This is a genomic window from Bradyrhizobium sp., from assembly GCF_047605465.1.
Classification (GTDB): Bacteria; Pseudomonadota; Alphaproteobacteria; order Rhizobiales; family Xanthobacteraceae; genus Bradyrhizobium.
Map to the genome: position 1 here is coordinate 1 of NZ_JASGFS010000039.1, position 56,405 is coordinate 56,405.

Annotated in this window: 51 protein-coding genes (1 of these 51 running past the window's edge); 17 read left to right on the forward strand and 34 right to left on the reverse strand. The window is 65.3% G+C overall.

All coding sequences use genetic code 11. The features are described from left to right. Positions 1-368 precede the first annotated feature (368 nt). On the forward strand, positions 369-1,319 hold the full coding sequence (locus QM712_RS24145; RefSeq protein WP_415025651.1) for an AraC family transcriptional regulator: 951 nt from the start codon (positions 369-371) through the stop codon (positions 1,317-1,319). Between the two features lie 418 nt (positions 1,320-1,737). Here QM712_RS24145 and QM712_RS24150 read toward each other — a convergent pair whose 3' ends face one another. Then, on the reverse strand, positions 1,738-2,775 hold the full coding sequence (locus tag QM712_RS24150; protein ID WP_415025652.1) for a thermonuclease family protein: 1,038 nt from the start codon (positions 2,773-2,775) through the stop codon (positions 1,738-1,740). Positions 2,776-3,060: 285 nt separating this feature from the next. Beyond that, positions 3,061-3,555, reverse strand: a complete 495-nt coding sequence (locus QM712_RS24155) for a hypothetical protein (RefSeq protein WP_415025653.1) — start codon at positions 3,553-3,555, stop codon at positions 3,061-3,063. Between the two features lie 267 nt (positions 3,556-3,822). Between QM712_RS24155 and QM712_RS24160 the strand changes: the two genes are divergently transcribed. From QM712_RS24160 to QM712_RS24170, 3 genes are all read left to right on the forward strand, one after another. Further along, entirely contained in the window at positions 3,823-6,870 is a 3,048-nt protein-coding gene (locus tag QM712_RS24160; protein ID WP_415025703.1) for an ATP-binding protein, read from the forward strand. 326 nt (positions 6,871-7,196) lie between these two features. Beyond that, positions 7,197-8,408 (forward strand): OpgC domain-containing protein, encoded by a 1,212-nt coding sequence (locus QM712_RS24165; RefSeq protein ID WP_415025654.1) that lies wholly within the window; start codon positions 7,197-7,199, stop codon positions 8,406-8,408. A gap of 40 nt (positions 8,409-8,448) precedes the next feature. Beyond that, positions 8,449-8,937: a DUF2059 domain-containing protein gene (locus QM712_RS24170; protein WP_415025655.1), complete on the forward strand. Its 489-nt coding sequence runs from the start codon at positions 8,449-8,451 to the stop codon at positions 8,935-8,937. Between the two features lie 109 nt (positions 8,938-9,046). Here the strand turns inward: QM712_RS24170 and QM712_RS24175 are convergent, their stop codons facing one another. From QM712_RS24175 to QM712_RS24200, 6 genes are all read right to left on the reverse strand, one after another. Next, positions 9,047-10,543, reverse strand: coding sequence for a sugar ABC transporter ATP-binding protein (locus QM712_RS24175; protein ID WP_415025656.1), 1,497 nt, complete (start codon positions 10,541-10,543; stop codon positions 9,047-9,049). After that, complete coding sequence (locus QM712_RS24180) at positions 10,540-11,637, reverse strand: SMP-30/gluconolactonase/LRE family protein (protein WP_415025657.1); 1,098 nt, start codon at positions 11,635-11,637, stop codon at positions 10,540-10,542. The genes QM712_RS24175 and QM712_RS24180 overlap by 4 nt, the downstream gene beginning before the upstream one ends. Beyond that, the gene (locus tag QM712_RS24185) at positions 11,634-13,757 is read right to left on the reverse strand and encodes an ABC transporter permease (protein ID WP_415025658.1); all 2,124 of its coding nucleotides are present in this window, start codon (positions 13,755-13,757) and stop codon (positions 11,634-11,636) included. The genes QM712_RS24180 and QM712_RS24185 overlap by 4 nt, the downstream gene beginning before the upstream one ends. 77 nt (positions 13,758-13,834) lie before the next feature. After that, positions 13,835-14,851 carry a sugar ABC transporter substrate-binding protein gene (locus tag QM712_RS24190; protein ID WP_415025659.1) on the reverse strand — a complete coding sequence of 339 codons (1,017 nt, stop codon included), beginning with the start codon at positions 14,849-14,851 and terminating at the stop codon, positions 13,835-13,837. 44 nt (positions 14,852-14,895) lie between these two features. Further along, the gene (locus QM712_RS24195; RefSeq protein WP_415025660.1) at positions 14,896-15,867 is read right to left on the reverse strand and encodes an ABC transporter permease; all 972 of its coding nucleotides are present in this window, start codon (positions 15,865-15,867) and stop codon (positions 14,896-14,898) included. Between the two features lie 570 nt (positions 15,868-16,437). After that, positions 16,438-17,643: an ABC transporter substrate-binding protein gene (locus QM712_RS24200; RefSeq protein WP_415025661.1), complete on the reverse strand. Its 1,206-nt coding sequence runs from the start codon at positions 17,641-17,643 to the stop codon at positions 16,438-16,440. A gap of 214 nt (positions 17,644-17,857) precedes the next feature. Here QM712_RS24200 and QM712_RS24205 point away from each other — a divergent pair, with 214 nt between their 5' ends. Then, positions 17,858-19,471, forward strand: coding sequence for an acyl-CoA synthetase (locus tag QM712_RS24205; RefSeq protein ID WP_415025662.1), 1,614 nt, complete (start codon positions 17,858-17,860; stop codon positions 19,469-19,471). A gap of 15 nt (positions 19,472-19,486) precedes the next feature. Next, complete coding sequence (locus QM712_RS24210) at positions 19,487-20,494, forward strand: zinc-dependent alcohol dehydrogenase family protein (protein ID WP_415025663.1); 1,008 nt, start codon at positions 19,487-19,489, stop codon at positions 20,492-20,494. Positions 20,495-20,534: 40 nt separating this feature from the next. Here the strand turns inward: QM712_RS24210 and QM712_RS24215 are convergent, their stop codons facing one another. Beyond that, on the reverse strand, positions 20,535-21,734 hold the full coding sequence (locus QM712_RS24215; RefSeq protein ID WP_415025664.1) for an MFS transporter: 1,200 nt from the start codon (positions 21,732-21,734) through the stop codon (positions 20,535-20,537). Positions 21,735-21,917: 183 nt separating this feature from the next. Here QM712_RS24215 and QM712_RS24220 point away from each other — a divergent pair, with 183 nt between their 5' ends. Continuing rightward, positions 21,918-22,721: an MBL fold metallo-hydrolase gene (locus QM712_RS24220; protein WP_415025665.1), complete on the forward strand. Its 804-nt coding sequence runs from the start codon at positions 21,918-21,920 to the stop codon at positions 22,719-22,721. 22 nt (positions 22,722-22,743) lie between these two features. Here the strand turns inward: QM712_RS24220 and QM712_RS24225 are convergent, their stop codons facing one another. Further along, on the reverse strand, positions 22,744-23,748 hold the full coding sequence (locus QM712_RS24225; protein WP_415025666.1) for a helix-turn-helix transcriptional regulator: 1,005 nt from the start codon (positions 23,746-23,748) through the stop codon (positions 22,744-22,746). 87 nt (positions 23,749-23,835) lie between these two features. Between QM712_RS24225 and QM712_RS24230 the strand changes: the two genes are divergently transcribed. Together QM712_RS24230 and QM712_RS24235 are read left to right on the forward strand one after the other, a co-directional pair. Beyond that, positions 23,836-24,480 carry a glutathione S-transferase family protein gene (locus QM712_RS24230; protein ID WP_415025704.1) on the forward strand — a complete coding sequence of 215 codons (645 nt, stop codon included), beginning with the start codon at positions 23,836-23,838 and terminating at the stop codon, positions 24,478-24,480. Positions 24,481-24,495: 15 nt separating this feature from the next. After that, the gene (locus QM712_RS24235; RefSeq protein ID WP_415025667.1) at positions 24,496-24,930 is read left to right on the forward strand and encodes a DUF6157 family protein; all 435 of its coding nucleotides are present in this window, start codon (positions 24,496-24,498) and stop codon (positions 24,928-24,930) included. 3 nt (positions 24,931-24,933) lie between these two features. Here the strand turns inward: QM712_RS24235 and QM712_RS24240 are convergent, their stop codons facing one another. The 3 genes from QM712_RS24240 to QM712_RS24250 all read right to left on the reverse strand — a co-directional run bounded on the left by QM712_RS24240 (position 24,934) and on the right by QM712_RS24250 (position 28,414). Continuing rightward, entirely contained in the window at positions 24,934-25,719 is a 786-nt protein-coding gene (locus QM712_RS24240; protein WP_415025668.1) for an enoyl-CoA hydratase/isomerase family protein, read from the reverse strand. A 13-nt stretch (positions 25,720-25,732) separates the two neighbouring features. Further along, positions 25,733-26,839 (reverse strand): cyclic nucleotide-gated ion channel, encoded by a 1,107-nt coding sequence (locus tag QM712_RS24245; protein WP_415025669.1) that lies wholly within the window; start codon positions 26,837-26,839, stop codon positions 25,733-25,735. Between the two features lie 132 nt (positions 26,840-26,971). Next, on the reverse strand, positions 26,972-28,414 hold the full coding sequence (locus QM712_RS24250) for a TAXI family TRAP transporter solute-binding subunit (protein WP_415025670.1): 1,443 nt from the start codon (positions 28,412-28,414) through the stop codon (positions 26,972-26,974). Between the two features lie 394 nt (positions 28,415-28,808). Here QM712_RS24250 and QM712_RS24255 point away from each other — a divergent pair, with 394 nt between their 5' ends. Further along, the gene (locus QM712_RS24255; RefSeq protein ID WP_415025671.1) at positions 28,809-29,156 is read left to right on the forward strand and encodes a DUF3307 domain-containing protein; all 348 of its coding nucleotides are present in this window, start codon (positions 28,809-28,811) and stop codon (positions 29,154-29,156) included. Between the two features lie 285 nt (positions 29,157-29,441). Next, complete coding sequence (locus tag QM712_RS24260) at positions 29,442-29,840, forward strand: hypothetical protein (protein ID WP_415025672.1); 399 nt, start codon at positions 29,442-29,444, stop codon at positions 29,838-29,840. Here the strand turns inward: QM712_RS24260 and QM712_RS24265 are convergent. Together QM712_RS24265 and QM712_RS24270 are read right to left on the reverse strand one after the other, a co-directional pair. After that, a complete protein-coding gene (locus QM712_RS24265) occupies positions 29,837-30,160 on the reverse strand; it encodes a YkgJ family cysteine cluster protein (RefSeq protein WP_415025673.1) in 324 nt (107 codons plus the stop codon). The genes QM712_RS24260 and QM712_RS24265 overlap by 4 nt on opposite strands. Positions 30,161-30,165: 5 nt before the next feature. Next, the gene (locus tag QM712_RS24270; RefSeq protein ID WP_415025674.1) at positions 30,166-30,864 is read right to left on the reverse strand and encodes a helix-turn-helix transcriptional regulator; all 699 of its coding nucleotides are present in this window, start codon (positions 30,862-30,864) and stop codon (positions 30,166-30,168) included. A gap of 112 nt (positions 30,865-30,976) precedes the next feature. Here QM712_RS24270 and QM712_RS24275 point away from each other — a divergent pair, with 112 nt between their 5' ends. Both QM712_RS24275 and QM712_RS24280 read left to right on the forward strand, forming a co-directional pair. Then, positions 30,977-31,264 (forward strand): hypothetical protein, encoded by a 288-nt coding sequence (locus QM712_RS24275; RefSeq protein ID WP_415025675.1) that lies wholly within the window; start codon positions 30,977-30,979, stop codon positions 31,262-31,264. Positions 31,265-31,301: 37 nt separating this feature from the next. After that, a complete protein-coding gene (locus QM712_RS24280; protein WP_415025676.1) occupies positions 31,302-32,030 on the forward strand; it encodes a glutathione S-transferase family protein in 729 nt (242 codons plus the stop codon). A gap of 94 nt (positions 32,031-32,124) precedes the next feature. Here QM712_RS24280 and QM712_RS24285 read toward each other — a convergent pair whose 3' ends face one another. The 9 genes from QM712_RS24285 to QM712_RS24325 all read right to left on the reverse strand — a co-directional run bounded on the left by QM712_RS24285 (position 32,125) and on the right by QM712_RS24325 (position 41,124). Next, positions 32,125-33,276 carry an ABC transporter substrate-binding protein gene (locus QM712_RS24285; RefSeq protein ID WP_415025677.1) on the reverse strand — a complete coding sequence of 384 codons (1,152 nt, stop codon included), beginning with the start codon at positions 33,274-33,276 and terminating at the stop codon, positions 32,125-32,127. 90 nt (positions 33,277-33,366) lie between these two features. Then, complete coding sequence (locus QM712_RS24290; protein ID WP_415025678.1) at positions 33,367-33,786, reverse strand: acyl-CoA thioesterase; 420 nt, start codon at positions 33,784-33,786, stop codon at positions 33,367-33,369. A 25-nt stretch (positions 33,787-33,811) separates the two neighbouring features. Beyond that, on the reverse strand, positions 33,812-34,573 hold the full coding sequence (locus QM712_RS24295; RefSeq protein ID WP_415025679.1) for an SDR family NAD(P)-dependent oxidoreductase: 762 nt from the start codon (positions 34,571-34,573) through the stop codon (positions 33,812-33,814). Positions 34,574-34,595: 22 nt separating this feature from the next. Further along, positions 34,596-36,479, reverse strand: a complete 1,884-nt coding sequence (locus QM712_RS24300) for a feruloyl-CoA synthase (RefSeq protein WP_415025680.1) — start codon at positions 36,477-36,479, stop codon at positions 34,596-34,598. Next, a complete protein-coding gene (locus tag QM712_RS24305) occupies positions 36,476-37,279 on the reverse strand; it encodes a crotonase/enoyl-CoA hydratase family protein (RefSeq protein WP_415025681.1) in 804 nt (267 codons plus the stop codon). Before QM712_RS24305 ends, QM712_RS24300 begins: the two co-directional genes overlap by 4 nt. Before the next feature lie 240 nt (positions 37,280-37,519). After that, positions 37,520-37,978, reverse strand: a complete 459-nt coding sequence (locus QM712_RS24310; protein ID WP_415025682.1) for a DUF3237 domain-containing protein — start codon at positions 37,976-37,978, stop codon at positions 37,520-37,522. A gap of 74 nt (positions 37,979-38,052) precedes the next feature. Beyond that, on the reverse strand, positions 38,053-39,372 hold the full coding sequence (locus QM712_RS24315; protein ID WP_415025683.1) for a TRAP transporter large permease: 1,320 nt from the start codon (positions 39,370-39,372) through the stop codon (positions 38,053-38,055). A 2-nt stretch (positions 39,373-39,374) separates the two neighbouring features. Beyond that, on the reverse strand, positions 39,375-39,911 hold the full coding sequence (locus tag QM712_RS24320) for a TRAP transporter small permease (RefSeq protein WP_415025684.1): 537 nt from the start codon (positions 39,909-39,911) through the stop codon (positions 39,375-39,377). A gap of 196 nt (positions 39,912-40,107) precedes the next feature. Then, positions 40,108-41,124, reverse strand: coding sequence for a TRAP transporter substrate-binding protein (locus tag QM712_RS24325; RefSeq protein WP_415025685.1), 1,017 nt, complete (start codon positions 41,122-41,124; stop codon positions 40,108-40,110). Positions 41,125-41,389: 265 nt separating this feature from the next. Here QM712_RS24325 and pobA point away from each other — a divergent pair, with 265 nt between their 5' ends. Together pobA and QM712_RS24335 are read left to right on the forward strand one after the other, a co-directional pair. Continuing rightward, positions 41,390-42,559, forward strand: a complete 1,170-nt coding sequence (gene pobA, locus QM712_RS24330) for a 4-hydroxybenzoate 3-monooxygenase (RefSeq protein WP_415025686.1) — start codon at positions 41,390-41,392, stop codon at positions 42,557-42,559. 270 nt (positions 42,560-42,829) lie between these two features. Continuing rightward, on the forward strand, positions 42,830-43,249 hold the full coding sequence (locus QM712_RS24335; RefSeq protein ID WP_415025687.1) for a PaaI family thioesterase: 420 nt from the start codon (positions 42,830-42,832) through the stop codon (positions 43,247-43,249). Between the two features lie 151 nt (positions 43,250-43,400). Here QM712_RS24335 and QM712_RS24340 read toward each other — a convergent pair whose 3' ends face one another. Then, entirely contained in the window at positions 43,401-44,285 is an 885-nt protein-coding gene (locus QM712_RS24340) for a LysR family transcriptional regulator (protein WP_415025688.1), read from the reverse strand. Between the two features lie 121 nt (positions 44,286-44,406). On the opposite strand from QM712_RS24340, the gene QM712_RS24345 reads away from it, so the two are divergent. Then, entirely contained in the window at positions 44,407-45,045 is a 639-nt protein-coding gene (locus QM712_RS24345; RefSeq protein WP_415025689.1) for a pyridoxamine 5'-phosphate oxidase family protein, read from the forward strand. A gap of 163 nt (positions 45,046-45,208) precedes the next feature. On the opposite strand, the gene QM712_RS24350 is transcribed toward QM712_RS24345, so the two are convergent. From QM712_RS24350 to QM712_RS24360, 3 genes are read right to left on the reverse strand one after another with little or no spacing between them, the layout of a single operon-like run. Beyond that, complete coding sequence (locus QM712_RS24350) at positions 45,209-45,940, reverse strand: ABC transporter ATP-binding protein (RefSeq protein ID WP_415025690.1); 732 nt, start codon at positions 45,938-45,940, stop codon at positions 45,209-45,211. Continuing rightward, positions 45,937-47,706 carry an ABC transporter permease subunit gene (locus QM712_RS24355; protein WP_415025691.1) on the reverse strand — a complete coding sequence of 590 codons (1,770 nt, stop codon included), beginning with the start codon at positions 47,704-47,706 and terminating at the stop codon, positions 45,937-45,939. Before QM712_RS24355 ends, QM712_RS24350 begins: the two co-directional genes overlap by 4 nt. A 6-nt stretch (positions 47,707-47,712) precedes the next feature. Beyond that, positions 47,713-48,753 carry a branched-chain amino acid ABC transporter permease gene (locus QM712_RS24360; protein WP_415025692.1) on the reverse strand — a complete coding sequence of 347 codons (1,041 nt, stop codon included), beginning with the start codon at positions 48,751-48,753 and terminating at the stop codon, positions 47,713-47,715. Positions 48,754-48,930: 177 nt separating this feature from the next. Here QM712_RS24360 and QM712_RS24365 point away from each other — a divergent pair, with 177 nt between their 5' ends. Continuing rightward, on the forward strand, positions 48,931-49,458 hold the full coding sequence (locus QM712_RS24365) for a MarR family winged helix-turn-helix transcriptional regulator (protein WP_415025693.1): 528 nt from the start codon (positions 48,931-48,933) through the stop codon (positions 49,456-49,458). 224 nt (positions 49,459-49,682) lie between these two features. Here the strand turns inward: QM712_RS24365 and QM712_RS24370 are convergent, their stop codons facing one another. From QM712_RS24370 to QM712_RS24395, 6 genes are all read right to left on the reverse strand, one after another. Further along, positions 49,683-50,966 carry a glycerate kinase type-2 family protein gene (locus tag QM712_RS24370; RefSeq protein ID WP_415025705.1) on the reverse strand — a complete coding sequence of 428 codons (1,284 nt, stop codon included), beginning with the start codon at positions 50,964-50,966 and terminating at the stop codon, positions 49,683-49,685. Between the two features lie 244 nt (positions 50,967-51,210). After that, positions 51,211-52,440 (reverse strand): ABC transporter substrate-binding protein, encoded by a 1,230-nt coding sequence (locus QM712_RS24375; protein WP_415025694.1) that lies wholly within the window; start codon positions 52,438-52,440, stop codon positions 51,211-51,213. 242 nt (positions 52,441-52,682) lie between these two features. Next, positions 52,683-53,906, reverse strand: coding sequence for an ABC transporter substrate-binding protein (locus tag QM712_RS24380; RefSeq protein ID WP_415025695.1), 1,224 nt, complete (start codon positions 53,904-53,906; stop codon positions 52,683-52,685). Positions 53,907-54,024: 118 nt separating this feature from the next. Then, complete coding sequence (locus QM712_RS24385; RefSeq protein ID WP_415025696.1) at positions 54,025-55,254, reverse strand: ABC transporter substrate-binding protein; 1,230 nt, start codon at positions 55,252-55,254, stop codon at positions 54,025-54,027. A 26-nt stretch (positions 55,255-55,280) separates the two neighbouring features. Next, entirely contained in the window at positions 55,281-56,300 is a 1,020-nt protein-coding gene (locus tag QM712_RS24390; protein ID WP_415025697.1) for a branched-chain amino acid ABC transporter permease, read from the reverse strand. Positions 56,301-56,302: 2 nt separating this feature from the next. Then, a protein-coding gene (locus tag QM712_RS24395; protein ID WP_415025698.1) for a branched-chain amino acid ABC transporter permease crosses the window boundary here: on the reverse strand, positions 56,303-56,405 show its final stretch. Its footprint extends 776 nt past the window's final position; the window shows 103 of its 879 coding nt (coding positions 777-879); its start codon lies off the right edge, out of view; the stop codon is at positions 56,303-56,305.

The following is a 56,405-nucleotide window of genomic DNA, read 5'->3' on the forward strand; positions in this document are numbered from 1 at the left end:
CGTCAGGCTCATAACCTGAAGGTCATAGGTTCAAATCCTATCCCCGCAACCAAATTCGGATTTCACCGGATCCGATACGAAAATGGCCCGCTCTCAGCGGGCCATTTTTGTTTTGGGACACCGTCGCCGGCGCGTCTCGGGCCGCGCTGCTGGGGCCGGAGCCGGAGTCGCGGCACGCCCGTCAAGCGGCCGTGCGCGACCGGACCGGCCGATTGTCCGCGATGCGTTGCGTGCATGTCATCGCTTCCCTCGCGATGTTTCCGATCATTTGATTCCTGCGCGATCGGCGGCTTATAGAAGCGCCAAGCACCGCGCGTGAGCGATCACGCGTGTGGGAACAAGAAACTGTCACGGATGCTCGTGATCGCATGCTGACCTTTACGACCGACGAAGTGCCGGTTCGCGAGCGCTTCGATCATTGGTGCGAAGTCCGTGGCAAGAGCCTGTTCGGCGTAACCATCGAGCTGCCGCGCGAACGCCGTGCCGATTTCTACGGTCGGTTTTCGGCGCGCGGCGTCGGCAACGCCATCGTGTCCGACATGCAGGCTTCGTCCTATGAGGTCCGCCGGACCGAGGCGGATATCGCCCGGGTGTCGGGCGACAGTCTCTGCATCGGATATCAGGTGCGCGGCCCGGGCTGGATGGATTTCGGGCGGGATCGCGTCCAGCTCGTCCACGAAGGCGACCTGACCATCAGCCATTCCGATCTGCCGTTCGGCGCGATACCGGTTCGGCAGGACGGCTTCGTCTACCGCATGCTCAAGATTCCGCTGACCGGCGATGTCCTGCTCGGTGCGACCGCCCGCGATCTCGTTGCCCAGAGATGCGCCGCCGGCGCGCCCTATCTCAGGCCGTTCGCGGCCCTGTTCAAAGCGTTGACGGAAGCCGGATCCGAGATCGACGACCCCGCCGCGGAGGTCGCCAATGTCGCAAGGCTCGCGATGCTCCTGCGCGGCCGGTTGCCCGCGGGCCTGCCGGAAAGCCGCGCGGCCCTTCGCTCGGGCTGCCTGCATGCCGCCCGCGCCATCCTGGCCCGCGATCTGCACCGGGCGGACCTGTCGCCCGCGATGGTCGCGCAGGAGCTGGGGATCTCGCTTCGGCAGGTTCACGTCGTGTTCGAGCCGACCGGGCTGTCCTTCGCGCGGACCCTGACGAAGATGCGGGTCGCGCAGGCGCGCCGGCTGCTGCAGGCGGAGCCGGAACGGCCCGTCGCGGAAATCGTCTTTGCCTGCGGTTTCGACAGCCTCGCGACGTTCTATCGCGTCTTCCGCCAGGCCTACGACATGACGCCGAACGAGATGCGTTCAGCGCGTGAATGAGCGTTGATCGGCTGTGGTGATTTGACCACGGCGCGTCCGATAGTGGCCCGGTCCCGGCCTTTGTCGAGCGTCTGCGCGCAGTGAGAAGACAGCCCACCGCCCGTCTGGAATACCTCCCGCACTTGGACGTTTGATCCGCCGCGCGCAGACGCTGCGATCGTGCATGGTCGGGATTTTCAGTGGTTGCAGGCCGGAACGCCACCGCCATCGGCTTTGGTTGCCGTGTCCACCGCCGATACCTTCACGCAGCCGCAGCTGATCGATTTCGGCGACATGCGTCACCGGCGGCAGTCTGGCCGGCGGTGATACGCGTTGGGCCTGTTCGCGGTTCGCTTTGGGCCCATCGCGATCCGGCGACGGCGCAACGGCGATCGGTGTCGGGCCGCAGCGGACATCGCCGATGATTTGAAGACGCGTCCTAGAACGCCGTGATCGGCTTGTTGTCCGCGCCGACCAGGGTCGAAGGCGCTTCGCCGAAAACCAGGCTGTCAGGCTGGAATTTGATCTTGGTCCCGCCCTCGACGAAATCGGCGAAATTCCGCGGCGTGGCCGAATGCACGCCGTTCGCCAGGAAATCGGCGATCTCGTAGCAGGTGTCGGGCTTGCCGCCGGATCCTTCGGCCAGGAATTTCTGGAAGGTCTGGCTGGTCACCTTCGCCTTCTTGCGCGCCGACCAGTTGGTGTAGCGGCGGTAGAGCTTGGGCAGGATCACCGGGCCCTTGTCGGTCGCAAGCACCGCGGTCTCGTTCACCTTCGGCTCGCGCAGGTCGAAATCGAACGCCGGAACGGTCCTGGCGAGATGTTTCCAGACCGGCAGCTTCTTCGACCGCGCGGCCTTGCTGAGCGCCAGGAAGGTCTTGATCTCGTCGTCGTTCATCGAGGAGTAGAACGTCGGATAGGCAAAGCCCTGCTCGACCAGCCATTGGTTGATGTCGACGGTCTTGCCCGAAACCTTCACCTCGATGTCGCCGACCATGCGTCCGTAGGTGTCGAACACCTCGTTCGGTGCGTCGACATGGGTGAACACCCGGCAGGCGATCGTGGCCTCGCCGGTGCCGGCGAGGAAATCGTGCAGCGCCTTGCTCGAGGTCGCGCCGAGGAATTGCCGGTAGGAATGCGTGACGGCGTGATAGGCCTGCCGCTTGGCGTCCGTCAGCCCCTTCTTCTCGGCGGCCGACAACGGCGACGGCTGGTAGTGCAGCTCCGGCGCGTCGATGCCCTGCAGGCGAATGGTCAGCTTGCCGTTCTTGATCGGCGCCGTCGCGGTGCGGCCCCTGACCTTGGCGTTGTCGAACACGCGTGTCGGCTGGAACGGCGAGTCGTCGTTCTTGCGGAAGCGGATCGCATCGGGTGCGACGTTCACCACGACCTTGGTGGTGTCGGCATCCGACCGGCCCTCCGGCCAGAACTGGCTGACATCAATGGTGCCTCCGACCTCCAGCAACCCGACGGGCATTGGCGCCTCCTGCCATCACGCGCAACGGCGCGCGTCGCGGGAGCGACTCGCCTGCACACCTGCAGGTAGCGGATCACCTTCGTGCAACAGTCCCATGACGGAGGGGCGTGGCCGGGGACGATCCGGCATCGGCAGCGCCCGTCGGGCATTCCAAAAGCGGTTCGGGCGCCCGACGGCGCCCGAGGTCGACTGCAGGAAGAGGAGTCTTGTCCGTCGCGAAGCGCAATCGGCGACGAACGCCGTTCTTCACCGGCGCGAAGGTGTCGCGCCCGGACCGGGGGACGATCAGGGCCTGTGCGGGCAGACCATCGTCAGATGGAGCAGCGTCGGAGCCTTGTCCTCGCCGTTCTGGTAGTCCCACTCCAGTCGGATCTCATGCCGGTGCGCGAAGGCATCGCTGGCCTTGTGCGTGATGATGTTCGTCTTCATCGGGATCGGCGGCTCCGAGTTGAAGCATTTCCGGACGCAGGCATCGAGCAGATCGCAGCGGGTCAGGGGGATGACGCCGGGCTCGTCCTTGGACAATGGAACGGTGTTGGGCTGGGTGCTGAGGTCGACGCGCGCCCGGCCCTTCTCCTTGTGCCAATACTTGGCGCTGCCCTGCGGCCACTTGTCGGCCGATGTCAGGATCAGGTGATACTGGCCGTACTCCAGCGTCGGCAGGTGGATGTGCTCCGACGCCTTGAGGATATCCACGCTCCTCTGCATATTCTCCAGGGGGAAATAATTGTCGTTCATCAAATCCTTGAACGGATCTTCGTTATAGACTCGAGCACCCATCGCGTAGCCCTCCGAAATTCTTTGCCGCCATTTTGGCGTAACATTCCGTCATATGGTCGGTCGGGAAGCCCCCAACCGATTGTCTGTGCCATGTGGAGCCAAGTTACCACCCGGAAGCGCATTTCGTCCATCCAAAGACCGACGGTTGGTTGCGCCCTGTCGAGGTGGTGACACGCCGATTGCTAAGCAATCTCCGTCGGGTATTCTTGTATGCTGCTGCGGGCGGCCAGTCATGCGGACCGCGCCGCGCTCCTCGAAAGCCCGAAAATGCACTGCGTTACATGCCACTCAACGATCACCCCGGGCGACCGTTGGTGTGCCAAATGTGGGACGGCCGTAGGTCAGCGCGTCGATCCCGACAGTGAGCGAAGGTTTGTGACGATTCTTCGCGCCGACGTGGTCGAGTCCACGGGGCTCGTTTCCGAACTCGAGCCGGAGGAGGCGATATCTCGCCTCGAGCCGGCCCTCGCCGCGATGCGAGGGGCGGTGCGTCAGTTCGGGGGGATCGTCAGCAAGGAGCTCGGCGACGGGCTCGCCGCGGTATTCGGCGCCCCGATCGCCGACGACAACCACGCGCCGCTGGCCTGCCACGCTGCGCTGGAACTCATCCGGCGCGTGGCAAGCCTCGGAGATCCCGGACTACAGGTGCGGGTCGGTATCCATTCGGGACACGTCGTCGCCTACATGGTCGCGAGCGAGTTTTCCAAGGTTTACGAGATCGGCGGAGCGGCCCAGCATCTCGCCGCCAGGCTGGAATCCGCTGCGGAGGCGAACCAGATCCTCGTGTCGGAAGCGTGTCAGAAACTGGCCGAGGGACACGTCAGGTTCGAATCCCTCGGTCGTAAGTCGTTGCGCGGCTTCAATGAGCCGCTGCCGGTCTATCGGATTCTCGGCGCAAGCGATCTTTCGAGCTGGCGGGTACGACGCGCGCGAAGTGTCTCCCGGTTCGTCGATCGGACCAACGAGCGGGCGCTCCTGAGATCCGCCGCGGAAGCTGTCGGGTCCGGTCGCCGGACCGTGCTTTTGCTTGGCGATACAGGCATTGGAAAATCTCGCCTCGCACATGAATTCGTCCAGGGCCTCAAGGTCGAGGGCTGGCGGTTGATCGACGCCGAGTGCAGTCCGAACTTGCAGAGCGCACCGTTCAGCGCGCTGAAGCGGGTTCTGCTGTCGACCCTCGAAGCCGCGGCCAAAGAACCGGACGGTGCATACGATCCCCGCATCGGGCTCGCGCCGATCGAACGATGCGCGGTTGACGCGGTCCTCGACCGGCCAATCTCCGATTCGCAATGGGATGAATTGGAGCCTCATGCGCGCGGGCGGGCCATCTCCGAAGCAAGTTGTGCGATCGTCCGCAACATGGCTGATCGCCAGCGCACGGTGCTGCTGATTGAAGACCTGCACTGGATCGATCGCGCCAGCGACACGGTGATTGCCGCCTTGGCGTCACTCCAAACACCCAACCTTCTCGTGCTTCTCACCAGCAGGCCGAACGGTATGCCGATATGGATCGGGCGCTGCCATGCTGAAATCATCGCGGTGCGGCCGTTGGATGACGATTCGGGGAAGGCCATGCTGGGCGATATGCTCGGCGCTTCCGGCAATGCTGATTTGAAAAGCCGGATCATCTCCCATACCGCCAACGTTCCCCTGTTCATCGAGGAAGTGTGTCGCGGGCTGAAGGATAACGGCACGCTTCGCGGCCAATGGGGCGATCTCGCCCTTGTTCGTCCCATCGACGAACTCGGTATTCCCACGAGCATCCAGGGGGTCATCGCGGCGCGGCTCGATCGCGTATCGAGACAGGAGCGCCAGGTTCTGCAGATCGCGGCCGCGCTGGGCCCACGATCGAGCGAAGCCATATTGCGCAAGGTTGCGGAATTGCCGGAGGCTGCTCTTCAGAATTGCTTCGTGGGGCTCGATCGGGCCGAACTGCTGGTCAGGATCGACAGCGAGCTGGAAGACTCGCTCGAATTTCGGCACGAGATGGTCCGTCAAGTGACTTACGAATCGATGGTTGAAAAGGTGCGCGAGAGCACTCATTCGCGCATTCTTCTCGCGCTGGAACAAGGCGGCATCGACACCGACGATCCCGACAAGCTCTGCTACCACGCGACACGCGCAAAGGATTGGGACAGGGCCTTCGTTTACGGCAGGGCTGCGGCTCAGAAATGTTTGGTGCGCTCGGCATTCGCCGATGCCGCCAACTACTTCGAGACCGCCATGAAATCGTTGGATATGACCCCAACGTCCGCTCTGCGGGAAACGCGTGCGGTCGACATCCGCATCGAGGCGCGTTCGGCCTTCATGGCATCCGGTCAGGTTGCCGAATGGTTCGAACTCGGCAAGGAGGCCGAGCGGCGGGCGAACGCCATCGACGATACCGGACGCAAGATCGCGGCGATGACGGTCAGGGCGGCCGCCCAGAATTTCTACGGCACGCCGCCGGAAGCCGTCGCCATCGGCGAGCAGGTCGTCGGTCTGGCGGAGCATGGGCACGACGCCGGATGGCTCAACGTCGCGCAGTACGGCCTGGGCCAGGCCTATTTCCTGGCAGGGCGCTATCGTGAAGCCGAACACACCTTTGCTCAAGCCTGTACCCGCTTGACGGGCCCGAGCCCGGAGGCTCCGAAGAGCACCACGCCGCAATACGTTCTGCTGCTCTGCTGCATGATGAAGAGCTTCACCCACACCGTCATGGGCGAGTTCGATGTCGCCCAGCAACTCCAGCAGCAGGCCGCGGCGATCGCGGAGGAGACGGGCCGCCCCTACGACCGCGTGGCCGCAGCCTATAGCGGCGGGTGGCTGAAGCTCGGCCAGAACGACCCGGCGGCGGCCGCCGCCATTCTTGAGGACGGCTTCGTGCTGGCGCAGAAGCACGGCATCCGGCTGTTCGTGCCGGTGCTCGCCTGTCACCTCGGCATCGCCTATCTGGAGCAGGGGCTGTTCGACCGGGCGCGCGGCATGCTGGCCGAGGCGCGCGAGGAGGCGAAGGCGGTCGGCTACACGTCGGCGGTGCTGCGCAGCTCGATCTACCTCGCGCTGGCGACCTGGCGCCTCGGCGACGTCCAGGCGGCGCAGAACATGCTGCGCGAGGCGCGCAACACCGCCCGCCAGCAGGGCTTCTCCGGTCTCGAGGCGGAGGCGCTGTTCGGCGAGGCCGTCGTGACGCCGCCGTCGGATGCCGCGAACAAGGCGGCGATCCTGGTTGCGCTGCGCGCGGCCATCGCGATCACCTCCGAGAACGCCGCCCTGCCGCTGCGGCGCAAGGCCGAGGCGATGCTGGACGAGATGCTTGCCCGGGGATTGACCTGACACGATGCCGTCCGCCCGTGTGCCTCACCGCTCCGATTCTGCCCGACGCGACTTCCGGATTTCGCCGCCGTTGCAATGACTTGGCCTGCCGGTTCTACTGTGCATGGGGTTGTTTTCGATGTTTTCGCGGGCCATGCCGTCCGGGCCGGCGGTAGCGTGGTCCGGCGGCGCGGTCCACGTGATGCCGAAGTCTCTTGCGCCGGCACCAATGTGGGCTACCGTCGATGCACCAGCCGTACGGGCAGGTGACCTTTCGATTCAGGTTTTTTAGCATCCGATTTTTCGGCGCCGCCACGGCGCGACGCCCACCGGAACAGGCGGGGGCCATGATCATACGGGACCAGGCGGCATTGTTGTCTCCGGTCGAGCGCGACCTTCGGCTCGACCTCTTCCGCGGCGTCGGCCTGTGGATGATCTTCCTCGATCACATCCCGCATGACGTCGTCGCCTGGCTCACCCTGCGCAATTACGGCTTCAGCGACGCCGCCGAGTTCTTCGTCTTCATCTCCGGCTATCTCGTCGGCTGGATCTACGGGCCGATCGTCGCGGGCGGCTGGTTCCTCGCCGCGCTCAAGCGGCTGTGGCGGCGCGCGGCCGAGATGTATGTCGCGCACATCATGCTGTTCCTGCTGTTCACGGCGCAGATCGCGCGCACCGCGCGGCGCTTCGACAATCCGATGTACGAGCACGAGTTCAACGTGTTCAACTTCCTCGCGCATCCGGACGAGCTGATCGGGCAGGCGATCCTGCTGAAATACAAGCCGGTCAATCTCGACGTGCTGCCGCTCTACATCGCGCTGGTGTTCGCTTCGCCCTTCATCGTGTGGTGCCTGGTGCGCCGGCCGAACCTGACGCTCGCGGCATCCGTCGTGCTCTATGTGCTGTCGCGCTGGTTCGACTGGAACGTCGCCTCCTATCCGCCCGGCACGACCTGGTATTTCAATCCGTTCTGCTGGCAGCTCATGTTCGTGTTCGCCGCCTGGTGCGGCACCGGCCAGATCGATCGGATCGCGGGCTGGGTGTGGTCGAAGACGGCGATGGCGCTGGCCGCCGCATGGCTCGCCTTCGCCTTCCTGATCGTGATGACCTGGCACGTCCACGCGCTTGAGGCCCTGATCCCGAAATGGATGATCAAGGCGATCTACCCGATCGACAAGACCGATCTCGACATGCTGCGCTTCACGCATTTCCTCGCGCTGGCACTCTGGGTCACCCATTTCATTCCGCGCAAATGGAAGGCGCTGCATGCGCCGGCGCTGCGGCCGGTGATCCTCTGCGGCCAGCATTCGCTGCCGATCTTCTGCCTCGGCGTGTTCCTGTCGTTCTCCGCGCACTGGATCCTGACGCAATACACCAAGGGTGTGTGGGAGCAGCTCGCGGTGTCCTTTGCCGGCATCGCCGTCATGATCGGCGCGGCCTGGCTGCTCGACCGCACGGATCGCGTGCCCAATCTTTTCGTGAAAGTGACGGAAGTCGAGGATTCCGGGATCGCCGCCGATCCGGCGGTCACCGCCGCCGCCGCGCCCGCGAACCGCTGAAGCCATCGTGCCGCCCGCCCGCAATCTCATGGAGAGGTCCATGTCCAGAGGCTTGTTGACCGTCGTCGGCGTCGTCCTGTTCCTCGTCTCCGCAGCGTCCGCGCAGGCGCCGTCGCCGGAGGCGATGGCCGCGGCGCGCAAGCTCGTCGTCACGCTGAAGATCGCGGACCAGTATCGCGCGGTGCTGCCGCAGCTCCTGCTCAAGCTGAGGCCGGTGGTCGCGCAGGACCGGCCGGAGATCGAGCACGACTACGACGCGATGACGGCTCCCGGCTCGGACCTCTACGCCCCGTTCTTCACGTCGATGGTCGACCAGATCGCCGCCGTCTATGCCGCCAGCTTCACCGTCGACGAGCTGCGCCAGATCGAGGCCTTCTACGCCCAGCCGGCGGGACAGAAACTTCTGGAGAAGTCCGATGCGCTAGCGCAGGCGAGCGCGCAGATCGGCCAGGACGCCAGCCAGAAGGCCGCCGACGAATTGAAGCAGCGCCTGATCGAGGCGCTGCGCCAGAAGGGTCACAAGCTCTAGCGTACGATCCTGAGGGCGTGCAGCAGCCTTGCGGAGACGGCTCGCTCGAACAGCAACATGAAGCGCGACGACGATTCAACCCGCTCTCCGCGCGCCTCCTCCGGCCGCCTCAGTGGATGGCGGCGTACATGATCTTCTCCTCGGTCGCGTCGAGCGCGGAGAACTCCTCCACCACCTTGCCCTGGCGCGAGACCAGGATGCGGTCGGAGAGTGCCATGATCTCGGGCAGGTAGGACGAGATGACCACCACCGCCTTGCCCTCGTCCGCGAGTTGGTTGATCAGCTCGTGGATCTCGACGATCGCGCCGACGTCGACGCCGCGGGTCGGCTCGTCGAAGATGATCAGGTCCGGCTCCTGCACCAGCGACTTGGCGATCACGACCTTCTGCTGGTTGCCGCCGGAGAGCTCGACCACCTTGCCGTGGTCGCCGATCGCCCGCACCCTGAGCTTCTCGATCCAGGTCTTGCCGACCGTGTCGGTTTCCCGCCGCGACAGCAGCATGCGGCCCTTGGGAAACTTCGACAGCAGGCCGAGATAGATGTTGCGAGCGATCGACGACGTCTCGAAGAAGCCTTCGACCTTGCGGTCCTCGGTGACGTAGGCGATGCCGGCCTTGACCGCCGGCGCCGGCACCCGGTAGCGCACCGGCTTGTCGTGCAGGAGGATCTCGCCGCCGTGGAAGAAATCGCGCTTGAGCACGCCGGAGACGATCTTGAACGTCTCGGTGCGGCCCGCGCCGACGAGGCCGAACACGCCGGTGATCTGCCCCGCGAATACCGAGAGCGAATTGTTCTTCACCATCGGCGCCATCTTCAGGTTCTGCACCGTGAGCACGCGCGCGCCGGCCGGCCGCACCTGGCTCTTCCGCGCGCCGTAGAGCGTGTTGGAGAGATCGCGGCCGACCATGGCCTGCACGATCGCGGCGCGGTCGAATTTGGCGGCGTCGTCGGTCACGACGTGCTTGCCGTCGCGCAGCACCGTGATCCGATCCGCCAGCAGCAGGGCCTCCTCCAGGGCATGCGAAATGAAGACGATCGAGACGCCGCGCTTCTTGAGATCACGGACGAGATCGAAGAAGTATTTCTTCTCCTCGGGCGTCAGCGAGGCGGTCGGTTCGTCGAAGATGATGACCTTGGCCCGGTGCAGGACCGCGCGCGCGATCTCGACCATCTGCTTCTTTGCCGCGCCGAGGCCGCTGACGGTCGCGGTCGGCGTGACGTCGAAATTGAGCGATTGCAGGAACTGCTGCGCGGCGATGTAGATGCCGCGCAGGCGGTTGTAGAACTTCTCCTGGCCGAGAAACAGGTTCTGCGCGACCGTCATGGTCGGCACCAGGCTGTTCTCCTGAAACACCATGGCGATACCGAGATTGCGGGCCTCGAGCGGCGTCCGCGGTGCGACGTCTGCGCCGTCGATCGTCATGGTGCCGGATGTCAGCGTCACCACGCCCGCCATCACCTTGGTCAGCGTCGACTTTCCCGCGCCGTTCTCGCCGACCAGCGCGTGGATCTCGCCGCGGCGGAGGTCGAAGTCGACCCCGTCGATGGCGGGCACGCCGGCGTAGAGCTTCGTGGCCTTGTGCAGCGAGAGCATGATGTCGCTCATTGACCGAACTCCTCGGCAAGGCCCGCGAGCGGCAGCCGCAGGATGCGGCCCGGCCCCTTGGCGATCAGGACCAGGTCGCCGTTCATCTCGACCGCCGCGACGATGCCGTGATTGATGCCGTCGACGCGGCTGTGCAGCGAATAGAGCGGCTGGCCGTCCGCGTTGAGGCGGATGACGAGCCCGTAGGAGCGCGGCGGCGCCCACGGCTTGATCACGCCCATGGTCTTGATGTGCGCGCCCTGCATCGGCTCCTTGAAGGAGAAGCCCGAACGCAGGCGCGGCGCGACCCAATAGGCCGGATCGATCTCGGCCATCATGCGGCGCCGATAGGCCGGCTCGCGCAGCACGAACTCGATCAGTTGGGTGCGCGCGGTGAAGGCGGTGAGCCAGTAGCCCCCGTCTGACGCCTTCGTCAGCCGCGACGGATAGACGGGGAGGTGAGCGAGCACGGTCTTCGGCGATGCGCCCGGCGCGACCAGCACCACGCGATGACGCCAGCTCTCGCTCACCAGCATGCCATTGCCGTGCGCGCAGGCGCCGAAGGCATGGCCGAGTCCTTTGGCCAAAGGCGTCACGGCCTTGGTGGCGGGATCGAGCCTGAAGACGCGGCCGGTCCGGTTGAGCTCCATCAGGTCGCGCGCCCAGTCGTCGACGCCGCATGTTGCGGATCCGTCCGTCGCGATCAGCGTGTTGTCGCCCGCCAGCGCCAGCGCGTTGACGGCATTGAAGGCGGCATCGGCAAACGTCACGCTCGGCTGTTCGGCCCCGGGATTTGCATAGACACGCACCTCGCGCCCCGCCAGCGCGACCGCGAGGCCGCCGCCGGGCAGGGCACACAGCGCCGAGATCGGCCGCTCGAAACTACGGATCTCCGATGTCGCGCCGCCATCCAGCGCCAACAGCCGCCGGCCGTCCGCGACGAAGAGATGGCGCCCATCGGTGGCGAGGTCCTCGGGCGCCTCGCAGGTCAGCACGGTCTCGGCGGATTCCAGCTTCTGGTTCGGCTTCAAGGCGCCGTCGAACGACGGCACGGTGATGGTGGCGTCGCCGCGTCCGAGAAAGCGGTTGGCGAACTCCCTGACGGCTGCGATCACGACAGCTTCCCCCACCTCTTGTCGTACTGGACGAAGTTCGGATCGGCGTTCTCGAGCTTGTAGCGGCCGATCCGGTTGTTGAGGATGCCGCCGAGATAGAGATAGCCGCGATGCTCGCGCATCGAGGTGATCATCGGATGGTTCTCGCCGTGCAGGTCCCAGAACGATTCGACGATCTTGCCCTGCTCGTTGAATTTGACCACGCAGCCGGTGTTGATGTTCGGAAACAGCCACTCGTCCACCGGCACGCGCTTGCCCATGCGGCGCCGGAAGCCCGGCATCTTCCAGGCGAGGTCGAGCGAGGGACTGCGCATGCCGACCAGCGCCAGCCAGTAATTGCCGTCGGACGCGAGGTTGATGTTGTCGGGATAGCCCGGCAGGTTGTCCATGACCACCTCGACCTTGCCCTTCTTCGGCCCCGCGAACCAATAGCGCTTGATCGAGCAGCCGAACGTCTCGGCGAACAGGATCGATTGGCCGTCGCTGGCAACGCAGATGCCGTTGGGGAATTTGAGGCCGCGCAGTTCGGTGCGTGTCGTGCCGGTCTTGGTGTCGTAGGAGATGATGCGGCCGTTGCCGCGCGCCTCCAGTCCGTCGATCGGCCACTCGTCCATCTCGTAGCGCACGGTCGCTTCCGAGAAGAAGATGAGGCCGTCATCGGTGATGTCGAGGTCGTCGGCCAGTCGCAGGCGGCTGTCGTCGTTGACCGAGCGCATGCTGCGGTTGGTCTCGTCGGTCGCCTTCTCCACCGTGCCGTCCGGCTTGATGCGATAGAGACCCATGCCGCCGATGCAGACATAGAGCGTGTCGTCGCGGTCGAAAGCCATGCCGAGCGGCTGGCCGCCGATATGGGCGAACACCTCCATCTTCTGATAGTCGGGCGCGTAGAAGCGGATGATGTCGCCGTGGCGCGAGCCGGCATAGATGTTGTCGTGGCGATCGAGAATGACGTCCTCGGGGGCCTCGATGCGGCCGAGCCCGATCAGCTCGACGTCGCGCAGCTTGTCGTTCTGCTCGAACGGGCCGCCTTGCCCGATCTCGGTTGGGGGCGGGGGCGGCAGCGCGTGATAGGTGGGCGCGACATAGACCTTGCTGATGATGCGTGTCCGGTTCTTCTGCCAGCGGATATCGACCATCGCGGCGACGAGCAGGATGCCGGCGAGCGCCATCCGGTTGACGCCGCCGCGCGCGTTCATGGTCGTCAGGCCGTTGGTGATCAGGAGCACGATCAGCACGCCGACCGCCGATTTCGCGACCGAGCCCTTGCCGCCACCGAGTGTGATGCCGCCGAGCACGGTCGCGGTCAGCACGATCACCTCGAGCCCGACGCCGATGTCGCCGCCGACGGTGCCGAGCCGCGATGCGAAGAACAGCGCGCCGATGCTGGTCAATACGCCGCTCGCGACATAGCACAGCGCGATCGTGCGGCGAACGGGAATGCCGGAATTGTAGGCCGAACGGCGCGAGCCGCCGATCGCGGTGATGTGCCAGCCGGGCCGCAGCCGGGTCATGAAGATGTGACCGAAGATGGCGATGACGATGTAGGCGAGCGCGACCGTCGGAATGCCGAGGACGCTGCCGCTGCCGATGAAATCCCAGGACGGGATGTCGGGGAAGGCCGACGCGATCGCGTTGGAGTAGCGCTGGATGAGCAGATCGTAGGCCGAGCGGTAGATGATCAGGGTGATCAGCGTGGTGATGAACGCTCGCAGCCGCAGATATCCGATCAGTACGCCGTTGACGGCCCCGAGCAGGGCGCCGCAGAGCAGGGTGGCGGCGACAACCGCCGGCACCGGCCAGCCCAGCACGTCGAGCAGATAAAGCGCGCAGAAATCGGTCAGCGCGAAGATCGATCCGACGGAGAGATCGATGCCGCCGACGATGACCACCAGCGCCAGCCCGAGCGCGATGAAGCCGATCTCTCCGGCCTGGCGCGCGGTGTCGGCGAGGCTCGCCGGCGACAGGAAATTGTCGATGGAACGGCTGAGCGCGAGGCCGACGATCAGGAGCAGGATGACGGGGATGGCCGTCTCGGTCCATCGCTTGGAGAGGATTTCACCGAGGAGATGATCGGGCCAGTAGCGGTAACGCAGGCTTGTGATTGTGTCGCGCATCGGCATTCCAGCAGGGCATGGAGACTGTCGGGAGTGGGATCCCCGGGGCGATGTCCCCGGGGATCCCGATCGTCAGAGCCGGGCTATTTCTTGAGGTCGCTGAGATTCCAGCACGACATCGGGCTGTCGGCGTTCTCCTTGGTGATCGGAATCAGCGTGGTGTATTCCGAGCCCTTGACGGAGCCGGGCTTGACGCCCGACGACAGCAGCCACTTGATCGTGCCCGCCATCTGCGCGGCCTGGGTCGGCACGTCGTAGCTCATGTTGAGATCGAACGCGCCGGACTTCACCAGTTCGCAAGCGCCCTTGCGCTCGCCGCCGCCGGAGGTGGCGACGAACACCTTGCCGGTGAGGCCCGCTTCCTTGACCGCCGCGGCCGTGCCGATATCCATGCCGTCCCAGAAGCCGACGATGCCGCAGAGATCGGGGTTCTGCTTCAGCACGGTTTGCGTGATGGCCTTGGCCTTGGCGGCATCCCAGTCGGCAGCCTGGCTCGACACCACCTTGATCTCGGGATGCTTGGCGAGAACGTTCTCGACACCCTTGAGCGTATAGGCGCTGGCGGCGGCCGAGAGCGCGCCCTGGATGATCGCGATCTTGTTCGACTTGCCCTCGCAGGCCTTGACCACGCCTTCGGTCTGGCGCTCGCCGATCTCGACCCAGTTGGCGCCGACGAAGGCGGAGCTGCGATAGGCGGAGCCCATGTTGATCTGGATGACGTAGATGCCTTCGTTCTCGGCGCGCTGCAGCAGCTTCGCGTAGGTCTGCACGTCCGGATTATGGACCACGATCACCGCCGGCTTCTCGGAGATCAGCGAGGTCACGGCCTGCGCGCCGGCATTGGTGTTCCAGTTGGCGTCGCGGATCACGAACTTGACGCCGAACGGTTCGAGCTCCTTCTTGAGGCCGGCATACCAGCCCTCGGTGAGGTCGAAGTTCATGGCGACCGGAACATAGGCCACGGTCTTGCCGGCAAGCGCTTCCTTGAACGGCTTCTGGAACGGTTCGTCGAGGCCCTGCTGGGCCAGGGCCGGTGCGGTCATTGCCGCAAGACCCAGTACGGCGGCGATTGCCTTTGCCGGGCTAACGAAATGCTTCATTGCTTCCTCCTTGGTTGTTGTTGGTCGTTGTCTCGTCGAGGCGATCAGATGTCGCCCTGTTGTGCCGTTTCCTCGTTACGCGGATTCAGGAATGTGTCGGTGATGACGGCGAGCAGAAGCACCACGCCCTTGATGAGGTTCTGCCCGGCGTAGGAGATGTCCATGATGGTCATGCCGTTGAGCATCGTGCCGATCAGCAGCGTACCGATGATGACGTTCAGCACGCCGCCGCGCCCGCCCGACAGGCCGATGCCGCCAAGCACCACCACCAGGATGACGTCGTAGATCAGCGTCGAGTTGAAGACACGGGTCGGCATCGAGTTGACGGATGCGGCCATCACCAGACCGGCGAAGCAGCCGATCAGCGCGGCAACGACGTATTGCAGGACGATGATCGGGCGGGAGGGGATGCCCGTGACCCGCGCGGCGTAGGGATTGTCACCGATCGCATAGATATAGGCGCCCCAGCGCGTCTGGCGCAGCAGGACAGCGACCACGATGCAGGCGATCGCAAACATCACGATCGAGGTCGGGATGCCGAGGATGGTCCCCTGTCCGAGCCGCTCGAAGCCGGCCATGCCCGGACTCCACTGCACGACGTCGAGCTGGAACAGCGCCGCTTGCCCGAGCCCCGCGAGCAGCAGGCCCGTTGCCAGCGTCGCGAACAGCGAGGGGACCTCGGCATAGGCGATCAGCCAGCCGTTGACGAGGCCGAAGGCGATCGTGAGCAGCACCGCGGTCAGGAGCGAAGCCGGAAGCGAGTGACCGTTCTGCACCATCTGCAGCACCAGCCCGGGCGGGACCGCCAGGGCTGCGATCAGCGAGATGTCGATGCCGCGGCCGATCACGACGATCGCCATGGCAAGGCCGAGGATGCCGAGCACCGCCACGTTCTGCAGCAGCGTCAGCATGTTCTCCGTCGTCAGAAAGCCGGGCAGGAAGATCGAGAAGACCAGGAACAGAAGCGTGAAGACGGCGAAGACGATCTCTTGCTGATTGAAACGAAGGCGCTTCATCCTGTCTTGCCTTTCTTCGAGGTCGTCAGCGGTCCATCAGGAGGATTGGGTCTCTATGCGATAGGTATGTGGAAGCGCAGCCGAGCTGTTACCGGGCGCCTTCGTCCGATCCTGCGCGCCGGGAGCGATCGAACTGGAAACGCCCGCGGCCTTCGCGCGACGGAGTGTCGGAAGTGGTCTCGGATGGGGCGGGCTGACAATGCTCGTCGTCGAACGCGTCAGCCGCGTCGTGGTCGGCCGGGACGAGGCGCTGCTCACAGGCATCGCCATTCGCGCGACATCGCGGTGTGTTCGGCGAGTGATCCGGGCTGATGCAAGCGAACGTTTCCCGCTTATCTCGTGGACTGCTTCTTGTTCTTCATAGGCTGGACGGCCCGGTTCGGCTTGCCTCGGAGCGTAGAGCTTTTGCTTGTCCATGCAAACCGGTCTTGCGTGTAGGCGGCGGTTATTTGCAATCTCGATGCCTGGTTGTTTGTGCGACGCACAAAGGGGCGCCGTGTCAGTGACAGAAGGCCGACGGTCCGGACCTGCGTCGCGTGCTGCGATGCAGGTCCGTCGTCGTCGTGACCGTCACTTCACCAGTGGGCAGCCGCCATCTTTCACCGGGCGGAATGCCTGGTCTCCGGGCACCTCGGCGAGCACCTTGTAATAGTCCCACGGGCCCTTGGACTCTTCGGGCTTCTTGACCTGGAACAGGTACATGCTGTGCACCATGCGGCCGTCCTCGCGCAGCACGCCGTTGTCGGTGAAGGCATCGCGCACCGGGGTTTCGCGCATCTTGGCCATCACCGTCTTGGTGTCGCGGGTGCCGGCGGCCTGCACCGCCTTCAGGTAGTGCAGCGTCGCGCTGTAGGTCGCGGCCTGGTTCATCGTCGGCATGCGCTTGACGCGCTCCATGAAGCGCTTGCCGAAGGCGCGGGTCTTGTCGTTGAGATCCCAATAATAGGCCTCGGTGATGATCAGGCCCTGCGCCAGCTTGAGCCCGAGGCTGTGCACGTCGGAGATGAACATCACGATCGCGGCCAGGTTCTGGCCGCCGGCGACGATGCCGAACTCGCCGGCCTGCTTGATCGCGTTGATGGTGTCGCCGCCGCCGTTCGCGAGCCCGATGATCTTGGCCTTGGAGGCCTGGGCCTGTAGCAGGAACGAGGAGAAGTCCGCCGTGTTGAGCGGATGCTTGACGCTGCCGAGCACCTTGCCGCCGGCCGCCTTCACGACGTCGCCGGTGTCGCGCTCGATCGAGTGGCCGAAGACGTAGTCGGCGGTCAGGAAGAACCAGGTGTCGCCGCCGTTCTTGACGATCGCGCTGCCGACGGTGTGGGCGTTCGAATAGGTGTCGTAAGTCCAGTGCGCGGTGTAGGGCGAGCAGGACTTGCCGGTGATGTCGGAGCTCGCCGCATCCGTGACGATCAGGATCTTCTCGTACTGCTTCGACAGCTCCATCACCGCGAGCGCGGTCGCGGAGGTCGGCATGTCGATGATCATGTCGACGCTCTCGGTCTCCCACCACTTGCGCGCGAGGGAGGCGGCGACGTCGGGCTTGTTGAGCACGTCGGCGCTGACCATCTCGATCGGCTTGCCGAACATCTGTCCGCCGAAATCCTCGATCGCCATCTTGGTGGCCTCGACGTTCCCCATGCCGCCGATGTCGGAATAGACGGAGGAGAAGTCGGAGAGCACGCCGATCTTCAGCGGCGCCTGCTGGGCGGACGACGGACCGACGAGAAATGCAGCAAGCAACCCGGCCGCAACAGCGGCACACGCGTTCCGGTACATGGATATTTCCCCCTTTTATTTATGATTTATCCCCCAGCCTAGGGTTGCCCTGGCCAAGCGTCAAATCTTGCGTCACGGCGCCGGTGAGCCGGCCGATTTGACGTGGACAATGGTGCCGACTAGTTTTCGTCGAAACGCGAAACTCGCATCGCTGCAGGGGCCTGACCCGCGTCTTGTCGACTTGCGCGCGGACGGAAAATTCAAGGGGACGGACATGACCGGCAACATCGCAGCCACCATCTCGAAAGCGCGCGAGCATTCGATCGGCGATCTGCTGCGCCGTTCGGCGGGCCGTGAGCCCAACAAGATGGCGGTGAGTTGCGGCAATGTCCGCTGGACCTTCTCCGAGTTGGACGCGGTCTGCAACCGGCTCGGCCGCGGCCTGCTCGGGCTCGGTCTCAGGAAGGGCGACCGTCTCGCCGTGCTGTCGCGCAATTCGCATGCGTTCGCGGCGCTGCGCTTCGCGGTCGCGCGGATCGGTGCGGTACTGGTGCCGATCAACTTCATGCTCAATCCGGACGAGATCAATTTCATTCTGAAGAGCTCGGGCGCCAAGCTGCTCGCGGCCGGCCCCGATTTCGTGGAGCCTGCGCGTGCCGCGAGCGCCAGGGACTGCGCGGTCGAGAAGATGATCTGGCTGCCGGGCGAGGATCCCGCCTCGCCACCCGCAGGTCTCACCACGTTCGACGATCTCCTGGATGCCGACGGCTCGTTCCTGGACGTTTCGGTCGACAGCCGCGATCTCGCGCAGATCGTCTACACCAGCGGCACGGAATCCCTGCCCAAGGGCGCGATGCTGACCCATGAGGCCGTGATGTGGCAGTATGTCAGCTGCATCATCGACGGCGGCATGAGCGCTGACGACAAGTTCCTGCACGCGCTGCCGCTCTATCATTGTGCCCAGCTCGACGTCTTCCTCGGGCCGCAGGTCTATCTCGGCGCCTCCGGCGTGATCACCGGCAAGCCGACCGCCGACAACATTCTGGCGTTGATCCAGGCCCACAAGATCAGCTCCTTCTTCGCGCCGCCGACGATCTGGATCGCGATGTTGCGCTCGCCGTCTTTCGACAAGACCGATCTGTCGACCTTGCAGAAGGGCTATTACGGCGCCTCGATCATGCCGGTGGAAGTGCTGCTCGAACTGCAGCGCCGCCTGCCCAACGTGAAGTTCTGGAATTTCTACGGCCAGACCGAGGTTGCGCCGCTCGCGACCGTGCTGCGTCCCGAGGACCAGCTCCGCAAGGCCGGATCGGCGGGCAAGCCCGTGGTGAATGTCGAGACGCGGGTGGTCAACGTCGCGATGGAGGACGTCAAGATCGGCGAGGTCGGAGAAATCGTGCACCGCTCGCCGCATCTGTTGTCAGGCTATTACAACGACCCCGAGAAGACCGCGGCGGCCTTTTCCGGCGGCTGGTTCCACTCCGGCGATCTCGCCACCGTCGATGCGGAGGGCCACATTACCGTGGTCGACCGCGTCAAGGACATGATCAAGACCGGTGGCGAGAACGTCGCGAGCCGCGAGGTCGAGGAGATGGTCTACCGTATCCCCGCGGTTTCCGAGGTCGCCGTCGTCGGCCTGCCCGATCCGCGCTGGATCGAGGCGGTCACCGCGATCGTGGTGGTCAAGACCGGCGAGAAGCTGGACGAAGATGCTGTCATCCAGCACTGCGCCGGACAGATGGCGCATTTCAAGGTGCCCAAGCGAGTCATCTTCGTCGACAGCCTGCCGAAGAACCCGAGCGGCAAGCTGCTCAAGCGCGAGCTGCGCCAGCGTTTCGTCGGCGGCGAGACGCTCGACAAGGCGATCCAGAAGAACTTCGGCACCTGAGGCGGAGCGCCTGCGATGAAAGCTTGGCAGGTCGCGCGCGACTGGTCGATCGAAGGCATGGAGCTGGCCGATCTGCCGGAGCCGACGCCCGGACCCGGTCAGGTCGCGGTGCGGATGCGGGCGGCTTCGCTGAACTATCGCGATCTGCTCACCGTGCAGGGCAAGGGCGGTGTCTCCAGGCTGCCGCTGATCCCGTTCTCGGACGGAGCAGGCGAGGTGATCGCCTTGGGCGACGGAGTTGCTCGCGTCGCCGTGGGCGATCGTGTCTGCCCGCTGTTCTTCCAGTCCTGGATCGACGGGAAGGTGTCGGCCACCAGCCGTCGCTGCGCGCTCGGCGGTACGCGGCCGGGTGTCTTGCAGGAGGTGATGCTGCTCGATGCCGAGGGCGTCAGTCGCATTCCCCCGCATCTGTCCTTCCAGGAGGCGGCGACGCTGCCCTGCGCCGGGCTCACGGCGTGGCGCGCGCTGTTCGAGGAGGCGGGCGTGCAGCCCGGCGACACCGTGCTGGTGCAGGGGACGGGCGGCGTGTCGATCTTCGCGTTGCAATTCGCAAAGCTCGCCGGCGCGAGCGTGATCGTGACCTCGTCGAGCGATGACAAGCTGGAACGCGCCAGGGCGCTCGGCGCCGACCACACCATCAACTATCGCTCGGTGCCGGAATGGGGCAAGGCCGCAGCCGAGTGGAGCGGCGGCGGTGTCGATCACGTCGTCGAAGTCGGCGGCAAGGATACGTTCGCCCAATCGCTCGAGGCTGCCAGGGTCGGCGGCACCGTCCTGGTGATCGGCGTGCTCTCCGGCTTCTCGCAGCAGATCGCGATCCCGAGCCTGTTCTCCAAGAATCTGCACGTCATCGGCCTGTCCGTCGGCAGTCGGCGCATGTTCGAGGGCATGGCCGCCGCTATCGGGCGCAACGGGATGAAGCCCGTGATCGATCGCGTGTTCGGTTTCGATGCCGTGCCCGACGCACTGCGGCTGATGCAGCAGGGCGGTCACTTCGGCAAGATCGTGCTGGAGTTTCCGTGAGGCTTCCACGCCTCTTCCCGCGCGCGGTAAGAGGGAGCCGTTAATACTTCTTCAGATGCGCTCCGAACGCCAGCCACAGCGCCGTTGAGGCGAGACCGAAGCAGCCGAGCAGCAGGAAGGTCGGACCGTAGCCGATCCATTGCGCGATCCAGCCGCCGAGCGCGGGACTGAGGCTCGCGCCGACGCCCTGCACGGTGATGACCGCACCCTGGCCGAGATTGATGCGGCCGGTGCCGTTGAGCGAACGCGCGACCATTCCGGGGACCGCGACCGTCTGCAGTCCGGTGCCGATGCCGTCGAGCACCTGGACCGGGACGACGCCCCACCATCCCGACAGGAAGAAGGCGAGCACGCCGCGTATCGGCAGCATCATGAAAGAGACCAGGATCACCGGCCAGTAATTTCGCTTGCCGGCAACCTGCATGCCGATCAGCGATGTCGCGATCATCACGCCCTGCGCGACCACCACCGTGGTCGCCACGAAGCTCGGGCCGTTGGCCTGCGATTCCGCCACGGCTGCAAGGCCGTAGAGCGGAACGATCGCGGCGTTGCCGAGGTGGAAGATCGCGAGCGCCACGGCCAGCACGAGCAGCGGCGTGTGCTTGAAGAGAATGGACAGGCCGCTCGGCGGACTGTCGGGATCGTCCTCCTTGCCGCCGCGCGCGGCGCGATCGTCGATCGACTTCGCCGGGAGCATCAGCACGCAGGCGATCGCGATAGCGCCGAACACCGCGGCGAGGACGAACACGGTGACGTAGCCGTATCTGTAGCCGAGATAGCCGGACAGCGCCGCGCCGATCATGTTGCCGGCGTGATTGAACGCCTGGTTGCGGCCGTTCAGCGCGTTGAAGCCCTTCTGCTTGGCGACACCGAGCGTGATGCCGGTCACCGCCGGCACGATTGCCGCACTCGCCAGCGATTGGGCGACCTGCGAGAACGTCACCGCCCAGAAGTTCTGCGAAACGAGGATGATCGCGGATGCCAGCACCACGCAGGCGCCGGGAATGATCACCCAGAGCCGCTTGTTGCGGCTGGAGTCGATGAAGCCGCCGATCGGCGTCGTGACCAGCATGCCCGCGACGTTGCCGATCGTCATGGCGGTGCCGATCAGGCCGCTGGCCCAGCCGCGCTCCTGGAGGAACACGCCCACGAACGGCCCGATGCCCGACTGCATGTCGGCCATGAAGAAGTTGACGGCGTACAGGGGCCAGAGACGGGATGAAGAAGCGCGCGTTGTCATCGAGACGCTGAACGTGATGCCGCCGATCGGAATATCGTCTGGCGCGGGCGAACAAGTCCGGCCGTTGTGCCGGGATGGACTCGAAAGTAACCTGCGCTGGGCACCTTGGTTCCGATCGCGCTTGCGATCGCCGGACTGCGGTGTCCACTCAGCTCTGTGACGGTCTTGTTCCGGAAAACGGCCATGTCTCTCTGGACTTGTGAAACCTGCGGCGCGCAATTCCCGGATAGCGGACGCCCGCCCGCATCGTGTCCGATCTGCGAGGACGAACGGCAATATGTGAACTGGAAGGGACAGACCTTCCTCACGCGGGAGACGTTGGCCGAACGGCATCGCGTGGTCTGGCGCGACGATCTCGGCCTCGCCGGCCTCGCGCTGGAGCCGGGCTTCGCGATCGGCCAGCGCGCGCTGCTGCTCCCGGTGGCGGACGGTTGCGTGATGTGGGATTGCGTGCCGCTGGCGACGCCGGAGGCAGTCGCCCATGTGCGATCGCTCGGCGGCCTCAAGGCGATCGCGATTTCGCATCCGCATTATTATGGCGCGCTGGCGGATTGGAGCGAGGCCTTCGGCGGCGTGCCTGTCTACCTGCATGCCGACGATCGGGAGTGGGTGACGCGGCCGCATCCGTCGATCGTGCCGTGGACCGGCGACAGCCATCGCGTCGCGGACGATCTGCTGCTGCTGCGCACCGGCGGTCACTTCGCCGGCGCCACCATGCTGCATTGGGCGCGTGGCGCCGACGGCAAGGGCGCGCTGCTCACCGGCGACGTCGCGCAGGTGGCGATGGACCGCCGCTTCGTCAGCTTCATGTATTCCTATCCGAACTACACGCCGCTGAACGCGGCCGCGGTAAGGCGGATCGCGGAAACGGTCGCGCCGCTTGCGTTCGATCGGATCTACGGCGCCTGGTGGGGCCGCAACATCGCCGCCGGCGCCAAGGCAGCGTTCGCGGCGTCGGTGGACCGATATCTCGCGGCCATCGCCTGACGCCGCGGAATGAGCGACGTGATCAGGCTCTCCGCAGCGCCGGCGCCGCCTGCTGCGACGAGGCGCGATAACGCGTGGCCATCGCCTGTGTCAGCTCGGTCATCTTCTCGCGCAGATCGGCCGGCTCCAGCACTTCGGCTTCGGGCCCGAGACGCAGCAATTCGGCAGCGGCGTGCCACGAGGTCTTGCCGACCGGCACCCTGGCGATGCGCCAGCCATCTGCATCGGCCGTGTCTTCGAGCTGCGTGCGTGCCTTGACGTAAGGCTGGCTCAAGGCGTCGAGCAGTTTGACGCCGAAGGGCGACAGCCGCACCACCGCGACGTTGGGATGCATCTCGGCCTCGAGACGGAGCGTCGCGGCCTGCCAATGGGCGGCGAGATCGAAATCGGCGGGACGATCGAAGCGGTCGTCGAGCGCCGTGCAGTCGAGCACGCGCGCGACGCGGTAGGTGCGCACGGTGCCGTCGACCAGGCCCGCGAGATACCAGCTCCCGCCCTTCAGCACGAGACCGAGCGGCGCAACGCGGCGCTGCTTCTCCGCGCGCCAGCTCCGGTAGCGGATCCGGATCATCGTCCCGCGCAGCAGGGCACCGGAAATGGTGCGCAGATGTCGTGGCTCCTCCACCTCGCCGAACCATCCGGGCGCGTCGAGGTGGAAGCGCTCCTGCATCCGGCTCGCATCCTGGCGCAGATGGGCGGGCAGCGCGGCCATCAGCTTGTTCTGCGCGGCGATCATCGCCGCATCCAGCCCGAGCGCTGCCGCGGGACCCGGCAATCCCGCCAGGAACAGCGCCTCCGCCTCGTTCTGCGACAGGCCGTTCAACCGCACCCGGTAGCCGTCGAGCAGGCGATAGCCGCCCTCGGCGCCGCGATCGGCGTAGACGGGAACGCCGGACGCCGCCAGCGCGTCGATGTCGCGATAGATCGTCCGCACCGACACCTCGCAGGCTTCCGCCAGTTCAGGCGCAGTGACCTGCCCCTTCGCCTGGAGGGTGGTTAGGATCGACAGCATCCGGCTCGCGCGCATGGTCCCTTAAACCATACCTGACACAGGATGTCAGGTATGGTCCGCTACAACACGGGGCATCGCCAGCAGGCCAGATCGGAGACCGCCATGACCGACCCGAACCGCATCACGCTCTTTTATTCGCCGCAAACCCGCGCCACCGGCACCAGGGTGCTGCTGGAGGAACTCGGCGCGCCGTACGATCTGCAGGTCCTCAACATGAAGGCGGGCGATCAGCGCAAGCCGGCCTATCTCGCCATCAATCCGCTCGGCAAGGTGCCGGCGATCCGGCGCGGCGAGGCGTTGGTGACCGAGCAGGTCGCGATCACGATCTATCTCGCCGACCTGTTTCCGCAGGCGGGACTGACACCCGCGCTCGACGATCCCCTGCGGGGGCCCTATCTGCGCTGGATCTCCTACTACGGCTCATCCTTCGAGCCCGCGCTGATCGACAGGTTCATGCAGCGCGATCCGGCGCCGATCACGCAGTCGCCCTATGCCGATTACGACACGATGCTGGGCGCGCTCGAAGCGCAATTGTCGAAGGGGCCATATCTGCTCGGTGAGCGCATGACCGCCGCGGACGTGCTGTGGGGCATCGCGTTCAGCTGGACCATGATGTTCGGGATCGTGCCGAAGAAGGACGTCTTCGTCCGCTATTCCGAACGCATGACCGCGCGCCCGGCGTTCCAGCGGATCAATGCCGCCGATGCCGAGATGGCTGCGCAGCATGCGGCGGTGGCGGGAGGATAGGAGGCCTAATCCGGCATGACCAAGCCGATCCATACGACCAATTATTTCGACACGTTCATCCGGGTCGCGGAAGACTGTCCGGCGCGCTCCGGCGAGGAGCCGCCGCCGCGCGCGGGGCAGCCGACGGTGGCGGGCCTGCAATATGCCATGATCGCGAAGGCGCCTTACAGATACACCTCCGACGATGTGATCTTCGCGACGTCGGCGCCGGGGCGCGAACTCGGTGCCGGCGCGAGCAAGGCGGAGAAGAGCGCCGCCCGCGCGGCGTTCTTCTCGCGTGGGCAGGCCTGCATGCGCGCCTCGGGCCTCGGCAAGCGCTTCGGCTGGGGCGTGCACGCGGACGGCAAGGGCCGCATCGCGATCTACGCCGTCGACAGCGCGGACTATCAGGCACTGGCGCGCGATTCGAATCTCACCCAGGTGAGCGCGATGCGGTCGAAACGGGCGTAACCCTCAGAAGCGCGGCGGCCGCTTCTCCGCGAACGCCTTGATGCCTTCCTTGATCTCGTCGCCGCGCATGCTGTCGCGGTGGCGCTGGTCGGCGCCGGCCTCGTCGAGCTCGCCGCGGGCGAATTCGTTGATCGCGCGCTTCATGCCGCGCATCGCCTGCGGCGCATTGCCGGCGAGGACCGTCGCGAGCCTGTCGACCTCCTCGTCGAGGAATTCCACGGCCACCATGGCGGTGAGATAGCCGATCCGCAGCATCTCCGGCGCGCTGATCTTCTGCGCGGTCAGGAACAGCTTCTTCGCATTGTCGACGCCGAGCCGTGTGACGTAGCGCTTGATGCCGCTCCTGTAGTAGTGCAGCCCGAGCCGCGCCGCCGGCATGAACATCTCGGCGGTGTCGATGCCGATGCGGAAATCGCAGGCGAGCGCGAGGTCGGTGGAGCCGCCATAGACGCCGCCGTTGAGCCGGCAGATCGTGGGCACGCCGAGGTCTTCCAGCCGGTTGACGACCACTTCGAATGCCGAACCCGCGCTCTGTTGCTCGTTGGCGCTGACGGCGCGCTCGGCGACCGAGTTGAGGTCGTAGCCCGCGGAGAACGCGCGGCCGGTGCCGGTCAGCACCAGCACGCGGATCGCGGGATCGGCCTCGATCCGGTCGAACAATGTCATGAGCGTGCCGAGATCTTCCGCCTGCAGCCGGTTCAGATGTTTCGGGCGGTTGAGGCGGATGGTGGCGCGCGCGCCGGTGATTTCGAGCACGGGCCCCGAGGCCGCGTCGGCGGTCTCCGACATTCTGGTCTCCATTCTACTTGTTCTCGAGCGCGCGCCGCGTGGCTTCCGCGTCGATGGTCTGGGCGAGATCGGGATGACGCGCCATCAGCACGCGGAAGTCGACGAGGTCAAGCACCAGCAGCCGCGACACCTTCGTGGTCGAGACATTGGCGCCGCGCATGTTGTTGCCGAGCAGCGCCATCTCGCCGAAGAAGGCGCCGTCGCCGAGCTGCACCTTCTTGCCGGGCAGGTCGACCTCGACCTCGCCGGCGGCGATGAAGTACATGCAATCGCCCTTCTGGCCCTTCCTGATGATCATAGTGCGCGCCGGAAGGTCCATGGTCCGCAGCATCTGGGTGACGTCGGCGATGGCCGCCGGCCCGAGGGCCGCGAAGAACGGCACCTTGCTGACGGATTCCCAGGTCTTGAGGAAATTGTCGCGCCGGGTCTCCGCCGCGAAGCCGGTTGCCAGGATGCCGGTCCAGAGCCCGAACACGCCGAGGCCGGAGATCATCACCAGCGCGGCCACCATCCGGCCGAGCGGCGTGACCGGCACGACGTCGCCATAGCCGGTCGTCGTCAGCGTCACCACGGCCCACCACAACGCCGCGGGCACGCTGCCGAATGTCTGGGGCTGCACGTCCCGTTCGAGGAAATATTCGGCGACGGAGGCGAGGAAGACCACCATCAGGAAGATCACGAGCACGCTGAGCAGCGGCCCTGATTCCAGCACGAGCACGCGTCGGAGCTGGCGCAGGCCGGGAATGCCCGGAACCACTTTCAGCACCCAGAGCACGCTGAGCAGCCAGGCCGTTCCCGGCTCGACGCCGAGAACCAGCGCCACCGGCACGGCCAGCGCTCCGATCGCATCGACCAGCCCGGCGGCGGAAGACACGTAGAGCGCAAGGCGGTGCTGCCGCGCCATGTGGCGCAGCCGGACCAGCCATTCGAACACGAAGTAGGCGAGGCAGGCCCACAAAAGGGCATCGGCCCAGCGGTGCGCCTGATGGGCCGAATTGACCGTCAGCAGCACCAGGCTGAACACGCCGATGGTCACCGCCGCATAGGCCGCCTTGGTCATGTTGCGGCCGGCCGTAGCGGCCATGAACTGGGCCAGAGCAGGGATCAGCGGCTTGGTCATGCGGGATGGCGGCCCGGTCTTGGCATCGATGTTCGCGGTTCCGGCTGGGACTGCGGCGCCAAGGTGCCTGCCTGCGTAGAGGTCGTCAACGACAGGGCAGCCTTGCCGGCGCCGCAAGCCGTGCCGGGATCGTCAGGCACTCTGGGCGGTCTTCACCACCACGACCTTGCTGTCGTCATGCTGGGGCGGGGAAGGTTCGCGCGCGGCCTTCTCGGCTTCGCCGGCATGCCGCTTGAGGTAGTCGCGACGCATGCCGATCTCGTCGCGGACGAATTCATAGCCGAGCTTGAAGGTGTCGAGCCCGTCGGTACTGATCGTGCCGTCCCTCAAGCCTATGACGGCGCCGCGCAGGATGCCCTCGAGCTCGTCCTGCAGGCATTCGAGCTGCTCCAGCGAATGGGCGTGCTCGATGCGCTCGCCGATATCGAGGATGGCGGTGGCGAGTTCGCCCGCCTTCTCCGGGGCGATCCGGGTGATCTTGGTGTAGATGGCTGCGAAGATCGAACCGATGACGCTGAGCGCGCCGGCGCCCAGGTACATCATGTCGCTGTACTTATCCATGAACGACTTGGTGTCATCGTTGATGTAGTCGGCAGCCCCCTGATGCGCCATCACGAAGGCGTCCTTCTCGGTGGAGGCCGGCTCGATTCGGGTGGCAAAGCCGTTGTCGAGCCCGAGCGCGGATTTGTTCTCGTAGACGATGCGCGCGAGATCACCCGCCGTCGTCAGCGACATCCTGGACTGCGCGACCAGCAGCCATTGCAGGCCGATCGTGTCGAGGTCGTCGTCGGGAATCTCGGGCGAGGCCGACAGCGTGCCGGCCGTCAGCGTCTCGTCGGAAATGCCGGGGAATTTGCGCGCCAGCGCCTTGGCCTCGTCGATCGCGTTCAGCGTGAAGCCGCCGCGCCGGGCGACCTGCTGATAGGCTTTGTCCCTGACCGCCTTGGATGCGTGGACGATCGCGATCACGGCGCTGAAGCCGCTGGACGGCGCGAACAGCTTGTCGAGCGTGGCGCCCTGCGGCGCCATCTGGATCTTCGCGGAGTCAGGCCCGTCGGGAACATCGAGGATGTTGCGGACGAAGGCGAGCGAGGATTCGTTCTCGGCGACGACCGCGACCTTCTTCTTCCTCAGTTCGGCCAGCGACTTGATCTTCTTGTTGCCGGGGCCGAGCAGCAGCACGAGATCGTGCTCGAGGATCGCGAGCGTGCGTGCCCGCGGCGGCACCCTGGCGTCGGTCCGCAGGATGGCGAGGTCGGCCTGCCGGCGATCGAACTGGGCGAGCGCCTTGGCATTGTCGGGGTTGTTGACGATCTTGATGCGGAAACGCGAGGCGTTGTTCTTCAGCACGGCGGCGAGCTTGGCCGCGAACAGGGCCTCGTCGCTGTCGGGGCCGCCGACGGCAAAGGTCAGGGTCTCGGAATTGTGCAACATCGCGCGGCCGGCCCAGACGGTGGCGAACGACAGCAGCAGGGTCAGCACGACGTACAGCAGGACCTGCTGCTGGTTGGTCTTGATCACCTTGGGACGCCGCGGCGGCGCCTCGGTCGAGGAAGCCTGGCCTTCAGTACTCATGGCAGCACGCTGGCCTTGTTCTCGCGACGGGCGCGGGATCGGTTCGGCGCTCGCCCTGCAATTCGCAAAGGTCTGAAAAAAGAACGGTATTTCTCTGCCGGAATGATAGCGCGACAGGGCTGGAAAGCAAATTTCGCGCCGCAGGTAACCTTACCCGTCCCGCCGCGGCGATTGGTCATCCTATCACCGTTTAGCCACAGTTGGCGATTTTCCGGTTCCCCCGGCTGCATTCCGTCGCAGGAGGTGTCATAAATCGTCGGTCCCGGCGCTTTGACCGGCCCAAGAAGAAGTTGCGCTGAACGCTCGAATTTTTCTTGTCACGTCAATGAGGGCGTCAGTTTTGTCGTTTCCACCCTTGTCATCGGCGGTTCCGGTTGAAGCGCTCATTGGCTGGATGTTGCTGCTCACGTTCAAGCACATCATCGCCGATTTCGTCCTGCAGACCGCCTGGATGGCGCAGGGCAAGGACCAGAAGCACGGTTGGGCCCTTCCGCTGCTGGTGCACTGCCTCATTCACTTCGCGGTCGCATTGCCGCTGATTCTGATCGTGGCGCCCCGATTCTGGTTCGTGGCCCTGATCGATTTCGCGATTCACATCACGATCGACCGTGCCAAGGGACTGGTTTCGGCCAACCTCGGGGTCAACCAGGAGCACCCCTGGTTCTGGACCCTGATCGGCGTCGACCAGGCGCTGCATCACCTCACCGGCTTCGGCCTGTCCATCTTCATGGCGGCGAACTGACGCCGGCTGAGCCCGGACTCGAGCCAATTACAGCCATTCCAAAGAGGTCGTCATGCCCGGGCTGGCCCCGGGCATCCCCGTTGTCCGCGACGGGCGGCAAGCGCGAACGGCCGGCGATGCTGCCGTGGCGGCTCGGCCGCTCAGACGATTCCGCTCGATGCGATCGCCCGGCCGTGCCTCAGATTCGCGGCATACTGGCAAGAACCCCGGGTGACTACCGGCCAAGGTGGTTAACCTTTCATTAGAGAATTACGCGGCATCTTCCGGACACGAGGGAGAACTGCAATGTTTTCAAGCCGAGACGCCTTTGAAAGCGATTTCTGCCCGGTCCGCGACGAACTCCTTGGCGAGATGTATCGCGCCAGCGAGAACGGTTTGCCGCGGCTGGTTGAGAGTGTTTCCCCTGACGTGCGCGCCAAGCTGGCGCTGTTCTGCTATCGCCGCAGCCATCTGAACTCGCTGGCTGTCGCGATCGCTGCGAGCTGCAGCGAGCGCGACCTGGTCGACAACGGCGGCCGTGTCGGTTCGACGCTGTATGCATTGTCGCGCGAGGTCTCGACCAAATCGTCGCCATCGCTGTCGAGCGGCCGCAAGCCGATCACGCTCTCGACCAAGCCGCTCTCGGTGCTGGCGCCGCTCGACGACGAACTCGACGACGAGATCAGCGAAGCCGTTCCGGCCTAAGCAGCCGCGATAACCGGCAGCCCGAATTTCCGCCGCGCCATGGCGCATTCGGCGTCGCCCGGCATGCAGGTCCGGCACACCTCCGGCCGCACGGCATAGATGCCGCAAGCGGTCTCTCGTCCGATGTCGCCCTGCAGGGCCGAGCAGCGATCGCCCTCGCAGCGCATGCCGGATTGCCGTTCGTTGACCAGTGCCTCCGGAATCGCCGCAAGCTCCTCGTCGCTCTCGATCGAGAAGCGCGGCCAGTTCGCCGAATAGCCGCAGCAGGCACCGCAGCTCTGGCAGCAACTCGACAGATCGATCGGGGCCGTCTCATTCATCGGCATCACGTGTCCTTTGGCGGACCCCAGACCAGGCTCTGCCGCCATTTCGCGCGCAGCACGTCGCGCCGCTCCGGATACTTCTCGTCGAGATAGGTTGCCTCCACGACACGGTCGGTGCGGAAGCTTCGGAAATCGCTGCGCAGTTCGCACCAGGCCGCGAGCAGGCGGACGGCTTCGAGATAGCCGACCGAGATCGGCCAGATCATGCGTTCGCTCGGGCGCCCCTGCTCGTCGCGATAGCGCAGCATGATCTTCTTGCCTTCGTGGATCTGGGTGCGCGTGCGCACCATGTCGAGGCGGTCTGGCTCCCTGTTCCAGCTCGGTCGTGCGCGGCTCGCGGGCTCCAGCACGAAGGGACGCAGCCTCTCGGGCACGGTATCGGCGATCTTGGCCATCAGGTCTTCGGCCGCGCGCGCCAGTGCGGAATCGGCGTGGCCCGCGACCCATTGCGCGCCCAGCACCGCCGCTTCGATCTCGTCGGGTGTCAGCATCAGCGGCGGCAGGTCGAAGCCCTTCTCCAGGATGTAGCCCATGCCGGCTTCGCCGCGGATCGGCACGCGCTGGCCCATCAGCGTTGCGATGTCGCGATAGATCGTGCGCTTGGAGGTCTCGAGCTCGGCCGCGATCGCATCCGCCGTCAGCGGCTTACGCGTGCGCCTCAGCACCTGGATGATCTGAAACAGCCGGTCGGCGCGTCTCATGACAATTCTCTCATCGGGGGCGGATCAGAAAGCGGCGCGTGGATGCTGACAGGATGTTGGCAGCAGGGGAGTTCTATACCGGGACAACACATCGACTGAAGAGGATTTGTCCATGTTCATTCCAACCCATTTCAGGCCGGCCGGCCCGCTGTGGCGTTCGCGGGTCCCGCTGCAGGCCTCGCTGTATTCCTGGGCCTTCAGCCGCCTGGTGTTTTTCGATTTCACCGTCGTCGATCTCCGCATTGCGTTTGCGACCATGGTGACACGCTCGCTGGTCCGGGGTGCGGACGCGCTGGCCCGCCATGTCGTTCGCAGTGTCATGGGCCGCGCCTGGCGAGGCGCCCGTTTCGCAGAAGATATCACGGCTGCTGCCACCATGGTGGCAGCAGCCGGGCGATAGGTTCCGTCAACTTTCTCGGCAGTTCAGGAGAGCTTGCATGATCACGCTTTACGGCTTTGGCACCGGCTTCGGCCTGCCGGAAATCAGCCCCTTCGTGACCAAGACGGAGGTCCAGCTCAAAATGGCGCAGCTGCCCTACCGCAAGGAACGTGCGATGCCGCCGGCTTCGCCCAAGGGACAGCTCCCCTTCATCGATGATGACGGCGAGGCGGTGGCCGATTCCACTTTCATCCGCGCCCACATCGAGCGGCGCTACGGGTTCGATTTCGACGCCGGTCTCGGCCTGCAGGAGCGCGCGCAGGCCTGGGCGTTCGAGCGCATGATCGAGCATCACGTCTATTGGGGGCTGGTCGGCGCGCGCTGGGTCGATCCGGTCAACTTCGCCAAGGGGCCCGCGCACTTCTTCGACGGCGCGCCTGGACACAATCGCGAGAAGCTGCGCGAGGACGCGCAATTCCGCGTCGCCGAGAACTATCTCCTGTCCGGCCTCGGTCGTCATGCGCCCGACGACGATGTCGATCTCGCGATACGCTCGCTGTTCGCGCTGTCGGTACAGCTCGGCGACAAGGCCTATCTGATGGGACATAAACCCAGCGGCGTCGATGCGACCGCGTTCGGCGCGCTCGCGGGAATCCTGACGCCGTTCTTCGAATCCGCCTTGCGCCGGCGCGCGGAAGAGTTTCCGAACCTCGTCGCCTATGTCGATCGCATGATGGACGCCTACTATCCCGAGTTTGCCTGGACGCCGCTCCGGCAGGCGGCCTAGGCACGACACCGCGGCAGCAACGCGCGATCAATCCGGACAAGAAAAGAGCCGGCCCGATGGGCCGGCTCTCGTCGTTTCGACATGGTCGCGTCGCTTACTTCGCGAGCGTGTACTTGCCGTCCTTCACGGTGAGCAGGATGCGCGAACGGTCGTCGAGGCCGTAGCGGTCCTTTTCGGTGAAGTTGTACACGCCCTGGCTCGCGGCCATTTCCTTCTCCGAGAGCAGCGCCTGACGGATCGCCTCGCGGAATTCCGGCGTGCCGGGCTTGGCGGTCTTCAGCGCCACCGGGACGACGCGCTTCAGGATCTCGAAGGCATCGTAGGCGTGGCCGGCGAACTGGCTGCGGCTGTTCGGGCCGTACTTGGCCTCATAGGCGGAGTTGAGCGCGAGACCCGGCTTCTTGGTGAGCGCGCTGTCGGGCTGATCCTCGGGGTCCATGACCGGGCCCGACGCCATCAGCACGCCTTCGGCGGCCTTCCCCGCAATGCGGATGAAGTCCATGCTGGCCGCGCCGTGGGTCTGGTAGATCAGGCCCTTGTAGCCGCGTTCACGCAGCTCGGTCTGGGGCAGCGCGGCAGCCGTGCCGGAGGCGCCAACCAGGATCGCGTCCGGGTTGGCGGCGACGAGCTTCAGCACCTGTCCGGTCACCGACGTGTCGGGACGCGCGAAGCGCTCCTCGTCGGCAATGCTCAGGCCCATCGGTACGCCCTGGGCCTTGAGGTCGTTGAACCAGAGATCGCCGTAGGAGTCGGAATAGCCGATATAGCCGACCGACTTCACGTTGTGCGCCTTCATGTGCTCATAGAGCACCTTGCCCATGATCGGGATCGGCTGCGGCATGGCCACCGACCACTTCATCCGTTCGGGCGTGATCGGGAACGGGGCGAGGCCGAAATGCGGGATGCCGGCTTCGTTGGCGACGTTGGAAACCGCGATCGAGGGCGGCGTCACCGCCGAGCCCATGATGACGTCGGCCTTGGATTCGGTGACGAAGCGGCGGGCGTTGGTGGTCGCAGTGGTGGGATCGCCGCCGTCGTCGAGCACGATCACCTTCAGCGGCACGCCGCCGATCTCCTTCGGCACGAATTCCAGCGCGTTGCGCTCGGGAATGCCGAGTGCGGCGCCGGGGCCGGTCGTGGTGGTGGTGATGCCGATCGTGATCTCGCTGCTCTGGGCCAGCGCGGGCAAGGCCGGCAGAGCCAGCGAGGCCGCGGCGATCGCGGCGGTCAGGTAGAACCGTTTCATTCATTCCTCCCTTGGGGTGTCTCTTTGAAAGCAGAAATCGAGGGTTAATTCAGCCCCCTCTTTTGGCGATGCGGCGATTTAACTCCAGGGTTAATTCCCCACGAATTTCGCCACCATTTCCGGCGGAAAGGGTGCCGATTTCAGCTTGTCCGGATTGGCGGGGTCGCGGCCGACCAGGACGCGGGTCTCGAAGGCCTCGATCGCGAGATTCTCGCCCTTGTAGACGTTGTGCTTCACCTCGAAGCTCGAGCGCTTGATGCTCTCGATCCTGGTCTCGATGGTGATCCAGTCGCCGTGGGTCGAGGGGATGTAGAATTTGGCCCGCGTGTCGACCATGGGGATGCCGACCAGGCCGTATTTGTGGACCAGGTCCTGTTTCGAGAAGCCTGCCGTCTCGAACAGGACCGAGGTCGAATCGTCGAACATGCCGAAATAGCGCGGGTAGTAGACGATGTTGGCGGGGTCGCAATCGCCCCACTGGATCTGTACGTCGCGCCGGTTCACGAACATGCGCTTGTCCTGCTTCCGCCGCGTCTTACTTCGGCGCCATGCGCAGGGAGCCGTCGAGGCGCACCACTTCGCCGTTCAGGTACGAATTCTCGACCATGTGCAGCGCGAGTGCCGCGAACTCGTCGGCATTGCCGAGCCGGCGCGGGAAGGGGATGGCGGCGGCGAGCGAGTCCTGGGCCTCCTGCGGCAGGTTCGCCAGCAGCGGGGTGAGGAACAGGCCGGGCGCGATCGTCAGTACGCGGACGCCGAATTGCGCGAGCTCTCGCGCGATCGGCAGCGTCATGCCGACGATGCCGCCCTTGGAGGCCGAATATGCCGACTGGCCGATCTGGCCGTCATAGGCGGCGACGGAGGCCGTGTTGATGATGACGCCGCGCTCGCCGGTCGTCTGCGGCTCGAGCTTGGACATCTCGGTCGCGGCAAGGCGCAGCATGTTGAAGGTGCCGATCAGATTGACCTTGATCACCTTGTCGAAATCGGCGAGGGCCATCGGCCCGTCGCGGCCGACCACGCGCTTGGCGACGCCGATGCCGGCGCAGTTGACCAGCACGCGGGCCGGGCCGTGCGCCTTGGCGGCCTGCGCGATCGCGGCTTCGGCCGAAGCGGCGTCGGAGACGTCGCAGGTCACGGCTACGCCCTTGATCTCGGCGGCAACGGTCTCCGCGAGCTTGGCGTTGAGATCGCAGACCGCGACCTTGGCGCCCTGTGCCGCCAGTTTACGCGCTGTGGCCGCACCGAGGCCCGATGCACCGCCGGTGACGATGGCTGCCTGATCCTTCAACAACATGGCGTTCTCCTTCAATGATTTCTTAGCCGACCGATATCACACGATCCGACGGATTGGCAGCATAGAGCTCCTCGATCAGCGCGGTACGATGCTCCAGCACCGCACGCTGGTTGATGGAGCCCTTGTCGGTGACCTCGCCCTTGTCGATCGACAGCGGCGCATCCATGAGGATCGCGCGCGTGATCCGCGTCGAGGAGCCTGTGGCCGACGCAAGGAAGCGGGTCAGGCGTTCGCGGAAGGCTTCGCGCACCAGCCGGTCGCGGGCGGTGACGGTGAGATCGTCGGCCGGCAGGGTCGGATTGATCAGGCGGCAGCCGTCGAGATCGAGCAGGACGAGTGCGGATATCTCGTCGCGGTTGATGCCGGCGATGACGACGTCCCGCACCAGCGGCGCGCAGGCCGCGACGAAGCGGGCGCGCAACGGGCCGACGCTGACCCAGGTGCCGCTCGCGAGCTTGAAGTCCTCGCTGACACGGCCGTCGAAGTCGAAGCCGGCGTTGAAATCGTCGGGGTCGACCGGCTTGAGCGCATCGCCGAGCTTGTAGAAGCCTTCCTCGTCGAAGGATTTCGCGGTGATGTCGGGCTGGCGCCAGTAGCCGGGCATCACGTTCGGTCCCTTGGCGCGCACCTCGAGCTTGCCGTTGTTGGGAACGAGCTTGGCGTCGTTGCCGAGGACAGGCAGGCCGACATGGCCGGAACGGCTGGTGCGCGGATTGACCGACATGAAGAAGGGCGCGGTCTCGGTCGCACCCAGTCCGGTCAGCATCGGCACGCGATAGCCCTTCTCCTTGATCGCCAGCTCGTCGAGGCTGTTCCAGACGAACGGCGAGAGCGCGGCGCCCGAGAAGAACATCGCGTGCAGCCGGTCGAAGAACTTGGCGCGCAGGCCCTGGTCGTCGCGCAGATAGGGCAGCAGCGACTCGTAGCCCTTGGGCACGTTGAAATAGACCGTCGGCGAAATCTCCTGGAGATTGCGCACGGTCTCCTCGATGCCGCCGGGCATCGGCTTGCCGGCGTCCAGATACATCGAGCCGCCGTTGAACAGCGTCAGCCCGATATTGTGGTTGCCGCCGAAGGTGTGGTTCCAGGGCAGCCAGTCGATGATGACGGGCGGCTCGTCCATCAGGAAGGCGAGCGTCTCGCGCAGCATGATCTGGTTGGCGCAGATCATGCGCTGGGTGTTGATGACGGCTTTGGGGTTGCCGGTCGAGCCCGACGTCAGCAGGAATTTCGCGATCGTGTCGGGGCCGATCTGCCCGTGGACCTCGTCGAGGTCGGAACGGATCGGCGTCGCCATGAGATCGGCGAGCAGCGTGACGTCGCGGCCGGGCACGCTGCCGTAGGACGCCGCGATCTCGGTGCCGGGCGCGACATTGGCGATCAGGGCATCGGCGAACCTGTCGGCGTCCTCGGCGAAGACGAGGCCGGGCGTCAGCAGCTTCATCAGATAGGCGAGCTTGCCGTAGTCCTTCGACACCAGCGAATAGGCCGGCGACACCGGGCAGAACGGAATGCCGGCATGGAACGCGCCGAAAGCCAGCAGCGCGTGGTCGATCGAGTTGCCGGAAAGGATGACGACCGGGCGTTCCGCCGACAGCCCGCGCTGGATCAGGCTCGAAGCGATGTGCCGGCTCGCGGTGAGCAGCTCCGCATAGGTGATCTTGCGCCAGCCGCGGCCGCCTTCGCGCTCGGCCATGAAGACGCGGTCCGGCGTGGTCGTCGCCCAGTGATGCAGGCGGTCGGTGATGCGGACGGGATAGTCGCCGAGCGGCTGCTTCGGCCTGAGATAGATCGTGCCGTCGTCGCGCCGCTCGACGGTGATGGCGGGATCGCCGAACGAGATCGGCCGCAGCGGGAAAGTGCTCGCGCCGCGCTCTGTACCGGAAGAGGACGGCTGCGCGCTCATGACTTCGGCTTCACCTTGGCGGTCTTGTGCTCGAGGAATTCGCGGATCCGGCGCTTGGCCTCCTTGTCGCTCTGCGCGACGGTGGCCATCAACGATTCCATCAGCAGGCCGGTCTGCGGATTCGCCTCCGCGATCATCGGCAGCGCCTGGAGCACGGCGAAATTCGTCAGCGGCGCGTTGGCAGCGATGCGGGTGGCGAGTTCCAGCGCCTTGCCGAGACCATTGTCGGCTTCCGTCAGATATTGCGCGAAACCGTAGGAGGCGCCTTCGGTGGCGGAATAGACCCGGCCCGTCAGCATCATGTCCATCATGCGCGCGACGCCGATCAGCCGCGGCAGCCGCACCGATCCGCCGCCGCCGACGAAGATGCCGCGCTGTCCCTCCGGCAGGGCGAAATAGGTCGAGGGTTCGGCGACGCGGATATGCGCCGCGCAGGCGAGCTCCAGCCCGCCGCCGATCACGGCGCCCCTGAGCGCGGCGATGACGGGCACGCGGCTGTACTGGATGCGGTCGAACACCCGGTGCCACATCTGCGAATGCAGGAGGCCGCCGGTCGCATCGTGATCCTGCAGCTCGGACAGGTCGAGGCCGGAGGAGAAATGATCGCCGATGCCATGAATGACGACCGCGCCGATGTCATCGGGCAGGGACGCGAAGCACTCGCCGATCTCCAGGATGATGCCGTCGTTGAGCGCATTGCGCTTGGCCGGCCGGTTCAGGCCCACCGTCAGGACCCGCTCCGCCCTCTCGATCTTCAGCAGCCCGGAGGCGCGCGCGTCAGCGGTCTCGGCGTTTCCCATGGATCATTACGTCCTTATCAGAATAGTTATGTTGTATAACGAATTCTGGGGGAGTCAATATGGCGTCGCCGATCTGGCCCCGGCGGGCGGTCCGGCATCTGGTTCGATCGCCGCAGTCCGGTGCGCGCCTCTTGCCGAATTCTCCGTCATTGCGGGCGCGGCGAAGCGATCCAGAAGCCCTCGGCCAAGGCCGTCCGGATTGCTTCGCCGCACGCGCAATGAACGAAGTGGCCGTGGTCCTCACACCACCTGATGCACGTCGATCACGACGCGGTCGGCGTGGCGTGCGGCCGAGCCCACGAAAATGTGCTCCATCAGCCACCGGTATTTCTCGTGCCCCGTCTCGAATTTCGGCACGGTCCGGAAATAGATCAGTTTGGGATCGACCGGCTCGCCGCGCTTGAGTTTCTGCAGCAGCTCGACCGGGCCGAAGCGCATGCCCTTGTTCTCGACATAGACGGTGGCGCCGTCGTCGGTCTCGAAGGCGTACTTCGCCTCGAGATCGATCAGCTCGTTGGGGCGGATGATCTGGAAGTCGGCGCCGAAGGGCAGCACCTTGCCCGCGATCGCGCCCTTCACCTCGCCGCCGAGGATCGGGATGATGCGGCGGATGCCGATGCCGGTCTCGCCGGCGGTGACGACATCGCCGATCTTGGCCGTGATGGTGAAGGCGTATCTGGTTTCGAGCGTCGGTGTCATGTCTCACTCCACCTGTGACTTGATCGGACGGCGAACCATCCTCTTCCACAGGGGGAGAGGAGAGGCAACACCCCTCAATGCGCCATCATGCGCGCCGGCAGCCATGTGGCCAGCAGCGGGAACGCGATCAGGATGACGAGCCGTATCAGGTCCGTCGCCACGAACGGGATCACGCCCTTGAAGATGGTGGAGAAGGAAACGTCCTTCACCACGCTCTTGATGACGAAGACGTTCATGCCGACCGGCGGATGGATCAGGCCGAGCTCGACCGTCATGACGATGATGACGCCGAACCAGATCGGATCGAAGCCGAGATGCGTGATCACCGGGAAGATGATCGGCACGGTGAGGATGATCATCGCCATGGCGTCCATCAGGCAGCCGAGCACGAGATACATCACCATGATCAGCGCCAGCACGCCGTAGCTGCCGAGGCCGAGGCCGGTGAGGAATTCCGTGACCTTCTGCGGCGTCTGCGTCACCGTGAGGAAATAGCCGAAGATCAGGGCGCCGATCAGCACCGTGAACACGGCGGCCGCCGTGCGCGTGGCCTGCAGCAGCGAGGCCAGGATCTTCTCGCGGTCGAGGCGGCCGGTCAGCACGCCGATGATGAACGCGCCGGTGGCCCCGACGCCGCCGGCTTCCGTGGGCGTGAAGCGCGGCAGGAAGGGGAGGCCGTAGAGGCCGCCGATGACGAAGACGAACAGCAGCACCGGCGCCCATATCTCCTTCAATCCGGCGAAGCGCTCGCGCCATGGCAGCACCTTGCCCTTGGGCAGGAAGTTGGGGCGGAGATAGCCGATCAGGCTGATCGTGATCATGTACATGGTCATCGCCAGCAGGCCCGGGATGATGCCGGCGATGAAGAGCTTGCCGATGTCCTGCTCGGTGATGATGCCGTAGACGGCGAGCACGGTGGAGGGCGGCAGCATGGCGCCCAGCGTCCCGCCGGCGGCGATGACGCCGGTGGCGAAGGACTGCGGATAGCCGAAGCGGCGCATCTCGGGATAGGCGACGGCGGAGAAGGTCGCGGCGGTCGCGACCGACGAGCCGCAGATCGCGGCGAAGCCGCCGCAGGCGCCGACGGTGGCGATGCCGAGCCCGCCGCGCAGATGGCCGACGAAGCCGTTCGCGGCGCGGAACAGTTCGCGGCTCATGCCGGAATTGCTGACGAAGGAGCCCATCAGCAGGAACATCGGGATGACGCCGAACGTGTAGTCGGTGACCGTGCGCATCGAGGTCTGGCCGACCAGTTTGAGCGCCGGCGTCGGGCCGACGATGTAGGCGAAGCCGGACACGCCGACGAGGCCCATGGCCATGCCGACGGGCACGCGCAGCAGCATCAGGGCGAACAGGGAAACGAAGCCGATAACGGCGACGGCATCGGTGCTCATGGTTACTCCGTCGCCTTCAGCTTGGGGTCGTGCATTTGTTCGGGATGGAAGATCAGTCGGTAGGTGCGGATCGCGATCAGCAGCACCGCGGAGACGTCGCCGATCCAGGCGATCGCGAAGAACGGCCAGGTCGGCATGTGCAGGTCGAAGGTCTGGACGTTGTCGTTGTAGGTGCCGCGCACCTTGTCGAACAGGGTCCAGGTCTGCACCGTGACGACGAACAGCACCACCAGGGTCGCGAACACGTCGATCCAGCGCTGGTAGCGCGGTCCGACATTGCCCCAGACGAGATCGACCGTGATGTGGGTGCCGCGGTAGGACGTCGCGGCGATGCCCCAGAAGATCAGGATGCCGAGCAGCATGCGTCCGATGTCGAAGCTGTCGGGGATCGAATAGTTCAGCGTGTTACGCAGCAGCACCGACACGAAGATGTCGAGCGCGACGATGCCGACGAAACCGGCCGCGATCCATTCGATCGTGTCGATGACGCGGTCCATCCAGGAACGCTTGGTGGGAGTTGTCTCGTCCAGTGTTGTCATGCTTTGGGTCCGAATCTCGCCGCGCATTCGCTTCGCCCCGCGTGCGGGGAGAGGCCGGATTGCATCGCAGATGCAATCCGGGTGAGGGGGACTTTCCACGAGTCCGTCTGTCGCGATCCCTGCGGAAGCGGCCCCTCAACCGACCCTCTCCCCGTAAGAACGGGGCGAGGGGGAAGAGGAGCCTGGTGCTCCAGCGCTACTCCGCCAGCGCGTTGTACTTCTTCAGCGAGGCCTTGAGGTCCGCGAGTGCCGCGTCCGGATCGACGCCGGCCTTCTTGGCGCCGTCGCCCCAGGTCTTGACCAGCGGCTCGGCGGCCTTCTTCCAGGCGGCGGTCTGCTCGGGGGTCAGCTTGTAGACCTCGTGATCGGATTCGGCCTTCACCTTGTCGATGCCGGCGTCCTCGAACTTGCCCCAGTGCTCGCCGACCACGCCCGCCATCTCGACCGAGCAGTTCTTGTCGATCGCGGCCTTCTGCTTGTCGGACATCGCGTTGTACTTGTCCTTGTTGATCACGAACACGAAGGTCGTGGTGTAGAGCGGCGCCTCCATGTCGTACTTGGTCACCTTGTCGATGCCGAACAGCACCAGCGAGCCCCAGGGGAAGGTGACGCCGTCGGCGACGCCGCGCTCGATGATGTCGCGCACTTCGGGCGCGGAGGACTGCACGTTGGTGCCGCCGAGCGCGGTGACGAAATTCGCCATGGTGGCGTGCGCGGGACGGATCTTCAGGCCCTTCACGTCCTCCGGCATCACGATCTTCTTGGTGCGGGAGTGGAAGGAAGAGGGCGAGTGGACGAAGGCGAGGCAGTATTTGACGTCCTTCATCTCCTTCTCGGCATATTTGCGATACCAGGCGTCGAGCCCCATCGAGCCGCCCTTGGCGTCGGAGATCAGGAACGGCAGTTCGCCGGCGCCGATGATCGGGAAACGGCCGGGCTGGTAGCCGGGATTGACATAGGTGACGTCGGCGATGCCGTCGCGCGCCATGTCGTAATGGTCGAAGGCCTTGCCGAGCTGCTGGGCCGGGAACACCTTGCCCTTGATGGTGCCGCCGGAGTCCTTCTCCACCGCGGCCGCCCAGTCCTCCAGCGACTTCTGCAGCGGATGCGAGGCCGGCACCCAGTGCGAGATCTTCAGGTCGAAGGTCTTGTCCTGCGCGAGCGCAGGCGTCGCGCATGCTGCCACCAGCAACGCGAGAATCGCTTTCCTCATTGGTCGTCTCTCCCTCTTTCTCGACGACGGGCTTCGACGGCCCGGTCTTTAATTAACATGTTATCTAACCAGCCGGCCCGTTCAAGCCGGAAGTCGCTGCTTGCCGCCTCGTCCATCTACAGCCGCGTTGTTGCATGGATTTGTCGCGCTGCGGCGCGAAACACTCCCCCCTTTTTTCGAACCGTTATATGTTATAATTATCCGTCGCGGCCAGCAGCGACAAGCGCGTCCGCACCGCACCCTACAAGATCGGGAGGAGCAAGTATTGCGGACAAAAGTCGCAATCATCGGAGCCGGGCCGGCAGGATTGTTGCTTGGGCAACTGCTGCACCGATACGGCATCGATAATGTCATTCTCGAGCGGCAGAGCCCGGACTACGTGCTCGGGCGCATCCGCGCCGGCCTCCTGGAGGAGGGAACCGTCGCGTTGCTCGATCAGGTCGGGGCCGGCGCACGGGCTCATGCGGAAGGCCTCGTGCATGAGGGCATCGAGCTTGCCTTTTCCGGCCGCCGCCATCGCATCGATATGAAGGCTGCGACCGGCAAGACGGTCATGATCTATGGTCAGACCGAAGTCACCCTCGACCTGATGAATGCGCGCAAGGCCGCCGGCCTCACCTCGGTCTACGAGGCCAGGGACGTGCAGCCGCACGATTTCGACGGCAGTCACCCGCGCGTAACCTATGTCAAGGACGGCGTCACCCACGAGATCGATTGTGATTTCATCGCCGGCTGCGACGGCTTTCACGGCATCTCCCGGGGCAGCGTCCCGGCATCGGCGATCGAGGAGTTCGAGCGCGTCTATCCGTTCGGCTGGCTCGGCATTCTGTCCGATACGCCGCCGGTCAGCCATGAGCTGATCTATTCCAATCACGCGCGCGGATTCGCGCTCTGCACCATGCGGTCGGCCCACCGTAGCCGGCATTACGTGCAGTGCTCGCTCGACGACCATGTCGACCAGTGGTCGGACGATCGTTTCTGGGACGAACTGAAGCGCCGGCTCGACCAGGAGGCGGCCGACAGTCTGGTCACGGGTCCCTCGATCGAGAAGAGCATCGCGCCGCTGCGCAGCTTCGTCGCCGAGCCGATGCGTTTCGGCCGCATGTTCCTGTGCGGCGACGCCGCCCATATCGTGCCGCCGACCGGCGCCAAGGGACTGAACTTGGCTGCGAGCGACGCGCATTATCTCGCGAGCGCTCTGCGCGAATTCTACGACGAGAAATCCGACGCCGGGATCGATGCCTATTCCGCCAAGGCGCTGGCGCGGGTCTGGAAGGCCGTGCGCTTCTCCTGGTGGATGACGTCGATGCTGCACAAATTCCCCGACACCGGTTCCATCGGCGCGCGTATCCAGCTAGCCGAGCTCGACTACGTCACGCAGTCGCAGGCCGCGATGACGTCGCTGTCTGAGAATTACGTGGGATTGCCGTTCTAGGACGGTCCTGTTGGTACAGCAGGGTGGGCAAGGCGTAGCGTGCCCACCATCTCTTTCGGTCGTGAAAGGACGGTGGGCTTGGCGCTATGCGCCTTGGCCCACCCTAGGACCGCCGTTCCAGGGCGGTGTCCGAATTCATTGCGAGCCTGCGGGTTCGCAATGTGCGTTTCAAACGCCTGCGCAAATCCCGTTTAAAACTTTGTAGGCGGTGAAACTGTCATCCGCATCGCGTTCAATGCCGGCGAACCGCCAGCGACGCGAGAAGGACGCATGACCAGCACCGACATTCCCGCCGGCTTCGAGCCGCATTTTCGCAAGAGCCCGCTCACCGATCCCTGGGAGCCGATCTATTCTCGGAAGACCGACAGGGCGGTGATCATTGGCCTGCGCCTGGCGCAGCCGCACACCAACGCGCGCGGGCTGATCCATGGCGGCCTGATCGCATCGCTCGCAGACAACGCCATGGGCTATAGCTGCGCGCTGGTGACCGACTGGACCACGTCGTTCGTCACGATCTCGCTCGCGATCGACTTCGTCGGCTCCGCCGGGATCGGGCAGTGGCTCGCGGTCGAGAGCGACGTGATCAAGACCGGCAGCACGATCTGTTTCGCGCAGAGCCTGGTCAAGGCCGACGACGCCGTGATCGCGCGCGCCAGCGGCACGTTCCGCGTGGTGCCGAAGAAGGGGTGAGCGATCTCGGTGCCCCGGACGCAGCGTGGCGCTTCTTCGGCGGTACGCTGCAACACGGGGGCCTATCCATCCACGGGCGTCCCTCCGGCCTTCCGCGTCCCGGCTCTGCGTCGTGTCATTTCATGCCGCGACGCGTCCGGGACGCAAGAACCTACCCGAACTTCCACGCCGTCGTTTCCACCACGAGGTCGATGAACGCGCGCACCTTGGCGGAGAGCAGGCGCGAGGTCGGGTAGACGATGTGGATCGGCAACGCGGTCTGCTGGTATTTCGCCAGCACGGTTTTCAGGCGTCCACGCTTCAGCCCCTCGGCGGCCTGATAGGCCAGCACGCGCGTCACGCCGCCGCCGGCCTCGGCATATTGCAGCGCTGCGTCGGAGCTGTTGCTGATGAAGCGCGGGCTCGGCGTCACCTCGACATCGCTGCCGTCGCGCAGGAAGTGCCATGTGCCGGCGGGGCCGAACTGGATCGTCTGATGCGAGACCAGTGCCTCCGGCGTCTTCGGCTCGCCGTGGCGCTTGAGATAGCCGGGGGAGGCCACGGTGATCCGCCGCATCTCGCCGACCTGGCGCGCCACCAGCGAGGAATCCGCCAGATGGCCGATCCGCACCGCGGCGTCGACGGCATCCTCCACCAGATTGACCATGTGATCCGACAGCCGCAATTCGCAGGCGACCTCCGGATAGCTCTTGAGATAGGCGGTCATGACCGGCCCGACATGCAGCCGGCCGAAGCCGACAGGCGCAGACACCACCAGCCGTCCGCTCGGCCGGTTGCGTTCCTCGCGCGCCGAGCCGTCGGCTTCCTCGACGTCGGCGAGGATCTGCCGCGCGCGTTCTAGATAGCGCGTGCCGACGTCGGTCAGCGTCACCTGCCGCGTGGTTCGTTGCAGCAGCCGCGCGCCGAGATGCTCTTCCAGCGCCGCGATCATGCGCGTCACGGCCGACGGGGACAGCCGCAGCTTGCGCGCCGCCGGCGCGAAGCCGCGCAGATCGGCGACGGTGACGAAGACGTGCATGGCCTCCAGGCGATCCATGGCATTATTGCATATATTGCAACGATGAAGTGTCAAGCGGGCTGATTGTTCTTCGCGCGGGCGGGGCCACCTTCAGAGCAGCAGGAGGCGAGAACGCCTCGGCGTCTCAGGAGATGTTCCGATGACAGCAGCGCACGTCTATCCCAGCGATGTCGCATTCACGCCGGCGGTCAAGGCGATCCAGGCCCGCAAAGGCTCGCGCGACATCTATGCCGAGGCCGAAGAGCGCGGCTGGCGCACCGAGATCGACGAGAACCTCGCGGCATTCCTGGCCGACGCGAACAGCTTTTACCTCGCCACGGCCTCGGCCGACGGCCAGCCCTACATCCAGCACCGTGGCGGCCCGAAGGGTTTCCTGAAGGTGCTGGACCGGCAGACGCTCGCCTTCGCTGATTATGCCGGCAACCGGCAGTACGTGACCCAGGGCAATCTGTCGGAGAATGGCAAGGCCTACATCTTCGTGGTGGACTACGCCCACCGCCGCAGGGTGAAGATCTGGGGCGAGGCGCGCATCGTCGAGGACGACGAGGCGCTGACGCGAGCGCTGATGCCGAGGGGCTATCGCGCGCGGCCGGAGCAGGTGATCGTGTTCAGGATCACGGCCTGGGATACCAACTGCCCGCAGCATATCCCGCAGAAGTTCGACGCGGCGGATGTCGCGGCGGCGCTGGCGGCCAAAGACCAGCGCATCGCCGATCTCGAGGCGGAAGTGGCGGCGCTGAAGGGGGAGAAGGCGGTGGAGCGAGCATCGAGCCCGTGAGCACGAACCTCGCCGCGTTCTCCCGTGTCATGCCCCGCGAAGGCGGGGCATCCGGCACGCAGCGGCGTTTCGGTTCAACGACGGCCTCCCCGGGATATCGGATCGTCCGCCTTCGCGGACGATGACAATCGTCCGGTCGATCGGCCCGCGGGCGCGCCGCGACCTACAGCACGCTCTCGCCTTCGTGCTGGAAACCGAGATAGCTTGCCGCGACGCGCTCGTTGGCGGCGATGTCGGAGGCCTTGCCGCTCAGCACGAACTCGCCGAGCTCCATCACATAGGCCTGGTCTGCGATCTTCAGCGCGGCCTGCGCATTCTGCTCGACCAGCAGCACGGAGACGCCGCTGGCGCGCAGCTCGGTGACGATGCGGAAGATGTCGGCGACGATGATCGGCGCGAGGCCGAGGCTCGGTTCGTCCAGCATCAGCAGCTTCGGCGCGCCCATCAGCGCGCGGCCCATCGCAAGCATCTGCTGCTCGCCGCCGGAGAGCGTGCCGGCGAGCTGCTTGCGCCGCTCCTTCAGCCGCGGAAACAGCGTGTAGACCCGCTCCATCGAGGCCTTCGCCTTGCTTCGTTCGATCCGGAAGGCGCCGAGCTCGAGATTGTCCTCGACATTCATGGTCACGAACAATTCGCGGTGCTCGGGAACGAGCCCCAACCCCATCGCGACGCGGTCCTCGATGTCGAGGCGGGCGAGGTCCTGCCCTGCGAAGGCGACGCGGCCCTTCAGCGGCAGGATACCCATGATGGCAGACAGCAGTGTGGTCTTGCCGGCGCCGTTGGCGCCGACGATGGTGACGATCTCGTTCGCCCCGACCTCAAGCGAAACCGAGCGCACCGCTTCGACCTTGCCGTAGGCGACATGGGCGTCGGTGACCGACAACAGCGCGCTCATGCCGCCACTCCGAGATAGGCCTTGATCACTTCGGGGTTGGTCTTGATCGTGGCGGGCGTGCCTTCGGCGATCTTGGTGCCGAAATCGAGCACCACGATGCGGTCGGCGAGATTCATCACGAAGCCCATGTCGTGCTCGACCAGGAGCACGCTCATGCCGCCGTCGCGCAGTTCGCGCAGCAGCGTGGCGAGCTGCTGCTTCTCCATGTGACGCAGGCCCGCGGCGGGCTCGTCGAGCAGGAGCAGCATCGGATCGACGCAGAGCGCGCGCGCGATCTCCACGATGCGCTGCTGGCCGAGCGACAGCGAGCCCGCGAGCTGGTGCATCTGGTCGGCGAGCCCGACCCGTTCGATCTGACGGGCGGCTTCGGCCAGCAGCCGCGCCTCGTCGGCGCGATCGAGACGCAACATCGAGGAGAGCGGTCCGGAGTGGCCGCGCAGATGCGCTCCGATCGCGACGTTCTCCAGCACGGTCATGTCGGGCACCAGCTTGACGTGCTGGAAGGTGCGGGAGATGCCGAGCTTGACGATCTCCTGCGGAGGCGCCTTGTCGACCTTCCGGCCGAGCACCGAGATCGAGCCCGAGGTGGCCGAGAGCACGCCGGTGATCAGGTTGAACGTCGTGCTCTTTCCAGCGCCGTTCGGCCCGATCAGCGCGACGATCTCGCGCGCCTGGACGTCGAAGGAGACGTTGTTGACGGCGATCACGCCGCCGAACTGCTTGCGCGCCCTCTCGACCTGAAGCAGCACGTTGGACTGGCCCGCGGCGCGAGCGCGCGCCGGCAGCGGCAGCGACGTATCGGGCTTCCTGCCGCCGGCCCTCTCGGGCAGGAACGACATCAGCCACGGCCAGACGCCGCCGGGCGCGAGCTGGAGCAGCGCCACCAGCATGATGCCGAACACGATGGTCTCGACCTGTCCTGAACCCGGCAGGATCAGCGGCAGATAGCTCTGCAGCACCTCCTTGAGGATCACGACGATTGCCGCGCCGAGCACGCCGCCCCAGACATAGCCGGCGCCGCCGACCACCGCGATGAAGAGATATTCGATGCCGGCCTGCGCACCGAACGGCGTCGGGTTCACAGCGCGCTGGAGATGGGCGTAGAGCCAGCCGGAGAGGCTGGCCAGCACGGCGGCGTGGATGAACACCAGCAGCTTGGCGCGCGGCGTGTGCACGCCGAAGGCTTCCGCCGCGACATGGCCGCGCCGGAGCGCGCGGATGGCGCGGCCGGTGCGGGAGTCCAGCAGGTTCATCGTGAGCAGGGCCGAGAGGACCACGGCCACCCAGATCGCGTAGTAGATCGAGCCGGGGTCGAGCATCCTGAACGAGCCGATCGACAGCGGCGGGATCGCCGAGATGCCGTCGTTGCGGCCGAGGAATTCGAGCTTGCTGAAGAGGTAGAACAGGCCAAGACCCCAGGCGAGGGTGCCGAGCGGGAGATAATGGCCGGAGAGGCGGACGGTGATCAGGCCGAGCAGCACCGCGAACAGCCCGCTGACCACCAGCGACAACGGCAGTGTGAGCCAGGGCGACAGGCCGTAGGCCGTGGTCAGCACCGCGGTGGTGTAGGCGCCGAAGCCGACGAAAGCCGCCTGGCCGAACGAGGTCAGGCCGCCGACGCCGGTGAGCAGCACGAGGCCCATCGCGACGAGGGCGGCGAGGCCGATATTGTCGAGCAGCACGATCCAGAACGGCGGCAGGCCCGGAACGAACGGGATCGCCGCCATGACGAGCGCGAAGATGACGATGGGAAGCCGGCTCTGCATCGCGCCTCAGTCCTTCTCTTCCTCGACCGCGGGCGCGGCGAGCGAGCGCAGCAGCAGCACGGGGATCAGCAGCATGAAGACGATCACTTCCTTGTAGTTGCTGGCATAGAAGGATGAGAACGCCTCGACGATGCCGACGAAGAGCGCGGCGATCGCTGTTAGGGGGTAGCTGACGAGGCCGCCGATGATCGCGGCGACGAAACCCTTCAGGCCGATCAAGAAGCCGCTGTCGTAGTAGAGAGTGGTGATCGGCACGATGAGGATGCCGGAGAGCGCGCCGATGACCGAGGCGAGCAGGAAGGCGATCTGTCCGGACAACGTGGTGCGGATGCCGGCAAGCCGGGCACCGAGCCGGTTGACGGCGGTGGCGCGCAGCGCCTTGCCGTACAGCGTCAGCCCGAAGAACAGCCAGAGCCCGACGATGAAGGCGATGGTGATGCCGTAGACGGTGATGCTCTGGCCGGTGAAGCGCAGCGAGCCGGCGGTGAAGGTGGCGGACAGCACGGCGGGGCCGCGCTGGCCTTCAGCGCCGAAGAACAGCAGGCCCAGTCCCTGCAGCGCCAGATGGACGCCGACGGATGCGATGAGCAGCACCAGCACCGAGGTGTGCGCCAGCGGCTGGAACGCGATGCGGTACAGGAAGAGGCCGATCATCGCGACGATGACGAGCGACAGCACGATGCAGACCGCGACCGGCGGTTTTCCGCCGGCGACCGAGAGCGTCACCGCCAGCACGATGGCGGGCAGCACGATGTTGGCGAGGAAGGCGCGCACGATCAGGCGCGCATGCAGCGCCTTGCGCGCCACGAACAGGTCGAAGGCGAAGGCGCCGATGCCGAGCGCCAGCGCGAGCTTGGCCGTGCCCGGCATCTGGCCCGAGGCCAGCGAGGCATAGGTCAGCGCGCCATAGGTGACGAACTCGCCCTGGGGAATGAGGATCACGCGGGTGACGGCGAACACCAGCACCAGCGCCAGCCCGAGCAGCGCGTAGATCGCGCCATTGGTGATGCCGTCCTGCAGCAGGAACAGCATGATGGTGGAATTCAAGACCGGACGCTCCCCCTCACAGATCCGGACCAGGTCCCGCGCCTGCGGTGGACGGTCCGCTCACAGCCATTGAAAAACGCTGGCGATATTTGATATGGTCAATAACAATTATCAAATATAATCTCAAGGGTGGCAGACGACCCGTCCCGAACTTAGCGGGATTGCGAGCACGAGGCGATGACCGTTTCCAAGACCGCCGAAAAAACTGCTGAAAAGGCCGCGGAGGCGACCAGGGGCCGCAAGGACAAGGACCTGGGCGAGGCACCGGCCGAAGCCCTCCAGCTCGGCGAGCTCTCGGAGCAACTCGGCTACGTCCTGAAGCGGGCGCAGCTCAAGGTGTTCGAGAATTTCCTGCGCTGTGTCGCGTCGCTTCAGCTCACGCCGGCGCAATTCTCCGTGCTGCTCCTGGTCGAGAAGAACCCCGGGCGCAATCAGACCGAGATCGCCTCGACGCTCGGCATCCTGCGTCCGAATTTCGTGGCGATGCTCGACAATCTCGAGAGCCGCGACCTTTGCGCGCGGATCCGTTCCACCAACGATCGCCGCTCGCACATTTTGGTGCTGACCGACAAGGGCAAGGCGGTGCTGGCCCGCGCCAAGAAGCTCGTCGCCGCCAAGCACGAGTCGCGGCTGAACGACCTGCTCGGACAGAACAATCGCGAAGCCCTGATCGAGATGCTCTCGAAGATCGCCAACGAGTTCTGAGCGAGCGGCCCTTCCCCCTCCCCTGGAGGAGCTTCGCCCGCGGCCATCCTTCGAGACGCCCGTCTGCGGCGGGCCCTCAGGATGGGTCATGTTTCGCGGTGAGATATCAGATCCTTATGATGCGGAGCCCGCCGTCGGCGGGCGTCCCGACCATGCAGGCCGAACATGTTCGGCGCCCTCTCAACTCATGTGCGAATGCCCTCTTCCGCCAGGGCACCGCCGCCTCAATCCACCAGGATCACGCGGATGTCGTTGACGTTGGTCAGCGTCGGGCCGGGCAGCAGCAGATCGCCGGTCGCCTCGAAGAACGCCGTGGCGTCGTTGTTGTCCAGATAGGCCTGCGGCTGCAGGCCCAGCGCCTTCATCTTCGCGAACGTCGTCGCGTCGATCAGCGCGCCGGCGGGGTCGGTGGCCTTGCCGGCGCCGCCGTCGGCGCCGTCGGTGTCGCCGGCGAGCGCGGAGATCCCGGTGCTGTCCTTCAACAGGCCGGCGAGCGCCAGCGCGTATTCCTGGTTCGGGCCGCCGCGCCCTTGGCCGCGCACGGTGACCGTGAGTTCGCCGCCGGAGAGGATCGCGATGCGCTTGCCCTGCGCGCGCGCCTGCAGCGCCAGCCTGGCGTGATCGGCGGCGACCTCTCGCGCCTCGCCCTCGAGGTCGGCGCCGAGATCGACGGTCTCGTAGCCGGCGTCCTTCGCGAGCTTCACCGCGGCGTCGAGCGATTGCGTGGGGCGTGCGATCAATTCGAAATGCGCGCGCGCGAAGGCGGCATCGCCCGGCTTGCAGCTCTCGTTGGCGGGATCGTCGAGCGCGCGCCGCACGGCCTCGTCGACGTCGAGCCTGTATTTCGCGACGATCGCGCGCGCGTCCGCAAGCGTGGTCGGATCCGGCACGGTCGGGCCGGAAGCGATCGCGGAGGGATCGTCATGCGGCACGTCGGAGATCGCGAGCGTGACGATCTCGGCTGCGTTCTTCCCCGCGCGCGCCAGCCGGCCGCCCTTGATCCGCGACAGGTGCTTGCGCACGATGTTCATCTCGCCGATCGGCGCGCCCGAGCGGAGCAGCGCCTTGTTGACCGCCTGCTTCTGCGCGAAGCTGATGCCGCCGGCCGGCGCGATCCAGTTCGCCGAGCCGCCGCCGGTGAGCAGCACTAGCAAGAGATCGTCAGGCCCGGCCTCGCCCGCGAGCGCGAGCGTGTCGGCCGCGCCCTTCAATCCGGCCTCGTCCGGGACCGGATGGCCGGCCTCGACCACGCGGATGCGCCGCGTCGGCACGCCGTGGCCGTGGCGGGTGGTGGCGATGCCGACCAGCCGCTCCGGCGCGAGCCCGAGTGTGTCGAGATAGTGCCGCTCGGCGGCCGCGGCCATCGCGCCCGCGCCCTTGCCGGCGGCAAGACAGATCACGCGCCCCCGGGGAGCCGGCCGCAGATGCGGCGCCAGCACCACGTCCGGATGGGCGGCGGCAACGGCGGCATCATAGAGCGCGCGGAGCAGGGGACGTCGGTCGGTCATGACGATGGCCTTCGGCAGATTCTCGAGCATATTCCAGGGAGCATCCGTTCGGCGGATTTTTCCCGGGCAAACCAAAGCGATCGGCGACGAGGTCGCCAGCCTCCTGCCTACCGCATCGCGCGCGAAAGCGTAAGCGGGCGCGGCCACCAATCGATGGGTGTGATCGCGCGGTGATGGTCGGGGCGCAACGAAAAGCCCCCCGCGTGATCGTCGCGGGGGGCTTGTCTCGTACAGGCCGGACCGGCTAGCCGCCGGCGTCGGCGCTGATCACGTCGCCGAACAGCTCCCAGCGTTCGCCCTTGAATTTCTCGAGCCGGAGCTGGCTGATCGGCGCGAAGTCGTTCGGGCCGGTGTTGATCTTGATACCCGGAAGTAGCGCCTCGGTGCGGAAGTCCTTCAGGCTTGCGGCCTGCTTCATGACGTTCTCGCGCGTGAGATCGTCACCGCACTGCTTCAGCACCTGAACGAGCGTCTGCGCCACCGCGTAGCCGACGATCGTACCCTTGTCGAGCTTGTCGCCTTCCGGGAAGTACTTGCCCATGAAGGCGAGAAACTCTTTCATGCCGGCATCGTTGTTCCATTCCGGATCGGACACGTCCTTGAGATAGTCTGCCGAGATGATGTCCTGGCCGTTCTCGAAGCCGGCGGGCTTCATCACGCTGCCGACGGAGGCCGAGACGTTGTTGAGGAAGTGCAGCGGCTTCCAGCCGATCTCCGCGACCTTCTTGATCGCCTGCGCCGCGAATTTCGGCGTCGTGATGTCCATGAAGACGTCGGCGCCGGTCGACCGCAGCTTGACGATGTGGCTGTCGATGGTCGGCTCGGAGGTCTCGTAGCTCTCCTCCATGACGATCATCGAGGCGGCCTTGGATCCGAGACCGTCCTTCAGGCCCTTCAGATAGTCCTTGCCGTAGTCGTCGTTCTGAAAGAGCACGGCGATCCTGGCGTCCGGCTTGTTCTTGAGCAGCCATTTCGCGTAGATCTGGGTTTCGCTCTGGTAGTTGGGCTGCCAGCCCATGGTCCACGGGAAGTTCTGCGGATCGTTCCACTTGGTGGCGCCGGTCGCGACGAACAGCTGCGGCACCTTCTTCGTGTTCATGTATTTGTGGATCGCCGAGTTCGAAGGCGTGCCGAGCGAGTTGAAGATGAAAAGCACCTCGTCGCTCTCGACCAGCTTGCGCGCCTGCTCCACCGTCTTCGGCGGCGAGTAGGCGTCGTCATAGGAAACGAAGTTGATCTTGCGGCCGTTGATGCCGCCTTCGTCGTTGATCTTCTTGAAATAGGCGGCTTCGGTCCGCCCGATGATGCCATACGCGGAGGCCGGACCGCTGTAGGGCATGATGTTGCCGATCTTGATCTCGGTGTCGGTCGCGCCGGTGTCGTATTTCTTCTGAGCCGACGCAGTGGAGGTCCAGGCCGCAATGAGCGCAAGTGCCAGTGACGCGGCCGCAAGCTTGCCGGTGACAGCGGGCATTCCCATCTCCCTGTTTTTTTCGGTGTGTGTGCGTTCCTTTTCTTGCGCGGATGGTTGTTGGTGACGCGGCCGCAATTCAATACGATTTACCTGACGCCTTCAAGAAAAAGCCCCCGCGCGGGCTTGGCGGGGGCTGCTTCTTTAGTAGTCATGAACCCGATGCGGCGCCGTGTGCGACTGCGAGGGGGCGATGCGGCTCTCAGTTGTTCAGACTGCGATGTGAAATCTGCGATTGTCTGCCTTCAATGGCCGAGATCGCTCGAGATGATGTCGCCGAACAGCTCCCATTTCTTGCCCTTGAAGCGCATCATCTGGAGCTGCTCGATCGGGGCGAAATTGTCCGGCGCGGTGTTGATCGCGATGCCGGGCAGCAGCGTGTCCGGCTCGAGATCCTTCAGGCTCGCCGCCTGTCTCATCACGTTCTCGCGGGTGAGGTCGTCGCCGCACATCTGCAGCACCTTCGTCATGGTCTGCGCGGCGGCATAGCCGAACGCCACGCCGGCATCGAGCTTGTTGGCCTTGGGCGCGTATTGCGCGACGAAATTGTAGAACTTCTTCATGCCGTCATCGGCGTTCCATTGCGGGTCCGAGCCGTCCTTGATGTAGGCCGCGGACAGGATGCCTTGCGAGATCTCGAGGCCCGCGGGCTCGATCACGCCGCCGACCGAAGCCGAGACGTTGGAGATGATGTGCATGGGATGCCAGGTGATCTCGGCCGCCTTCTTGATCGCCTGCGCGGCGAATTTCGGCGTCGTGATGCTGACCAGAACGTCGGCGCCGGCGGCCTTCAGCTTCACGACATGCTCGTCGATCGCCGGCTCGGAGGTGTCGTAGCTTTCCTCCATCACGATCATCGACGCCTTGGCGCCGAGGCCGTCCTTCAATCCCTTCAGGTAGTCCTTGCCGAAATCGTCGTTCTGGTAGAGCACGCCGATCTTCGCGTCGGGCTTCTCCTTGACGATGTATTTGGCGTAGATGCGGGCCTCGCTGGCGTAGCTCGGCTGCCAGCCCATGGTCCACGGATATTGCTTGGGGTTGTTCCATTTCGAGGCGCCGCTCGCCACGAACAATTGCGGCACCTTCTTCTCGTTCATGTAGGGGCGGATCGCGCCATTGGTGGACGTGCCGAGCGAGCCGAAGATCAGCAGCACGCCGTCGCTCTCGACCAGCTTGCGCGCCTGCTCCACCGTCTTCGGCGGCGAATAGGCATCGTCATAGGAGATGAACTTGATCTTGCGGCCGTTGATGCCGCCCTCGGCGTTGACCTTGTCGAAATAGGCTTCTTCGGTCTTGCCGATCGAGGCGTAGGCGGAGGCCGGGCCGCTATAGGGCATGATGTTGCCGATCTTGATCTCGGTGTCGGTGGCACCGCTGTCGTATTTCTTCTGCGCCTGCGCCGGGCCGTTCACTGCAATGCACAATGCGAGCGCGGCCGAAAGGGCCGCAAGAAGACGATAGGCAGTCATTGCTCTCCCACCCCGGTTGGATCGGCGCTGCATTGAACAAGATTGAGGCGCGGCGTCAACAAAAAGCCCCCGCGATCGCTCGCGGGGGCTTCTCGGGTTGGACTATGACGTCAGCGTGTCACTCGGAGGCGACGTCGCCGGAGATGATGTCGCCGAACAGTTCCCATTTCTCGCCCTTGAAGCGCTGCATCTGCAGCTGAGAAATCGGTGCGAAGTCGGTCGCGCTGGTGTTGATCTTGACGCCGGGCAGCAAGGTGTCCGGCACGAAGTCCTTCAGGGATGCGGCCTGCTTCATGAGGTTGGCGCGGGTGAGATCGTCACCGCACATCTCCAGGACCTTGGCGAGCGTCGATGCCGCGCCGTAGCCGTAGACCATGCCGGTGTCGGTCTTGTCGGCGCCGGGCAGGTACTTGTCGACGAACTCGTTCCACTTCTTCATGCCGGGGTCGTTGTTCCACTGCGGGTCCGTCGAGTCCTTGGCATAGGCCGCCGACAGCACGTTCTGCGAGGCCTCGAAGCCGGCCGGCTTCATCACGCTGCCGACCGAGATCGACACGTTGGTGAGGATCTGCAGCGGCTTCCAGTTGAGCTCCGCGGTCTTCTTGATGGTCTGCGCCGCGAATTTCGGCGTCGTGTAGATCAGCAGCACGTCGGGGTTGGCGGCCTTGATCTTGACGATGTGACCGTCGATCGACGGCTCGGAGATCTCGTAGCTCTCCTCCATGATGATCATGGAAGCGCCCTTGGTGCCGAGACCGTCCTTGGTGCCCTTGAGGTAGTCTTTGCCGAAATCGTCGTTCTGATAGAGGATCGCGATCTTGGCGTCCGGCCTCTCCTTCATCAGCCATTTCGCGTAGATCTGCGCTTCGCTCTGGTAGGAGGGCTGCCAGCCCATGGTCCACGGGAAGTTCTTCGGGTCGTTCCACTTGGTGGCGCCGGTCGCGACGAACAGCTGCGGGATCTTCTTGGCGTTGAGGTATTTCTGGATCGCCGTGTTCGAGGGCGTGCCGAGCGGGTTGTAGACGGCCAGCACCTCGTCGCTCTCGACGAGCTTGCGCACCTGCTCGACGGCCTTCGGCGGCGAATAGGCGTCGTCATAGGTGATGAAGTTGATCTTGCGGCCGTTGATGCCGCCCTTGTCGTTGATCATCTTGAAGTAGGCTTCTTCGGTCTTGCCGATGATGCCATAGGCCGACGCCGGGCCGCTGTACGGCATGATGTTGCCGATCTTGATCTCGGTGTCGGACGCGCCGGTATCGTACTTCTTCTGGGCAAGCGCTGCGGTAGAGGCGAGGGTCGCGACCGCCGTGACGAGAGTGGCGGTTCGCAGAGTTCTTCCAAGAAACAATTTGGTCTCCTTCCTTGTGATTGGTTTCAGTTTTTTCTGAGCTTGCCGGCGAGCTGCTGGCCCATGATCGCGATCTGCCTGGCGCCGTGCGGCACGAGGTAGATGACGATGAACAGGAGCACGCCGAACACGGCGCCGGAGAGCCCCTTCGAGATGCTCTCGGCCATGTTCGGCACGAAGATGATGAAGGCGGAACCGATGATCGAGCCGGGCAGCCAGCCGACGCCGCCGACGACCATGCCGAGGAACAGCGAGATCGCGAGCGTGATGGTGTAGCTGTCCGGGGCGACGAATTGCACCGCGATGGCGCCGAGGCCGCCGGCGATGCCGGTGATGCCGGCGGAGACGCCGAAGGCCAGCGTCTTGTAGAGCGCGACGTCGACGCCCATGGCGGAGGCCGCGATCTCGTTGTCGCGGATCGCCATGAAGGCGCGGCCCGAGCGGGAACGCAGCAGGTTGACCGAGAAGACGTAGATCGCGATCGAGACCGCCAGCGTGAAGTAGTAGAGCCACATGTCCTGCGACATCGGCAGCCCGAACGGCGCATCCGGCTTCGTCACCACGAGGCCCTGCACGCCGCCGGTCCAGTGCTCGAGGAAATTCAGCTTCAGGAGCTGCGGCATGGCGGTCGCGAGCGCGAACGTGGCCAGCGCCAGATACACCCCCGACAGCCTCAGCGCCGGCTGGCCGAACAGGAAGCCGGCGCCGAAGCAGAGCACGCCCGCCACCGGAAGGCACAGCGCGTAGTTGATGTTGAACTGCTCCATCATCACCGCCGTCGTGTAGGCGCCGATGGCGTAGAAGGCGCTCTGGCCGAGCGAGAACTGGCCCGAGCCGCCGGTCAGGATGTTGAGCGCCAGCACCGCGAGCGCGTAGATGAGGAGCATCGTCATCTGGAAGATGATGAAGTTCTTCGCGAACAGGGGCACGACGATCAGCGCCGCCAGAACGAGGAGCGACGTACCGGTGCCCAGGGTCATGGCCCGCTTCGGAACCGCCTCGACCGCCTGATCGCCTTCGGCAACGACTTCTTCTGCTGCGCTCATGATCAAACTCGCTTGACGATGTGCCGGCCGAACAGGCCGGCGGGTTTGACGACCAGGACGGAGATGATCAGCGCGAGCGCGATCGGAAGTTTCAGCTCGTTGCCG

What these genes read in the sequence shown, in the direction of transcription:
- QM712_RS24145 (WP_415025651.1), top strand. Translation starts at nt 369, where the DNA reads ATGCTGACCTTTACGACCGACGAAGTGCCGGTTCGCGAGCGCTTCGAT.
- QM712_RS24150 (WP_415025652.1), bottom strand. Translation starts at nt 2,775, where the DNA reads ATGCCCGTCGGGTTGCTGGAGGTCGGAGGCACCATTGATGTCAGCCAG.
- QM712_RS24155 (WP_415025653.1), bottom strand. Translation starts at nt 3,555, where the DNA reads ATGGGTGCTCGAGTCTATAACGAAGATCCGTTCAAGGATTTGATGAAC.
- QM712_RS24160 (WP_415025703.1), top strand. Translation starts at nt 3,823, where the DNA reads ATGCACTGCGTTACATGCCACTCAACGATCACCCCGGGCGACCGTTGG.
- QM712_RS24165 (WP_415025654.1), top strand. Translation starts at nt 7,197, where the DNA reads ATGATCATACGGGACCAGGCGGCATTGTTGTCTCCGGTCGAGCGCGAC.
- QM712_RS24170 (WP_415025655.1), top strand. Translation starts at nt 8,449, where the DNA reads ATGTCCAGAGGCTTGTTGACCGTCGTCGGCGTCGTCCTGTTCCTCGTC.
- QM712_RS24175 (WP_415025656.1), bottom strand. Translation starts at nt 10,543, where the DNA reads ATGAGCGACATCATGCTCTCGCTGCACAAGGCCACGAAGCTCTACGCC.
- QM712_RS24185 (WP_415025658.1), bottom strand. Translation starts at nt 13,757, where the DNA reads ATGCCGATGCGCGACACAATCACAAGCCTGCGTTACCGCTACTGGCCC.
- QM712_RS24190 (WP_415025659.1), bottom strand. Translation starts at nt 14,851, where the DNA reads ATGAAGCATTTCGTTAGCCCGGCAAAGGCAATCGCCGCCGTACTGGGT.
- QM712_RS24195 (WP_415025660.1), bottom strand. Translation starts at nt 15,867, where the DNA reads ATGAAGCGCCTTCGTTTCAATCAGCAAGAGATCGTCTTCGCCGTCTTC.
- QM712_RS24200 (WP_415025661.1), bottom strand. Translation starts at nt 17,643, where the DNA reads ATGTACCGGAACGCGTGTGCCGCTGTTGCGGCCGGGTTGCTTGCTGCA.
- QM712_RS24205 (WP_415025662.1), top strand. Translation starts at nt 17,858, where the DNA reads ATGACCGGCAACATCGCAGCCACCATCTCGAAAGCGCGCGAGCATTCG.
- QM712_RS24210 (WP_415025663.1), top strand. Translation starts at nt 19,487, where the DNA reads ATGAAAGCTTGGCAGGTCGCGCGCGACTGGTCGATCGAAGGCATGGAG.
- QM712_RS24215 (WP_415025664.1), bottom strand. Translation starts at nt 21,734, where the DNA reads ATGACAACGCGCGCTTCTTCATCCCGTCTCTGGCCCCTGTACGCCGTC.
- QM712_RS24220 (WP_415025665.1), top strand. Translation starts at nt 21,918, where the DNA reads ATGTCTCTCTGGACTTGTGAAACCTGCGGCGCGCAATTCCCGGATAGC.
- QM712_RS24225 (WP_415025666.1), bottom strand. Translation starts at nt 23,748, where the DNA reads ATGCGCGCGAGCCGGATGCTGTCGATCCTAACCACCCTCCAGGCGAAG.
- QM712_RS24230 (WP_415025704.1), top strand. Translation starts at nt 23,836, where the DNA reads ATGACCGACCCGAACCGCATCACGCTCTTTTATTCGCCGCAAACCCGC.
- QM712_RS24235 (WP_415025667.1), top strand. Translation starts at nt 24,496, where the DNA reads ATGACCAAGCCGATCCATACGACCAATTATTTCGACACGTTCATCCGG.
- QM712_RS24240 (WP_415025668.1), bottom strand. Translation starts at nt 25,719, where the DNA reads ATGTCGGAGACCGCCGACGCGGCCTCGGGGCCCGTGCTCGAAATCACC.
- QM712_RS24245 (WP_415025669.1), bottom strand. Translation starts at nt 26,839, where the DNA reads ATGACCAAGCCGCTGATCCCTGCTCTGGCCCAGTTCATGGCCGCTACG.
- QM712_RS24250 (WP_415025670.1), bottom strand. Translation starts at nt 28,414, where the DNA reads ATGAGTACTGAAGGCCAGGCTTCCTCGACCGAGGCGCCGCCGCGGCGT.
- QM712_RS24255 (WP_415025671.1), top strand. Translation starts at nt 28,809, where the DNA reads ATGTTGCTGCTCACGTTCAAGCACATCATCGCCGATTTCGTCCTGCAG.
- QM712_RS24260 (WP_415025672.1), top strand. Translation starts at nt 29,442, where the DNA reads ATGTTTTCAAGCCGAGACGCCTTTGAAAGCGATTTCTGCCCGGTCCGC.
- QM712_RS24265 (WP_415025673.1), bottom strand. Translation starts at nt 30,160, where the DNA reads ATGAATGAGACGGCCCCGATCGATCTGTCGAGTTGCTGCCAGAGCTGC.
- QM712_RS24270 (WP_415025674.1), bottom strand. Translation starts at nt 30,864, where the DNA reads ATGAGACGCGCCGACCGGCTGTTTCAGATCATCCAGGTGCTGAGGCGC.
- QM712_RS24275 (WP_415025675.1), top strand. Translation starts at nt 30,977, where the DNA reads ATGTTCATTCCAACCCATTTCAGGCCGGCCGGCCCGCTGTGGCGTTCG.
- QM712_RS24280 (WP_415025676.1), top strand. Translation starts at nt 31,302, where the DNA reads ATGATCACGCTTTACGGCTTTGGCACCGGCTTCGGCCTGCCGGAAATC.
- QM712_RS24285 (WP_415025677.1), bottom strand. Translation starts at nt 33,276, where the DNA reads ATGAAACGGTTCTACCTGACCGCCGCGATCGCCGCGGCCTCGCTGGCT.
- QM712_RS24290 (WP_415025678.1), bottom strand. Translation starts at nt 33,786, where the DNA reads ATGTTCGTGAACCGGCGCGACGTACAGATCCAGTGGGGCGATTGCGAC.
- QM712_RS24295 (WP_415025679.1), bottom strand. Translation starts at nt 34,573, where the DNA reads ATGTTGTTGAAGGATCAGGCAGCCATCGTCACCGGCGGTGCATCGGGC.
- QM712_RS24300 (WP_415025680.1), bottom strand. Translation starts at nt 36,479, where the DNA reads ATGAGCGCGCAGCCGTCCTCTTCCGGTACAGAGCGCGGCGCGAGCACT.
- QM712_RS24305 (WP_415025681.1), bottom strand. Translation starts at nt 37,279, where the DNA reads ATGGGAAACGCCGAGACCGCTGACGCGCGCGCCTCCGGGCTGCTGAAG.
- QM712_RS24310 (WP_415025682.1), bottom strand. Translation starts at nt 37,978, where the DNA reads ATGACACCGACGCTCGAAACCAGATACGCCTTCACCATCACGGCCAAG.
- QM712_RS24315 (WP_415025683.1), bottom strand. Translation starts at nt 39,372, where the DNA reads ATGAGCACCGATGCCGTCGCCGTTATCGGCTTCGTTTCCCTGTTCGCC.
- QM712_RS24320 (WP_415025684.1), bottom strand. Translation starts at nt 39,911, where the DNA reads ATGACAACACTGGACGAGACAACTCCCACCAAGCGTTCCTGGATGGAC.
- QM712_RS24325 (WP_415025685.1), bottom strand. Translation starts at nt 41,124, where the DNA reads ATGAGGAAAGCGATTCTCGCGTTGCTGGTGGCAGCATGCGCGACGCCT.
- QM712_RS24335 (WP_415025687.1), top strand. Translation starts at nt 42,830, where the DNA reads ATGACCAGCACCGACATTCCCGCCGGCTTCGAGCCGCATTTTCGCAAG.
- QM712_RS24340 (WP_415025688.1), bottom strand. Translation starts at nt 44,285, where the DNA reads ATGGATCGCCTGGAGGCCATGCACGTCTTCGTCACCGTCGCCGATCTG.
- QM712_RS24345 (WP_415025689.1), top strand. Translation starts at nt 44,407, where the DNA reads ATGACAGCAGCGCACGTCTATCCCAGCGATGTCGCATTCACGCCGGCG.
- QM712_RS24350 (WP_415025690.1), bottom strand. Translation starts at nt 45,940, where the DNA reads ATGAGCGCGCTGTTGTCGGTCACCGACGCCCATGTCGCCTACGGCAAG.
- QM712_RS24355 (WP_415025691.1), bottom strand. Translation starts at nt 47,706, where the DNA reads ATGCAGAGCCGGCTTCCCATCGTCATCTTCGCGCTCGTCATGGCGGCG.
- QM712_RS24365 (WP_415025693.1), top strand. Translation starts at nt 48,931, where the DNA reads ATGACCGTTTCCAAGACCGCCGAAAAAACTGCTGAAAAGGCCGCGGAG.
- QM712_RS24370 (WP_415025705.1), bottom strand. Translation starts at nt 50,966, where the DNA reads ATGACCGACCGACGTCCCCTGCTCCGCGCGCTCTATGATGCCGCCGTT.
- QM712_RS24375 (WP_415025694.1), bottom strand. Translation starts at nt 52,440, where the DNA reads ATGCCCGCTGTCACCGGCAAGCTTGCGGCCGCGTCACTGGCACTTGCG.
- QM712_RS24380 (WP_415025695.1), bottom strand. Translation starts at nt 53,906, where the DNA reads ATGACTGCCTATCGTCTTCTTGCGGCCCTTTCGGCCGCGCTCGCATTG.
- QM712_RS24390 (WP_415025697.1), bottom strand. Translation starts at nt 56,300, where the DNA reads ATGAGCGCAGCAGAAGAAGTCGTTGCCGAAGGCGATCAGGCGGTCGAG.